Consider the following 56346-nt stretch of genomic DNA (forward strand, 5'->3'; position numbering starts at 1 on the left):
TGTCCGTCCCGAGGTCGAGCTTTCGGTTATTGCGGGCGACATTCCCGACCACATCACCGTCGACCTGACGGGCCGCCAGATCGGCGACGTGATCCATATCTCGGACGTGACGCTGCCCGAAGGGGCGAAGCCCACGATCGAACGTGACTTCGTGATCGCCAACCTCTCGGCGCCGTCGGGGCTGCGGTCGTCCGAAGGCGGGGACGATGAGGAAGCCGAAGACGAGGAATAAGGCCGAACGGCCGCCCAGTCACGGTGTCGGGCCCGGTTTCGATCCTGGGCCCGGCCCGACGGGGGACAGACGGAAGGGGCGCATCCACTGCGCCCCTTTCGCGTTTCAGGCCCCTGGCCGGTGCCATGCCGTCACGAGGGGCGCGCGCCCCCGCCCAGCGACTTCAGGATCGGGCAGTCGGGCCGGTCGTCGCCGGCACAGCGGGCGACAAGATCGGACAGGGTGGCCGACATGGCTTGCAGATCGGCGATCTTCGTCTCGATCCGGCGCAGGTGGTCGCGCGCGATCGCCTTGACCTCGGCGCTCGAACGGCCCTCGTCCTCGTAAAGCGCCAGAAGCGCGCGGCAGTCCTCGATGCTAAACCCCAAGGCCCTTGCGCGGGACAGGAAAGTCAGCTTGTGAACGTCGCGCTCGCCAAAGCTGCGATAGCCGTTGGGGTCGCGCCGCGGGGTGACAAGGCCGATATCCTCGTAATAGCGGATCGTTTTCGCGGGCAGGCCGGCCCGTTCGGCCACTTCACCGATGTTCATGGTGCGGCCTCCACGGCGGCAAGGCGCGGACGCGCGGGACCCGTCGCCACAGGGTTCGGCGCGGCGCCCGCCCGGCGCAGCCGAAGCGCGTTGGTCACGACGAAGACCGACGACAGCGCCATCGCCCCCGCAGCCAGCGCCGGCGACAGCAGAAGGCCGGTCACCGGATAGAGCACCCCCGCCGCCACCGGGATCAGCGCGGCGTTGTAGGCGAAGGCCCAGAACAGGTTCTGGCGGATGTTGCGCATGGTGGCCGTGCTGAGTTCCAGCGCAGTCACGACCCCGCGCGGATCGCCTGACATCAGCACGACGTCGGCGGATTCGATCGCGACGTCCGTGCCGGTGCCGATGGCGATGCCGGTGTCGGCGGCGGCAAGCGCCGGCGCGTCGTTGATGCCGTCGCCAACGAAGGCCACCGCCCCGTGGCGTGCGCGCAGGTCGGCGACGGCGTCGGCCTTGCCCCTGGGCAGGACCTCGGCCAGGACCGTGTCGATCCCAAGATCCGCGGCGATGACCTCGGCCGTGGCGCGGGTGTCGCCGGTCACCATCGCGGTCGCAAGACCCGCCCCATGAAGCCCGGCAAGGGCTGCGGCGGCTTCGGGCTTGACCGGGTCGGCGATGGCCAGAACCGCGACCGCCCGCCCGTTGATGGCCGCCAGAACCGGGGTGCGCGCCTTCCGCGCGACCCCGGCCATGGCGGCATCAAGCGGCGCGGTGTCCACGCCTTCGTCCCGCAGGAACCGGGCCGACCCGACCAGCACCCGCGACCCGTCGACCTCGCCCGCGACACCGCGGCCGGTGTGGGACTTCACACCCGTGGCCAAGGGCCGGGCACCCGTCCAGGCCCGCGTCACGGCTGCAGCCAGCGGATGTTCGGAGGCGGCCTCGACCGCTGCGATCAGCGGCAGAACATCGTCGCGCGCGAAACCCTCGGCCAGCACGACCTCGGTCACCTCGGGATGGCCCCGCGTGAGCGTGCCGGTCTTGTCGAAGGCCACGACTTTGGCGCCTGCCAGCTTTTGCAGCGCGTCACCCCGCCGGAAAAGAACGCCAAGCTCGGCCGCCCGCCCCGTGCCGACCAGGATCGACATGGGCGTGGCCAGCCCCATGGCGCAGGGGCAGGCGATGATCAGGACCGAGACACCGGCGACCAGCGCCAGCCCCCGCGCGCCCTCGGGGGCCAGAAGCAGCCAGGCGGCGACCGTCAGGACCGCCAGCACCAGCACCGCCGGCACGAAGATGCGCGTCACGCGGTCGACAAGCCGCTGGATCGGAAGCTTGGCGCCCTGCGCCTCTTCGACCATGCGGATGATCTGCGCCAGAACCGTGTCGCGCCCGACCGCCGTCGCGCGGATGGTCAGCGCCCCGGTCCCGTTCACCGTGCCGCCCGTGACGGCGTCGCCCTCGCCCTTGGGCACCGGCATCGGCTCGCCCGTGATCATCGATTCATCGACGGTGCCCGCGCCCTCGGCCACCACGCCGTCGACCGGCAGCCGTTCCCCCGGCCGGACAAGGATCAGATCGCCCGGCGACAACGCCTCGAGCGGCCGGTCCTCGGTCGCCCCGCCGTGAAGCACGCGCGCTGTCTTCGGCTGAAGCCCGACCAGACGTGCGATCGCCGCACCCGCCCGGCCCTTGGCGCGCGCCTCGAGCATCCGGCCGGCAAGGATCAGCGTGCAGATCACTGCGGCGGCCTCGAAATAGACCGCGCGGGTTCCTTCCGGGAAAAGCCCCGGCGCGGTCAAGGCCATCATCGAATAGCCCCACGCCGCCGCCGTTCCCACCGCCACCAGCGAGTTCATCTCGGGCGCGCCGCGCAGAAGGGCGGGCACGCCCTTGAGGAAGAACTCGCGCCCCGGCCCCGCCAGTACCAGTGTCGTCAGCACGAACTGGATCGCCCAGCTTGTCTGCATCCCGATGGTGGCGGCGATCCAGTGATGCAGCGCGGGCACCAGGTGGCCGCCCATCTCGAGCAGGAAGACCGGCAGCGTCAGCGCGGCCGCGATCTGGGTGTTGCGCCTCAAGCGGGCATGTTCCGCATCGGCGCGATCGGCCGGCGTCGTCGCCGTCCGGGCGCTGCGGGGCGTGGCGCCATAGCCAGCCTTGGTCACGGCGGCGACCAGCGTCGGGGTGTCGACGGCCCCGGCCAGCGCGCGCACCTGCGCGGTGTTGGCGGCGAAGTTCACCGTCGCCTCGACCACCCCGGGCACGGCAGCCAGCGCCGCCTCGATCCGCGCCACGCAGGAGGCGCAGGTCATCCCCTCGACATCAAGCACGGTGACCTCCGTGCGGGCGCTGTAGCCCGCGCCCCGGACCGCATCGGCAAGCTCGGCCGCCGATGCCGCGCCCGACACGCGCGCCATCTTCGTCGCCGGGTTCACCGTGGCCTCGGCCACGCCCGGCAACGCCGAAAGCGCGCGTTCGGACCGCGCCGCGCAGGAGGCGCAGCTCAGCCCGTCGATCGGAAAAGTGAAGGTATCGGATCGGGTGCCGGACATGGCCGCCTCCTGACAGGGTGTCTGTCTGCAGACCGTCATATAGGGCTTCCAGTCACTGGAAGGTCAAGGGCCCGCGTGCAGCGCTGTCCCCGCGCCCTGCCCGTGCTAGGTTCCGCTCCATGCGCGCCCCTGTCCTGAGCTTTACCGATCGCGGCATCTACTGCCCTGCCGGGGACTTCTTCATCGACCCCTGGCGACCGGTCGACCGCGCGCTGGTGACCCATGGCCATTCCGACCATGCCCGCCCTGGACACGCCCGTTACCTGACGACCGAGGCCGCCGCCCCGGTTGTCCGGCACCGCCTTGGCGATATCGCGCTGGCGACCATTCGGTATGGCGAGGCACGACGGATCGGCGACGCCACGGTCAGCTTCCACCCGGCCGGCCACGTGCCGGGGTCGGCGCAAATCCGGGTCGAGGTCGGCGGCGAGGTCTGGGTCGTCTCGGGCGACTACAAGACCGAGGACGACGGCCTGTCCGAGCCCTTCGAGCCGGTCCGCGCCCATGCCTTCGTCAGCGAATGCACCTTTGGCCTGCCGGTCTTCTCATGGACGCCGCAGGCCGAGGTCGCGGCCGACATCAACGGCTGGTGGCGGGCGAACGCGGCCGGGGGGAGGATCTCGATCCTTGGCGCCTATGCGCTGGGCAAGGCGCAGCGGGTGCTGTCGGCGCTTGACCCGGGCATCGGACCGATCCTGACACATGGCGCGGTCGAGGCGGTGAACGCGGTCCTGCGCGCGCAGGGCTACCGCCTGCCGCCGACGATCCGCGTCACCCCCGAACTCGACCCCAGGGCGCATCCCGGCGCGCTGGTCCTCGCCACGCCGTCGGCGCTGGGCACGCCCTGGGCGCGGCGCTTCGGCCCGGCTTCGACCGCCTTCGCCAGCGGTTGGATGCGGCTGCGCGGCGTGCGCCGCCGCCGCGCCGCGGACCGCGGCTTCGTGATGTCGGATCACGCCGACTGGGCCGGGCTCAACGCCGCCATCGCCGCCACCGGGGCCGAGCGCGTCTTCGTCACGCATGGCTACACGGCACAGTTCCGCCGCTGGCTGGAGACACAGGGCTATGACGCGGCGGTGGTGTCGACCGAGTTCGAGGGGGAGGGCCTCGATTCGCCCGACGACAGCCCAGCGGGGATCGAGGTGAAATCGTGAGGCGCTTCGCGGACCTCTTCACCGCGCTCGACCGGACGACCTCGACCAACGCCCGGGTCGCGGCGCTTGCCGACTACTTCGCCGAGGCGCCCGAGGCGGACCGGGTTTGGACCATCGCGCTTCTGTCGGGACGCCGCCCGCGCCGCGCGGTGACCGCGACGCAGCTTCGGGAATGGGCGGCGGAACGGGCGGGCCTGCCGCTTTGGCTGTTCGAGGAGAGCTATCCGGTGGTCGGCGACCTGGCCGAGACCATCGCGCTGATCCTGCCGCCGCCGACGCATACCGCCGAGCGCAGCCTGGCCGACTGGATGGCCGAGGTCCGCGCCCTGGCCCAGGTGGACGAGCCCACGCGAAAGGCGCAGATCCTGGCGGCGTGGGACGGACTCGACGCGACGGGGCGGTTCCTGTTCAACAAGTTCCTGACCGGCGGGTTTCGCATGGGTCTGTCGCAAACCCTGATGACACGGGCGCTGGCGCGGGCGACCGGCATCCCCGAGCCCGACCTGGCCCATCGCCTGATGGGCGACTGGGACCCGGCGACGACCAGCTTTTCCGCGCTGATCCTTGCGCCCGATCCGGCGGCCGCGCTGTCGCGGCCCTATCCCTTCTGCCTGGCCTCGCCGCTTGAGGAAGGGCCGGGGGCACTGGGCGATCCGGCCGACTGGGCGGCAGAATGGAAATGGGACGGCATTCGCGGGCAGGTCATCCTGCGGGGCGGACAGCAGTTCCTGTGGTCGCGCGGCGAAGAGCTGATGACCGACCGCTTCCCCGAACTGGCCCGGCTGGCCGACTTCCTGCCGCCCGGCACCGTCCTCGACGGCGAGGTTCTGGCCTGGGAGGGGACAGCCCCCCTGCCCTTCGCGGCGCTGCAGAAGCGGATCGGGCGCAAGAGCGTGCCGAAGCGGCTTCTGGCCGAGGCGCCGGTGATCCTGAAGGCCTACGACCTGCTCGAGGACACAGGCATGGACATCCGTGCGCTGCCCTTCGCGGACCGGCGCGCCCGGCTCGAGGCGCTGGCGGCGCGGCTGCCGGGCGATGCGCCGTTGATCGCCTCGCCGCTTGTGACCTTTGCCGACTGGGCAGCCCTTGGCGCGATGCGCGACACCGCCCGCGAGCGCGGCGCGGAAGGATTGATGCTGAAGCGCCTCGCGTCGCCCTACGGCGTCGGACGCAAGAAGGGCGACTGGTGGAAGTGGAAGGTCGATCCCTTCTCGATCGACGCGGTCATGGTCTATGCCCAGGCCGGGCACGGGCGGCGGGCGACGCTGTTCACCGACTTCACCTTCGCGGTCCGCGACGGCGGGGCGCTGGTGCCCTTCACCAAGGCCTATTCGGGTCTGACCGACGCCGAGTTCCGGGAAATCACAGCCTGGGTGCGCCGGAACACGCTGGAGCGCTATGGCCCGGTGCGCGCGGTCCGGCCCGATCTTGTCTTCGAGATCGCCTTCGAGGGCATCCAGGAAAGCCCGCGCCACAAGTCCGGGATCGCGCTGCGCTTTCCGCGCATGGCACGCTGGCGTAAGGACAAGCCAGCCGCCGAAGCGAACACGCTGGACGATCTCAGGGCGCTGCTTGAGGTGCGCCGCTGATCTGCCGCGCCAGGCGCCGTGCCACGTCCCGGCCCGACAGGTAGGCGCCATGCGCCGTGGCCTGAAAATCCATCGAGAAGGCTTCGCCGGCGAAGGCAAGGTTGCCGGTGTCGGCCTCGATCATCCGGTGTCGCCGGCGCGCCGCCCCCGGCAGGGCGGCGGAATAGGACCCGCGCACGAAGGGGTTGTCGCGCCACCCGGTCACGGCCGCCCCGCGGACCGACCGCGCAAGATCGGCACCGAAGACCATCGCAAGGCGGTCGCGGGCGAAGGCCTCGAGCGCGCCGGGACCATCCCGCGCGATGTCGCTGACCCACGGCCCCGCCAGGTTCGCCACTGCCAGCGCGGGAGACCCCGCGATCATGGTGAATTCCGAGGCCGGGGCATCGCCCGGATCGACAATGCAGAACTGCCGGCCCGCGGCCTCGGGCGGCAGGGCGGGAAGCTCCAGCGCCACCTTCTCGAACACGCCGCAGGGCACCTGCGCCACGTCGTCGAGAAGGTCCCGCGCGGGCCCCGGCCCGATGGCGACGCCGCCCGAGATCAGCACGTTGGTCGACACCGTCACGATCGCGCCCTTCGCGCGCAGCGTGCCCTGCGACGTATCGACCGTGACTTCGCCGGCGCCCTGCCGAAGGCCGGTGACGGCAACGCCGGTGCGGATCGGCAGACCCTGCGACATCCCGGCGACCAGCGCGCCATACCCCGACAGGACAGGCCAGTCCTCGTCGGTATCTTCGTAATCCCAGTAGGCAAGCGCCGACACCCTGTGGGGATCGCCCCCAGTCAGAAGTTGCAATACGCACAGAACCATGGGCCAGTGCGACCCGTCGCGATCGACGACCTCGGTCAGTGGAACGTCGCGCCCGGCGGCCCCGGCGCGATCGATCGCCGCCTCGGCCGCCTCAAGCGCCACGCCTGCGGCGCCCCGCTGTCCGGGTCCTGCGAAGGCGCCCTTCTGCCAGTAGGTGAAATCCTCGTCCGCGTCCGCCTTGCGGTAGTCCGCGCCAAGTCGGTCGGCCCAGGACACCAGGGGGTTGAGACTGGCGCAATGCAGCCAGTGGCAGCCCTGATCCCACGGCCGGCCAAGGCTTGTGCTGTCGGTAAAGGCCCGCCCGCCCACGCGCCCGGCCGCCTCGAGAATCACGAAGGGTATCCCGCGTTCGGCAAGTTCCAGCCCCGCGCCGATGCCCGCCGCGCCGGCGCCCACGATGACGATGTCGGTTTCACTCATGGCGCGCTCGCTTTCTCGCCGGGTCCGATCTGGTCAGGCCTGCTCAAGGGAAACTAGCGCCGAACCTGGCGCAAGAATAGTCATTGCCGCGTCATGGCCTTGCGATATCGTCGCGCATCGCAACCCTGACCCGAGGTCACCCATGTCACCGCGCATCCTGTCCCCACTGTTCGTGCTTGCCCTTTGCGCCGTCCCCGCGGCCGCCGAGGAGTTACGCGTGATGTCCTACAACGTCTGGGGCGGCGGTGCGAACGAGGAGAAGGGGATCGACGAAACCTTGGCCGTGCTCCGCGCCGCCAATCCCGACATCGTCGGCATCCAGGAGACGCGGACCGAGGGCGAGGTCTGCGAGGCCGACTATTGCCCTCCCGGGGGCACCTCGGTCGCAGCCGCGCTGGCCGAGGCGATGGGTTTCTACCATTACGACCAGACGGCCGAGAACGTGGCGCTTTGGGCTAACGCCATCATCAGCCGCTATCCCATCGGACCGGCCACGCCGAACGACCTCTGCGTTCCGATCGAGGCGCCCGGCCGCACCGTCTGGGCCTGCAACGTCCACCTCGATGACGAGCCCTACCAGCCCTACCAGCTGCTGGGCATCGAATACGGCCCCGCCCCCTTCATCGACAATGCCGAGGACGCGATCCGCTTCGCCGAGGAAACCCGCGGGCCGGCGATCGCGCTTCTGATCGACGACATGGCTGCTACCGCGGAAGGCGACATCACCCTGGTCTTCGGGGATTTCAACGAACCCTCCGGCCACGACTGGACTGAGGCCGCCGCCGAAGCCGGCCTGCATCCGATCGCCGTGGACTGGCCGACCACGGGGGCGCTGGAAAGCCTTGGCTTCAAGGATGCCTATCGCGTCGTCCACCCCGACCCGGTGGCCAAGCCCGCCTTCACCTGGACACCCTGGGGCGACGAAGCCGACCCCGAGGATCATCACGACCGGATCGACTTCGTGCTGGTGCGCGGCGACGTCGCCGTGACCGACGCCGCCATCGTGGGCGAAGCCGGGCCGCGCACCGACCTTGCCGTCGATCCCTGGCCGTCGGATCACCGCGCCGTTCTGGCCGTGATCACCTACGACTAGGCCGGAATGCCTTGCCCTGTCCCGCCTGCCCGCTTAGGTCAGACGGGACAGCGACACGGAGCCCGGCCATGACCCGCACCCCTGCCTTCGACGCCAACGCCAGCGGCGGCAAGTCCTTCGGCGACTTGCCCGAATGGGACCTCACCGACCTTTACGCCGCCCCCGACGCGCCCGAGTTCGGCCGCGACATGGACTGGCTGGAACAGGCCTGCGCCGCCTTCGCCGCCGATTACGAAGGCAAGCTTGCCGGGCTTGACGCCGCGGGGCTTCTTGACTGCGTCAAGCGCTACGAACGCATCGACACCGTCGCCGGGCGGCTCATGTCCTATGCCGGGCTGCGCTATTACCAGATCACCACGGATGCCGGGCGCGCCAAGTTCCTGGCCGACGCGCAGGACCGCATCACCGCCTTCACCACGCCGCTGGTGTTCTTCTCGCTCGAGGTGAACCGGATCGACGACGCCGCGATCACGGCGCATTTCGCCGCCTCGGCCGAGCTTGCCCGCTACAAGCCCATCTTCGACCGCCTGCGCGCGATGAAGCCGCACCAGCTGTCCGACGAGCTTGAACGCTTCCTGCACGACCAGTCCACCGTCGGCGCGGCCGCCTGGAACCGCCTATTCGACGAAACCATCGCCGGGCTCGAGTTCACGGTGGACGGCGAGACGCTGAACCTCGAATCCACGCTCGACTGCCTGACCGACCACGACCGCCCCCGGCGCGAGGCGGCCGCCCGCGCGCTGGCCCATGTCTTCGGCGCCAACGTCAAGCTCTTCGCCCGCGTCCACAACACCCTGGCCAAGGAGAAGGAGATCGAGGACCGCTGGCGCAAGATGCCCACGCCGCAGCACGGCCGGCACCTCGCCAACCAGGTCGAGCCCGAGGTGGTCGAGGCGCTGCGCAACGCCGTCGTCGCCGCCTATCCGCGCCTGTCGCACCGCTATTACGAGCTCAAGCGCAAGTGGCTGGGCCTCGACACCCTTCAGGTCTGGGACCGCAACGCCCCCCTGCCGATGGAGGACAAGACCACCATCGACTGGCCGCGCGCCCGCGACATGGTGATGACCGCCTATGGCGAGTTCGACCCGCGCATGGCCGAGATCGCCGAGCCCTTCTTCACCCGCGGATGGATCGACGCCGGCACCAAGCCCGGCAAGGCGCCCGGCGCCTTCGCCCACCCCACGGTGACGGACGTTCACCCGTACATCCTTCTGAACTACCTCGGAAAACCGCGCGACGTGATGACGCTGGCGCATGAACTGGGCCACGGCGTGCACCAGGTGCTGGCGGCGGGCCAGGGCGAGCTTCTGGCCTCCACCCCGCTGACGCTGGCCGAAACCGCCAGCGTCTTCGGCGAGATGCTGACCTTCCGCCGCCTTCTGGCCCAGGCGAAGGACGACGCCCAGCGCCGCGTCCTTCTGGCCGGCAAGGTCGAGGACATGATCAACACCGTCGTCCGCCAGATCGCCTTCTACGACTTCGAGTGCAAGCTGCACGACGCCCGCCGCGAGGGCGAACTGACGCCTGACGACATCGGCGCGCTGTGGATGAGCGTTCAGGCCCAGTCCCTTGGCCCCGCCTTCACCTTCATGGAGGGCTACGAGTCCTTCTGGGCATATATCCCCCACTTCGTGCATTCGCCCTTCTACGTCTATGCCTATGCCTTCGGAGATGGCTTGGTGAACGCGCTTTACGCGGTTTACGAGGAAGGCGACGCGGGCTTTCAGGAGAAGTACTTCGAGATGCTCCGCGCCGGCGGGTCGAAGCACCACAAGGAGCTGCTGGCGCCCTTCGGCCTCGACGCGAGCGACCCGGCGTTCTGGGACAAGGGGCTCGGGATGATCGCCGGGATGATCGATGAGCTGGAGGGGATGGAGTGAGGGGGGTAAGATCACTAAGATTATGTTGACTTGAAGTGGTCACTGCTAGCAACATGTTGATCTAAACACATCATATGGAAGTGTGCCATCAACTTAACACAAGGCATTGGCCCCATGTCCGACACGCTTTGCAAGATCCGACTAAAAATCGGCTCGATGGAGTTGGAGTACGAAGGCAGCCCCGACTTCCTTGAAGGAGGCATAGAAAGGCTTCTTGAGACTATGGGAGAGCTTTCCCAAAAGGTTCCCCCACAATCTAGCGCCCCTCTCGATCAGGCAGCCAATCCCGCTTCCAGCGTGTCACACACCGGAAGCACAACAGCAAATCAATCAGCGGCAAGCATTTCTTTCACAACTTCAACGCTTGCAGCGTACACTGACGCAAAATCGGGACCGGAACTGGCGCTTTGCGCCATGTTTTATCTGGAGCGAGTTCGCGGGAATACTTCAAACTCAAGCGGCGAGATTCTTCAGGAAATGAAGACAGCAGGAGGCTATTACAAGTCCACCATGTCGGGAAACAATGCTTCCAACCTTAAGAATCTTGCAAAGGCAAAGCGGATTAATGAGGTATCAAACGGAAAATATACACTTGCTAGTTCCGAGGCAAAAAGGCTTGAGGCGGTAGTTGCTCAAATCAGCTGACCTCAAGACTTGGCTGCATCAAGATCTTCCAAGGTTAGAGAAGCTGTTGCTCGTCCTTGCAGTTCTCGATAGGCCCGCTCTTCTAGCAGAGGTAAGAGACGAAGCAAGGAAAGCCGGCTTTAGGATTCCAGCCACTTGGAACGTCTCATCCACACTGGCCCGAAGCAAGGGCAAGGCGATTAGAACGCCGGAAGGGTGGGAGATCACTGACTCTGGAAAGGCTCTATTGAGAAGCCTCGGAGTGGCAGACGTGAGCCCATCTGCACTTAACGTTGCCTCTGACCTTCGGAAGCATCTAGAGAATATCGCGGACACTGAGACACGAGCGTTTCTGGACGAGGCCATTAATTGTCATGAGTACGGCTTGTACCGCGCCGCCATTGTCATGTCTTGGGTGGGCGCGGTAAGCGTGCTGCACAAGCATGTTCACTCAAACCATCTTGCTTTGTTCAACAAGGAGGCCTCCCGAGTTGACGACAAGTGGAAGGTCGCAAGGACCAGAGATGACCTTGGCCGAATGAATGAGGATAAATTCCTAGATACAATAGAACGAATCTCGGTCATTGGGAAGAACGTGAAGGATGCACTTAAGGAATGCCTCAAGCGCAGAAATGGATGTGGCCATCCGAACTCCTTGAAGGTGAGTATAAACCAGTCTGCTGCCCACCTTGAGGTTCTACTGCACAACGTGTTTGAACCATTCTCGCATTCACAAGGGTCAGCCACCTAAGCTTGACCTGCCCGTCGTGCAATGAAGAATTCTCCGCACCATTACCCACTACCACCTTCCTTCACTTTGCTGAGACGCCCAGCCCACTATACCCTCGCCCACCCTCTCCCCTTCCAACTCGCCCCTCCCCGACCCCCGAAACGCGCACCATGGGTCCCACCCTGCTTCACATCCTCATCACCTCCGGGGCCATCGGCCTTGGCATCTGGCTGTTCAATCACCCCTTGATCCTCAAGGGGCGGTCGCAGCTTCTGCGGGGCGTGGTGATCTGGGCGGCGCTGGTGATCCTTCTGCGCGTCATCGACCTTGCCTTCCTGTCCTGACCCCGTGGCCATCTTGCCCCCCTGCGCCCTGCCCGGCTAAGAGAGGTTGCCGCGCGTGGGTGCGGCGGAACGGGGTGCAGCATGGACGGACATTCGACGACGGACACGACGGGCGGGACGGGCAGCGACACCATCGCCGGGGTGCGACGCGACAGGCTTCTGGCGCTGGCCGCGCGCGAGGCGCGGCGCTTTTCCGCCAGCCGGCCCAAGGCGGCCGCGGCGCTGAAGGCCCGGGCGGGCACCTACCTGGGCGGCGTGCCCATGCACTGGATGCGCGACTGGCCCATGCCGCACCTGCCGCTGGTGGCCGAGGCGCGCGGCGCCCGCCTGACCGATATCGACGGCTACGAGATCGACGATTTCTGCCTGGGCGACACCGGCTCGATGTTCGGGCATTCGCCCAAGCCCGTGGCCCGCGCCATCCGCCGGCAGGCCGCGCGCGGGCTGACCTACATGCTGCCCACCGAAGACGCGCTTGAGGCCGGCCAGCTTCTGACCGACCGCTTCGGCCCCTTCCTGTGGCAGATCGCCACCACCGCGACCGACGCCAACCGCTTTGCCATCCGCGTGGCGCGCGCGGTGACGGGGCGGGCGAAGATCCTGGTGTTCCACGGCTGCTACCACGGCACGGTGGACGACACGATGGTGGCGCTGCGCGACGGCCAGACGGTGATGCGCCCCGCCCTTGTCGGGCAGGTGCAGGACCTGACGCTGGGCGCGGTCTGTTGCGAGTTCAACGACCTCGAGGGCGTCGAGCGGGCGCTGGCAGCGGGCGACGTGGCCGCGATCCTGACCGAGCCGGTGATGACCAATTCCTGCATGGTCTTGCCCGAACCGGGGTTCCTTGACGGGCTGCGGCGGCTGGCCGACGAACACGGTGCGCTTCTGATGATCGACGAGACGCACACGATCTCGTCCGGGCTGGGCGGCTATTCCCGCGTGCATGGCCTGAGCCCCGACATGTTCGTCGTCGGCAAATGCGTGGCCGGCGGCATGCCCACCGCCGTGTGGGGCATGACCGAGGACGTGGCTCGCCGGTTCGAGGACTACGACGCCGCCCGCGCCCCCGGATTTTCCGGCATGGGCACGACGCTGTCGGCGAACCCGATGCAGTTCGCCTGCCTGCGCGCGACGCTTTCGGACGTGATGACCCAGGCGAACTACGCCCACATGGAAAAGGGCGCGCTGCGCCTCTCGAAGGGCCTTCAGGCCGCCATAGACCGGCACGGCGCGCCCTGGCATGTCGTGCGCGTCGGCGCGCGAGTCGAGTTCATCTGCGCCCCCGGCCCCCTGAAGAACGGCACCGAAGCCGCCGCCGCCCACATGCCCGAGGTCGAGGCCGCCGTGCACACGGCACTTCTGAACCGCGGCTCGCTGATCGCGCCGTTCCACAACATGATGCTGGTCAGCCCGGCCACGAAGAAGCGCCAGATCGACCGCCTGGTCGCCGCCTTCGACGAGATCCTGTCCGAACTTTTCGGGGACGCGGCATGACCGGCCAGCCCAGCCCCTCGGGCTCGACCGTCGAAGAGGCCGAGGCCTTCCTGGCCGCCCACCCCGAGATCGAGGCCTTCGACATCGTCCTGCACGACGCCAACGGCATCGGGCGCGGCAAGATCATCCGCCGGCACGAACTTGTGCCCTTCTACCGCAACGGCCGGCACCTGCCGATCTCGATCCTCGGCTTGGATATCTGCGGCGAGGACGTGCACGAGACCGGGCTGATCTGGGACCAGGGCGACGGCGACCTGCGCGCCTGGCCGATCCCCGGCACGCTGGTGGCGCTGCACGGCACCACCCCGCCCCGGGGCGAGGTCTTCATGTCGATGCACGAGCTTGACGGGACCCCGATGACCTCGGACCCGCGTCACGCGCTGCAGCGCCAGGTCGCGGCGCTGGCCGAAGACGGCCTGCATCCGGCCGGGGCCTTCGAGCTTGAATTCTTCCTGCTGGCAAACGACCGCGACGCCGCCGGGCGCGTTCAGCCCGCGCGCGACGTGCTTGACGGTCGCACCAGCCAAAAGACCGAGGTCTATTCCGTCGACCACCTGCACGGGATGCTGCCGCTCTTCTCGGACATCTACGCCGCCGCGGGAAAGGCCGGGATCACCGCCGAGACCATGATTTCGGAATACGCGCCGGGGCAATACGAACTGACGCTGCATTACCGGACGGACGTGATGCAGGCCGCCGACGACCTGATGCGGCTGAAGCGGATCGTCCGGCAGCAGGCGCGCCTTCACGGCGTGACGGCCTGCTTCATGGCCAAACCTTTCGAGGGCTATGCCGGATCGGGGATGCATTTCCACGTCTCGATGCAGGACAAGGACGGCCGGAACGTCTTTGTCGAGGCGGTCGAGGGCAAGTGGTCGCAGACCATCCTGCATGCCTTGGGCGGCCTGAAGGCCACGATGGGCGAATCCATGCTGGTCTTCGCCCCGCACGCCAATTCCTGGCGCCGCTTCGCCAGCCAGTCCTACGCGCCGGTCAGCCCCTCGTGGGGCGTCAACAACCGATCGGTCGCGCTGCGCATCCCGGCCGGCGACATCCGCGCCCGGCGGATCGAACACCGCCCCGCAGGGGTCGACGCGAACGCCTATCTCGTGGCGACCACGGTGCTGGCCGGCGTGCGCCACGGGCTGCGGCACAGCATCGACCCGGGCCCCGAGACGACCGGCAACGCCTATGAAGAGGCCGCCGACGCCCCTGCGATCCCGATCGACTGGCGGTCGGCCATCGAGGCGGCCAGGGGCTCGGCCTTCCTGACAGAGGCGCTTGGCGCGGACATGCACCGCACCTTCACCGCGATCAAGGCCGCGGAATACGCCCGTGTCGCCCGCACGGTCAGCGAGGTCGACTACGACCTCTACCTGCACACGGTCTGAGCCCGCTCACAGCGTCAGGATGGTCGAGCCGGTGGTCTGCCGCGCCTCGAGCGCCCGGTGGGCGTCGGCCACGGCTTCCAGCGGGAAGGTCTGGCCGATGGTCACCTTGATGTCGCCCGCCAGCACCTTGTCGAAGACGTGCCGCGCCATCGCCTGGCAGGCGGCGGGGTCGGCGATATGGGTGAAAAGCGTCGCGCGCGTCAGCTTGAGCGATCCCTTGGCCGCCAGCGTCAGAAGGTTGACCGGATCGACTGGACCCGACGCATTGCCGAACGAGATCATGAAGCCCAGGGGCCGCAGGCAATCGAGCGAACCGGCGAAGGTGTCCCGCCCGACGCCGTCCATCACGACGTCGACGCCCTTCCCGCCCGTGATCTGCTTCACGCGGGCGACGAAATCCTCGGTCCGGTAGTTGATCGCGTGCGCCGCGCCGGCTTCGGCGGCCAGTCGGCACTTGTCGTCCGATCCGGCGGTGGCGATCAGTTCCACCCCCTCGGACCTGGCCCACTGGCAGGCCAGAAGCCCGACCCCTCCGGCTGCCGCGTGAAACAGGACGCGGTCCCCCGCCCCGATCGGCGTGGTGCGGTGAAAGAGATATTCCACCGTCATGCCCTGAAGCATGATCGCGGCGCCTTCCTCGAACGAGATCCCGTCAGGCAGGGGGCAGACCTGTGCGGCAGGCATCACCCGCGCCTCGCAATAGGCGCCGGGCGGCTGGGCGGCATAGGCGGCGCGGTCGCCGGGGCGCAGGTGGGTCACCCCTTCGCCAACCGCCTCGATCACGCCGGCGGCCTCCATGCCAAGGGCATGCGGCAAGTCGAGCTTGTAAAGACCGCTGCGCTGATAGACGTCGATGAAGTTCAACCCGCACGCCTTGTGGCGGATGCGGATCTGACCCGGCCCGGGCTCGCCCACCGGCAGGTCCACGACCTTCAGCTTCTCGGGACCACCCGTTTCCTCGATGACAACCGCGCGCACCATGTAGCCTGCCCCTTTTCGTGTCGCGGCAAGCTTACGGCCTGACGCCGTGCGCCACAAGGAAACCCGGCTGGCAGGGGCAGGTTCGCCTACCCCCTGGGCATCACTGCTGGATCGCGCTGAGGTAGGAGACAAGGGCCAGGATCCGGCCGCGCGCCATCATGTCGCCCTGTGCCGGGTCAAGCCCGTCCGAGGCCATCGCGCTGACGAAATAGCGATCGCCCCAGACCGGCATGTCGCTGCCGTGCGCACGGATCTCGTTGCGTCCGTCGACGACAAGCACGGCCTGTTCGTATGGAAAGGTCCCGCCGGCCCGTTCCGCCATCCGCGTCAGATCGGGGGTGTGGATTTCAAGAAGTCCGGCAATCGGACCATCACCCTTGGCCGATTCCCCGTGGCAACCGGCGCAGGCGATCATGTATTCGGTCCGCCCCGGATCGGCGTCCTGCGACAATGCGGGCGCTGCGAGACAGGCGGCAAGGCAGGCGGCGGCGCCTGCGGCGGTCATCGTCCTGATCATTATAGCATCCTCCGTCGGGGTTCAGGCCTTGAGAAGCCCCACGAAGGCTACCGCACGCCGGGTCACGGGCATTGACCGCAGTCAATGCCCATGGGCGACGTGTTGCGGGCAGTTCAGGCGACGGCCGCCAGGACGGGCTTGCCCCCGGCGCCGGCGACGGCTTCCCAGGTCATGCTGGGCCGATAGCGCCAGGCGAGGCGCCCCGCCTCGTCCATGGCGAAGAGGTGCAGCCAGCCGTTGTCGAACAGCGCGCGCACCCCGTCGTGGCGGGCAAGGATCGCCGTGATCGCCTCGCGCGGGGCCTCGACGCAGACCGACAGGCGCAGGGGTTCGTGGCCATAGCCCTCGCCGTCGTGCACCGACTGCCAGGGCAGACCCGCGCGCATGACGCCACCATTGCCTTCCAGAACGCCGATGCCGCCGACCACGTTGTGCAGAAGCTTGTTGCCCCCCCCGAAGACCTGCGGCGCGACGGTCGAGCCGTAGTATTGCAGGCTGATCCAGCTTGCGACGACCACGGGCGCCGTCAGGATCAGTTCGAGCACGGGGAAACCCCGGCCGCTGTCCTGCCGCCAGTCGTAGTCGTGCAGGAAGGCGCGGCCCGCAAGGCTGCGGCCCGCCGTGCGGTCGCGCGGCGCCGCGATGAACGCCTTGCAGCCGGCCAGCGCCCATTCGGGCCGGACTTCCGACCAGTCGCGGCTGCGCAGGTCGATGTCTCCTTCGCTGCCCGCGCGGGGCAGGCGCAACGCCCGTTCGCCCCGCGTCAGCCGGCCGGCATCGTCCAGCCAGCGCCGCGCCTGGGCCAGATCGTCGCCATGGGCCGAGGCATCGACGTCACCGTCGTACAACGTGACGCGGTCGGTCGTGGTATCGTGCAGCGCGGCCAGGAACAGCGTGTCGGCAGGAACCTCGATCCCGCGGTCGACAAGGCCCGCGCGCACCTCCACGTCATTGAGAAGCCCTGCCAGGAGGCGGGCGTTCACCTCGCCCGAATGGCCACCGCAGGCGCCACAGTGCAGACCGCTGGCATGGGGATTGTTCACGACGTTCGCACCGTGGCCGGCGACGATCACCAGCCGGGCGAAGCCGTCGGTCAGCGACATCGCGCGCAGTACGGTCTCGGCCGCCTGCAGCCGGGTCCCGGGGTCGAGCGCGGGGTCGAACCGCGGCGCGGGCTCGTCGGCGTGGGCATGCCCGTGATGGCCCAGCGCGTCGCCCAGAAGCTTGGCGACATAGACCGGGCCCATCGCCTCGACGAAGGCGAAGGAGGATACGGCCGCCAGCTTGAACCGGCCCCAGGCGCGCTTCGCGCGGGCTGCATACCGCGCGGCGGCGTCGTCCGGCGCGCCCGGTCCCTTGCCCGCGGTGCTGCGCACGGTCGGGTTCAGAAGCACGGGAAGCCGCCGCTCGGCCACGTCCGAAGCAAAGCCGTGATGTTCGGCGAAGACGCCGAAGAAGCCCGCGAAGCCCAGCGTGCGGATGCCGGGATCGACAGATTCAAGCGCCCGACGGAAGACCTCGGAGCGGACGTCGATGCAGAAGGCCGCCTGCAGCGCGGGCCGGTCGTCGTTCGTGCGCGGCGCGGGGGCCGCCAGAGTCGCGGCAAGCTGGCGCTGCCCGGCCCGTTCGGCGGCCTCCTGCAGGATGGCGTCGATCCTGTCATCCTCGCTGGCGGCGACCGGCGCGGCATGGGCCGCGACCACCGCCGACCAGTCGGCACCGACCCGGTCGGCGTATTGCAGGTAAAGCGCCTCTTCCCAGACAAGGCGGATCGCCAGAAGCTCGCGCAGGGTGCTGTCGCCGGTCCCGGCAAGTTCGGCTTGCCACAGCAGATAGCGGGCGTGCTGCGCCCATCCGCCCAGCGACAGAAGAAGCTGATGGAAGCAGGTCTCGACCGCGGCATCGCTCAGCCCCAGCGTTCCGGCGGCGCGGGTGATCGCCTCGGACGGGTCCTCGCCCGCGTCGCCGACGAAGGCGGCGAAGCCCTGAAGCCCCATGATCTCGGGCGTGAGGTCACGCGTGGCGAAGGTGCGCCAGCCCCACCAGGCGCCGCGCTTCTTGGGTGCCACCCACAGCGCCTGCCCCTGATCGAAATAGGCCCCGGCCCAGACGCCGATGCGGTCGGCGATCAGCGCCGGCCAATCGAGTCCGCTGACCGAAGCCGCAAGGTCGGCGACGGTCGGCAGGGCCTGCGGCGCGGGGCGGGCACGGGCGGCGGCGGCCCTAAGCGCGGCGACACTGGCGGGTTTCGCGCCCGCCGGAGCCGCGGCGAGGGCTGCGGCAAGGTCGGCCTCGGCGATCTCGCCCGCCTCGATCTTCGCCAGGTACCAGTCGCGCGGCATGGTCACCGCGACCCCGCCCACCCGCGCCAGATGCGCAGCAAGCTCGGCCAGGGGTTTGTCGGTCTGTCCGAGGAAGGGATTGACCGCCACCGTCGCGGCCAGCGGGAAGGCCGGCGGGATGTGGCGTTGCGCGGCCTCGATCCCCTGCGCGATGGCCGAGGGAACGGCGGCGTCGGGCGTCATGTCGGGCGTCAGGATCGTCGTCATGGTCCGTGTCTCCTCTCGGTCAGGTCAGGACGGGCGCCGCGCGGCCCAGTTGCCAAGCAGCCGGTCGAAGACGGCGTTGGCGTAAAGGCCGTTGGCAAGATGGACGCGCAGCCCCACGGCCGCGGGGTGATAGGCCCAGAGCGGGAACATCGCCTGCGCCACGGCAACCACCGCGAAGCTGACGACGGCCAGCACGATCAGCGCCCATTCGAGCGGCCCCGGGGCCGGAGCGGCCGGCAACGTGCCCGCCGTCAGCCATTCCGCCCCGCGCTGGAGCGCGAAGTAGGACACCGAGGCGGCGACCGACCAGACCACCGTGCGGCGGGTCAGCGCCCGGGGCGCGGCATCGGCAAGGCCCTGCGCGATCAGGTAGGCCACGCCGAAGATCAGGATGGCGCCCAGCGCGATCGATTGGGGCGACTTGTCGGCGACGCCGAAGGCAAGGCCGATCGCCGCATAGATCGCCAGCGCCAGAAGGAAGGCGCGGCCCACCGCGCGGCCGTCGGGAATGGCCACCGTTCCGGGGCGCCGGTTCGCCGCGACCTGGGCCACCGCCCCACCCGAGGCAAGGAACGCATGCGCCTTGTAAAGCGAATGCGCCACGATGTGCAGCAGCGCCAGCGGGAACAGCGCAAGGCCGCACTGCATGATCATGAAGCCCATCTGCGCGATCGTGGACCACGCAAGCGAGGTCTTGACCGCCGGCTGGGTCAGCATGACGAGACCGCCGAAGAGCGCAGTGAACCCGCCCACCATCACCAGCAGCGCCAGCACCGCCGGCGACAGCAGCATGACATCGGCGAAGCGGATCAGAAGGAAACCGCCCGCGTTGATGACGCCCGCGTGCAGCAGCGCCGAGACGGGCGTCGGCGCCTCCATCACCTCGGTCAGCCAGCCGTGGGTGGGGAACTGCGCCGATTTCAGAAGCGCGGCCAGCGCCAGAAGCGTGGCGGCCGCGACCAGCGCGGGGCCGCCTTCGGCGACGCGGGCCTCGGCCAGGATCGTGGCGATGTCGGCCGTTCCGAAGACCCAGACCAGAAGAACGGTGGCGCCGATCAGCGCGGCGTCGCCGGCCCGCGCGACGACGGATTTCTTGCGGGCGGCGCGCTGTGCGGGCACCCGGTCGCGGTAGAACAGAAGAAGCTGGTGCAGGAACAGGCTGGTCGCGATCCAGGCAAGAACCAGCTGGAAGAGGTTGCCCGCCTGCACCAGCAGGAGAACCGCCGCCAGCGTCGCCGCCATCCGGCCCATGAAGGCGCCCTGCCGGGCCTCGCCGTCGAGGTAGGTCCCCGAATAGCGCAGCACCACCCAGCCGATGAAGGACACGAGCGTCAGCATCATGACGCTCAGCACGTCAAGCCGGACCGACAGGCCCACGCCGCCCGCGCCCAGAAGCGCGCTGGTCGCCGGACCCCAGGCGATCAGCGCTGCCGCTGACGCCAGCGCCGCGCCTAGGGCGACAAGCGCCGCACCCTCGCACAGGCGGATCAGCCCCTGCGGCCGCAGGCCGGGGGCGCGCAGCGCGGCAAGGGCGGCAAGGATCAACGCGGCAGGCGCGATCAGCGGCAGGAAGGCGTAGGTCATCGTCATCTCCCGTTCCACGGTTCCGATCGGGTGTACTCAAGCGATGAGGTTAATAAAAATATATTGTTATCGCGTTTTCGTTCTACTAGATCGAACGATATGTCGAACGATCTCAACTACCACCATCTGCGCTACTTCCAGACCGTGGCCCACGAAGGCCACCTGACGCGCGCGGCCGAACGGCTGAATGTGTCGCAATCGGCGCTGTCGGCGCAGATCCGAAAGCTCGAGGAGCGGCTCGGCCAGGCCCTGTTCGAGCGGCGCGGCCGGGCGCTGCACCTGACCGAGGCCGGGCGCATCGCGCTTGACCACGCCGACGCGATCTTTTCCACCGGGGACGAGCTTGTGGCCACGCTGCGCCAGACCGGGGCGCCGGGCCAGGTCCTGCGGATCGGGGCGCTGGCGACGCTGTCGCGCAACTTCCAGCTGGCGTTCCTGAAGCCACTTCTGGGGCGGCTGGACGTCGAGGTGATCCTGCGCTCGGGCAGCGCGGCCGAGCTTTTCAGCGCGCTTGCGGCGCTGCATCTCGACCTTGTGCTGACGAACCGCCCGCCTCCCGCGGACGCGCTGACGCCTTTCATCGTGCGGCCGCTCGATTCCCAGCCCGTCAGCCTGATCGGCGTGCCGCGGCTTTGCGCCGATGGCGTGCCGCTTGGCAACCGGCTGGCCGACGCCGCACTGATCCTGCCGACCATGGAAAGCGGGCTGCGCATGGGCTTCGACGCGCTTGCCGACCGGCTGGGGGTGCGCCCGCGCATCGTGGCCGAGGTCGACGACATGGCGATGATGCGCCTCCTGGTGCGCGAGGGCATCGGCCTTGCGGTCCTGCCACCCATCGTGGTGCGCGACGAACTGTCGTCGGGCACGCTTGTCGAATGCGCCGCCCTGCCCGGCCTGAGCGAGACCTTCTACGGCGTCACCGTCGAACGCCGCTATCCCAACCCGCTTCTGGCCGAGGTCCTGGGCGCGGCCTGACACCGCCACCTGGGTCGCCCGGCTCCGCCACAGACTGTCCTCGGCGTCAGTCCTCGGGCCCCGCATACTTGCCGGCGGTCGCGGGGAACATCGCCTTGATGATCTTCATGTGGCTGATGTCGACGGTCGCGTCCATGTGCAGGAAGATCGCGGCGTCGCGAAACAGCTTCTCGACCCCGTTCTCCAGCATCGCGCCGTGCCCGCCGTGCAGTTCCAGCATGTGCTGCGCGACCTTCATGATCTCTTCCGAGGCATAGACCTTGGCCATGTTGCACAGGATATCGGCGTCCGGGTGGCGCAGGTCGACGGCGCGCGAGGCGCGTTCCACCAGCGACCGGACGGCCTCGATCCGGCAGGCCATGTCGGCAAGCCGGATCGCCACGGCCTGATGCTTGATCAGGATGCGCCCGCCCTGCACGTGATGCTGGACGAAGTCGGCCGTGCGCTCGAAGCAGGCCACGCCCACGCCAAGGTTCTTGGCCGCCTGGATGATCTTGCCCGCGCGGAAATACTGCCCGGCGCCGCCAAGCGCGGTGCCCTCGACCAGCAGGTGGCTGGCGGGGATGCGGCAGTCCTCGAGCGTGAGTTCGCCGTTGTTCATGAAGCGGCAGCCGATCGTCTCGTTGCACTTGGTCACGGTGAAGCCGGGGGTGCCGCGCGGGATCAGGAAGCTCGAGGTTCCCTGAAGCATCCCCTTGGTACGGTCGGTGTTGGCATAGACGACATAAAGCCCGGCGTCATAGCCGTTCGAGATGTACTGCTTGCGCCCGTTCAGTACCCAATGGTCGCCGTCGCGCACCGCGCGCGTCTGCATCGCGGCTTCGGGCGCGTTGTAGGGCAGCCAGCGGTCCGAGGCGCCGCGCGGCTCGGTCAGGGCGTGGGCCAGAAGGAAGGACGGATCCTCGAGCAGGCGGCGGAACCAGGGCTCGACCAGCTGCTTCGAGGCCACCTCGCGCAGCAGGATCGCCACCTTCCAGTTCTGCACCAGCTTGTCGGCAAGACCCGAGTCGCCGCGCGCCACCTCTTCCGCGATCAGCGCGAAGGTGCGCACCTCGGTCCCGGGATCTAGGTCGAAGCCGCCGTATTCCTCGGGCACGCCCAGCGTCCGGATGCCGATGGCTTCGGCGCCTTCGAGGATGCTGGGCGGCAACCGGTCGCCGGGGCTCATGTCCCATTCGCGCTGCCAGTTCGCCCGGATGAAGGGTGTCACGATGTCGTCGACGAAGGACCGGCAGCTGTCGCGCATCATGCGCTGTTCTTCGGTCAGCGTGCTGTCATCTGCATGGATCATCCTGTTCCTCCCCTGTTCGCGCCGCCGCCGATCTGGCTGGTGCAATCGTTTGCGCGCCTGTGCCATCTATGCGCATCGCGGCCCCACTTGCCAAGGGGCTTGCGCGTGCGCGGGCTGGACGTGACGCTGCGACGGCTTAGCTGCCAGACCGCACGCGACGGAAAGGCCGATGCTTCTGATCGTCACCCCCGACACGATCCTCAATCGCGCCGCGCTCGAAGTGCGGCGCATCCCGAAACCGATCCTGGGGCGCAGCATCACGCTTTACCCGCGCGAAGGGTTGTTCAGCGGGCTGACCCTGCGGCTGATCTTCGAACACGCCCTGCCGCGCTATCTTCTGGCGCTCTGGCCGTTCCCGGTGGCGATGTTCATCTGGCCGCACCTCGCGCTGCCGATCAGCCAGGCGCCGCTGTTGATGTTCATCCTGATCTATTTCGTGGAAAGCCGCGTTCTAAGCGTGCCGCGCGACCGCCGCGCGGACCTGATCGACGAGGTCGACGCCCAGCGCGCGCTCGATCTTCTGCGGCTGCGCTCGGCCGATTACCTGACGCGGCTGGCCGCGGGGCGACGGATGCGCACGGGCGCACTGCATCTGGTGGTCGAACAGTCGGCGCTGGCGAAGGTGCCGCCGCTGACGCTTCTGTCGGTTCAGATCGACGACGGCGCCCCGCGCATCCTTGAGTTGACACCAGACGAACGCGCGGCCCTGCGCGGCGCGCTCTTCGACGCGGACCTGACCGAGCGAAGGCTCCACCTTGTCAATCTCGCGGAGGACGCGTTCCTGCGCGACACCTTCCTTGACGCGGCCACGGTCTCGGCGCACGCGCGGTTGGCGGCCATGACGGGGCGCTAGGCACAAGCGCGCATGGCCAGGCAACAGGCTTTTGAACAGCCCGCTCCATGCTTTGCCGGGTGGTCTGTTGCTCTCTCACCGTCGTGGCCGCCGTTTGACAGAAGGCAATCACGCCGTTACGGTTTCACTGAATTGAAAGGGTCGGAAGGTCCACGTGAAGCTCTCTAGACGGACCCTGTTTTCGGCCCTTTTCGGTAAGGCCGTCGTCCTCTTTGTCGGGTGTCCCAAGGTTCTTGGCGGCGTCAGGATAACGAGGTCTGGCTGGATCCTGCGCAGGGACGACGTTTGATCCTTACCTTCTCAGACCTCCGGACCATGCCGGAACGGACCTATGACGTCGTGGTCATCGGGTCCGGTCCCGCCGGGCTCACCACCGCGCTGGAGCTTGGGCGGAAGAACAGGCGCGTGCTTGTCCTCGAAGGTGGTGAGGAAGCCTTCAGCGACCAGTCTCAGGACGTCTACATCGGCGAAACGATCGGAGACACCTACTTCGATCTGGACATCACGCGCCTTCGGCAATTCGGGGGGTCGTCCAATCACTGGGGCGGGTTCTGCAGAACGCTCGACGCCTCGGATTTCGAAAAGCGCCTCGACTCGGAAATCCTCCAATGGCCGATCAGGAAGGGGGACCTTGATCCCTATCTCGAGCGCACCCAGGAAATCCTCGAGATCGAACCTCAACCCGAGGACAGGGTCTTCAACGACGCCTTCGGGATACGACAGATCTTCTGGACATTCTCTCCGCCGGTGCGCTTCGCCACCAAGTATCGCGACGAACTTGCGCAGTCGCAGACGATCGACCTTTGCCTCGGGGCCAACCTGACCGGCTTCGACGTGGTGGACGACCTGGTGTCCGGTGTGCGCGTCAGTGACTACGGCGGCAACGCCGTGACGGTGTCGGGCGACACCTATGTGCTGGCGTGCGGGGGGCTTGAAAACAGCCGCGTTCTGCTTGCCGCGAACCGAGAGCACGGCGGCAAGTTCGTCGATCCGCGAACGCCGCTCGGGCGGTACTGGATGGAGCACCCCCATTTCTGGGTCGGCAACCTCGTCCTGCCCGACGATTTCCCTGAGGATTCCGTCTTCGGACTGACCGCGGACGAGCAGGCCAGGCTGGGCATCCTCAACTGCGGCCTGCGCGTGGGCCGCATCAAGGAAATGAACCGGGGCTGGGTCAAGGAGGCCGCGTCCTCCATCGCCTGCATCGCCCCCGAACTGGGACAACGAACCTATGCCGCTTTCGGCAGACTTCTCATCTGCGGGGCGTCGGTGCGGGCCGCCTGGGAACAAGAGCCGCGGTTCGAGAACAAAGTGGCCCTGTCGGAACGCGACGTGGACCAGTTCGGAATACCCAGGATTGAGTTGAACTGGTCGAAATCAGAGCTTGACCGCGAAACGGTGCTCATGACCTTCGTCCAGTTCGGCACCTTCCTGGCGGAAGAGGACATCGGGCGGGCACGCCTGTCGCGATGGCTGCGCAACGGCGACGCCTACCCGGACGATGATGAACTGGCAGGGCACCATCATATGGGCGGAACCAGGATGGCCGACAGACCGGATCTTGGGGTTGTCGACCGCAACTGCCGCGCCTTCGGCCGGCGCAATCTTTACGTCGCGGGGTCTTCGGTCTTTCCCACCAGCGGCATGGCCAATCCTACGATGACAATCGTGCAGCTCTCGCTTCGGCTGGCCGATCACCTGTCGGCCTGATCACCTGCATGGGAACCCGGACATCGGGTGGTGCGGCCTCGGCCCACGGCCGAACGGGCCCGCGCCCCAGGCGTCAGGCTGACAGGTCGATCACGCGTCCAAACGGCGGGCGTGGCGCCGCGATGGCCTCGGGCACGGCCCAAAGCACCGGCAGACGGCGCGGCGCGGGTCCGAAGGCGCCGTCGAGATCGGTGAGGATCACGAGGATCGAGGGGGCCAGCGCCTCGGCCGCGGCGACCACGCCGGCGAAGGAGGTCCCGCCGCCCCCCGTCAGGTTCAGCCGCGCGATTTCGCGCGTCCAGTCGCGGCCCGCGATGCGGGTGCTGCTGCGCACCTCGTCGTCGAAGGCAAGCACATGGACCTCGGCCCCGGTTCGCGCGCCGATCCCCGCGATCTCGGCCCCGAAGCGCGTCAGCCGCCCCTCGTCGATCGAGCCCGACACGTCGATGCCCACCGCGATACGCGGGACGGCCCGGCGCCTTTGAACCGCGGCCTCGAACGCCGGCGACGTCCGGCCTCGGGACCGGGCGTCGGAGTCCCCCGCCAGCCAGCGGTTCGACGGGCGGAAATGGCCGGGCCTCGGGCCTTCGGTCACCGCGCGGGTCAGCAGGCCGCGCAGGTGCCGCTCCCACGGGGTGGTCGGCGGACGGATGTCCGCGATCCCGCGCACGATCATGCCGATCCCGCGGCCCGCAGCGCGTCCCTGATGCATGGCGCGCGCGACGCGCTGGCGCCAATCCGCGTCGTCCTCGGCCGTGCGGGCGCGCTCACCGTCCGGGCCGCCGGGTGCAAGGTCGGCGGAATAGCCCTGCGTCGCGGCCCAGACCTTGAGCTCCTGCGCGCCGTCACGATCTCCTTCCGCCCCGCCGCTGCGCCGGCTCGCCCCCTTGCCGGGCCGCCCACGGGCCGCGGCAAGCCGCAGGAATAGCCGCTCGGCGTCAAGCCGGGCCAGCGCCTCGCGCCCCGCGTCCGTTTCGCCGAAGGCCTCGCGCAGAAGCCCGTCCAGCGTCACGAAGGGACGTGGAAGGATGTATCCGGACGCCAGAAGCGCTTCGTTTACAATGGCATCCGCGGCGATATTGAACAGGTCGAGGTCGAAACTCCCGCCTTGCCGCGCCGCCAGGGTGGCGGCGCGGGGCGCATGACGGAACGCCACGTGCAGGATGTGATGCGCCGCGACCCCGACCTGGTGGGCCAGCGTCAATTGCTCGAACAGAGGCCCGTACCGAATTGAAATTGAGTCGCTTTCAGCCATCGCCACGGCATCGTCGTCACGATGCCGGCACCAGAGCGACAGCGCGGCAAGCGCCGGGTCCGTCTCGGCCAGCGAGGCCAGCGCCCGAACCGCGCGGCGCGCGTGAAAATGCCCCCCGTTAGCCAAGCCCGGCGGCCCGTCGTTCGGCGGCATAGTCGGCGTAGGCCGGATGGTCGAGGAACGCCTGCTCCAGCCCTGCGTCGAGTCCCTTGGCGATCAGAAGTTCGAAGCCGTGGGTGCAAAGTTCGGTCAGGGGCAGCGCGCCGAAGCCGTCGCCCGGGCGCAGTTGGTCGAGACGGCGAATATCGGCCAGGATCGCGATCACCTCGGGCGCGGTGTCCGCGTCAAGCGTGCCGACCAGCCCGTAAACAAGCGCCGCCAGACCGTGCAGCGTGCCGGGATAAAGCGCCACGCGCTCGGCCCCCCGGGCCACGATCATCTCGTCCACGCGCACGGTCGCCGCGATCTCGTCGGCCACAAGGGCGAAGTCCGCTCCGATCGCCTCGCCCACCGTGCCCGCCACCATCATGTTCCGGATGCGCCGGTCGGGAACCGAGTGCGCAATCTGGCTGACCCGTTCCCACGACCGCGGCGTCGCCGCGATCATGTCGCCGCGCGACAGCGCCTCTTCGGTGGTTTCCAGCAGGTCGGGACGGGTGCGGATGAAGGCGATCACCGCCGGATGCATCCCCTTGGGAACCGCGAAGTTGCGCAGCCAGTCGTCGGCGCTGGCCTCGACCAGAAGATGCACAAGCCGGTCGCTCAGACCTGTGCCCATCTCATAGGCGATGGCACCGTCCTCGACCGTGTTGCCGGCCGCGACCAGGAACACGCTGTCGGGCAACCGGTGCCGGCCCACGCGGCGCTCCTGCAGCAGGCCATAGACCGTGGGCTGAAGAGTAGGCGACGCGGCAGTCAGTTCGTCGAGGAACAGGACCGAGGGGTGCGCGGAATCGTCCGGCAGGTCCTCGGGCCGGTACCACAGCGTCCGCTTTGCCGCGTGGTCGTAATAGGGCAAGCCACGCAGGTCCTGCGGCTCGATCGTGGTCAGGCGCAGATCGAAGAACTGCGCGCCGATGCGGCGGGCAAGTTCTTCCACCACCTGCGTCTTGCCGACGCCCGGCCGCCCGTGCAGCATGAACGACGCGCGCATCCCTCCGGCCTTCTGCGCCTCCCACCCCGCCAAAAGCACGGCAAGCGCATCGCCCGCCGACACCCGCATCGCGTTGACCGTCATTACCCCTCCTGGCGTTTCCCGCACATATCTGGCGCGGAAAGGGCGTGAGTCGAGCGCCGGGCGCGCACCCCTGAATGGTTTGCTGCGCGCAGGAACACAGCTACACAATTCAGCCGCAATCCTGTAGTATCAACGCACAGATGGCGCTTCGGCGCGAAGCACTCTGGAACGGCGGCGACTTCAGAACCGCAGACCAGGGATCGAGCGGCAGCGCACAGACGATATTCCGCAACCGTCCTTCCGGGACGGACGCGAACCGGTTCCTCCCTGACTGGACAGGCCGCGCATGCGCGGCCTTTTTTTGGGTGCCCCCCTTCCTAGGCCGCGATCGGTTCGATCAGCCGCGGCCCACTGGCGCGGTTCGAGTTCACCGCCGGATCGACCCGGTGGAAATCGAAAACGCCGTCAGGCGCGGGATGCATGAGGGTCGCCGCCCCCTTGCCGGCCTCGCCAAGCCAGAGCGGCCAGTCGGCCGCCTCGATCGACAGCGGCATCCGGTGATGGATATGGGCCAGCGACGGCGCGGCATCGGTGGTGACGATGGCGCAGGTCTGAAGACGCTCGCCCTCGCGTTCCCAAGCCTGCCAGACGCCTCCGAAGGCCACTGGCGCACCATCGGCGCGATGGATGTACCAGGGCAGACGGCGATCGTCCCTGTCCTTCGTCCATTCGTAGAATCCCGAAGCCGGGATCAGGCAACGCCGCTCGCGGCAGGCGGCGCGGAAGGCGGGCTTCTCGGCCAGCGTGTCGGCCCGGGCATTGATCAGAAGCGGCCCGTCGGCCGGGGTCTTGTACCAATGCGGCAGAAACCCCCAGCGCATCGCCTGCAACCGCCGGCCGCCTTCGTCCGAGGTCACCACATGCACCGCCTGCGTCGGGCAGATGTTGAAGTTCGGGACCGGTGGCAGGTCGTTCGAAGGCGCAGCCTCGAACAGCTGCGCCAGCGCCTCGCTCGGGTGGGTCAGGACGAAACGGCCGCACATGGGCGAAAGCCTAGCGCGGGGGCGGTCGAAAGAAAACGGGGCGCGCCACTCCGGACGCGTCCCGCCTTAGGCCTTTGGTCTGTCTCGGGTCACTCGACCCGGACGATCCGCCCGTCGATGTAGGGCGTGTAGGTGCCACCCATCGCCGCGATGTAGTCGGCCAGGACCATCTCGAGGCCGGGGCCGAAGTCGTAGGGGTTCATGCCTTCACGGAACATGCGATAGCCGTCGCCGCCATTGCGCATGTAGTCGTTGGTGACCACGCCATAGACCGTGGCGGGGTCGATCGGCACCCAGCCGTCGCCGTCTGCCACCATGACATCGAGGATGCGGCTGCCCGGTTCGTTCGAGGCCTTCCAGCTGTACTTCAGGCCCGCGACCTGCGGGAAGCGGCCGGCGCCGTCCTCGACCTGGCTCACGCCGTTCTCGAGCGCGTCGATGATCATCTGGCCCGTCGCCTCGAAGGTGGCGAGGGTGTTCTGGAACGGCAGCACCGTCAGGACCTCGCCCATGGTGATCTCGCCCGCGTCGATCGACGCGCGCAGACCGCCGCCGTTCTGGATGGCGATGGTCACGCCCTGATCCCTGACCCGGTCCAGCATCGCGTCGGCGACAAGATTGCCCATCGGGCATTCCACCGCGCGGCAGACCGTCCGGTCCCCTTCGATCATCTCGGCGGCGGTGCCGACGACCTGCGCCTTCAGCTCTTCGATCGGGCCGCCAAGCTCGGCCACGCGGGCGGCGATCTCGGGGTTTTCCTCGACCGAGGCGTCAAGCACGATCGTGTCGCCGGCCGCATAGACAAGGTTGCCCGCGTCGTCGAAGGTCAACTCGAGGTGGCCGAGGTACTTCGAATAGGCGCCCGCCTGCACCACGGGAACCAGCGTGCCGTCGCCCTGGCTGACCCAGGTCGGATAGGCGCCCTGGCGCGCGGGGTCCGAGGACGACAGGTAGGTGTGCGAATGCCCGCCCACCACCGCGTCGACCCCGGCCACGGCGCCGGCGATGTCGATGTCCTTGGGAAGGCCCACGTGGGTCAGGGCGATGATCTTGGTCACGCCCTCGGCCTGAAGCGTCGCCACATCGGCGGCAAGGCTGTCGATCTCGTCCTGGAAGATGACGTTCGGCCCGGGCGACGAGGTCTCGACCGTGTCGGTGGCCAGCGCCGAGATGATCCCGATCTTCTCGCCGCCCACCTCGAGCACGACGTGGTTGTCGACCTTGCCGTTCAGAAGGTTCGACTGGCTCAAGTCGAGGTTGCCCGAGATCACCGGGAACTCGACCACGTCGACGAATTCGGCCAGCTTCTCGGGGCCGTCGTCGAATTCGTGGTTGCCCACCGCCATCGCGTCGAAGCCGATCGCGTTCATGAACTCGGCCTCGGCCGCACCCTTGTAGGTCGTGTACATGAGCGAGCCCTGGAACTGGTCGCCGGCGTCAAGCACGATCACGTTCTCGCCCGCCGCGGTCAGCGCGTCGCGAAGCTCGTTGATCTTGGTGTAAAGGCGGGCCACGCCGCCGAAGCACTTGTTCTCGGCCTTGTCGTCGGCCGAACAGGTCGAGCCGAAGGCGTTGATCGGCTCGATCCGGCTGTGCATGTCGTTGATGTGCAGGACGTGCAGCGTGTAGTCGGCCGAAGCCTGCGTCGCCATCAAGGCGGTGAAGGCTGCGCCGCAAAGCAGACGTGCGGTCATTTTTCGAGACTCCCTGTGGTCTTCCGGTACGGGTGATGGGGAAAGACTGTCGTCATATGCCGCCGGTGTCAAAGGGGGAACGTCCGCGGGTCCAGTCCCGGCGCGGGCGCTGCGCGCATCTTGGGCCGCCTGCCCCTTGACGCGCCGGGGGCGCTCGCGCGAAGAGCAGTGCATGCTCATCTTCAAGATCTTCCGCGCCGAAGAATTCGCGGCCTTCGACGCCGCAGGCGCCTCGCGCGGGGCGCCCGTCGACCTTGCCGACGGCTATATCCACTTCTCGACCGCCGCCCAGGTGGCCGAGACAGCCGCGAAACACTTCGCCGGCGAGGACGACCTTGTGCTTCTGGCGCTCGACGCCGACCGGCTGGGCGCGGACCTTCGGTGGGAGCCCTCGCGCGGCGGACAGCTTTTCCCGCACCTTTACCGCGACCTGCGCCGTGCCGACGTGCTGTGGTGCCGGCCGCTGACCCTTGGCCCGGACGGCCATCGCCTGCCGGACCTGTCGGCATGAGCCTTGTCGAGAAGGCGGGCCTTGCCGTTCTGCGCCGTCTCGACCCCGAGGTGGCCCACGGGCTGTCGATCCGGGCGTTGAGGACGGGTCTGGCCGGGGGTCTGGCCGGCGCGATGGGGCCGGTCACCGCACCGCGTCTGGGTACGACCCTTGCGGGGCTTCAGTTGGCCAATCCCGTGGGCCTTGCCGCGGGCTACGACAAGAACGCCGAGGCGCTGGCACCGCTGATGCGGGCGGGCTTCGGCTTTCTCGAAGTGGGCGCCGCGACGCCCCGCCCGCAGGACGGCAATCCCCGCCCCCGCCTTTACCGCCTGACCGAAGACCGCGCCGCGATCAACCGCTTCGGCTTCAACAACCAGGGCGCCGAGGTCATCGCCGCCCGCCTTGCCGCGCGCCCGAAGGGCATTCCGGTGGGTCTGAACCTTGGCGCGAACAAGGACAGCCCCGACCGCGCGGCGGATTTCGCCGAGGTGCTGCGTCTGTGCGGGCCGCATGTGGATTTCGCGACCGTCAACGTCTCGTCCCCCAACACCGAGGCGCTGCGCGACCTTCAGGGCAAGGCCGCCCTGTCGGCGCTACTGGCCGGGGTGATGGCGGCGCGCGCGGCCCTGCCCCGTCCAGTGCCCATCTTCCTCAAGATCGCGCCCGACCTGACGGCGGCCGAGATCGCGGATATCGCCGAGGTCGCCCTTGACGCGCGCATCGACGCCATCGTGGCCACCAACACCACCCTGCGCCGCGAGGGGCTGAAAAGCCCCCATGCGGGCGAGACGGGCGGGTTGTCCGGCGCGCCACTGTTCGAGATGTCGACGCGGGTGCTCGCGCGGCTGTCGGTCGAAACCGGCGGCAGGGTCCCGCTTGTGGGCGTCGGCGGCATTGGCTCGGCCGAACAGGCCTATGCCAAGATCCGCGCCGGTGCCTCGGCCGTGCAGCTTTACACGGCGATGGTCTATCAGGGCCTTTCGGTCGTGCGCCAGGTCGCGCTGGGCCTCGACGCGCTGCTGGCGCGCGACGGGTTCGCCAATGTCGCCGACGCGGTGGGCACCGGCCGCGCCGATTGGCTGTCCGACTAGGCCCCGGCTGCCCGCTCGAGCGCGGGGTATTTCAGCCCCAGCGTGACGCCGCGAGCGACGAAGGAAATCAGAAGCGCGGCCCAAAGCCCGTGGTTGCCGAAGGCGGGCACCAGGATCAGGGCCGCCGCGGCATAGATCAGCGCCGAAACGAGCATCATGTCGCGCATGTCGCGGGTCCGCGTCGCCCCGATGAAGATGCCGTCGAGCATCCAGGCCGCGCAGCCCAGGATCGGGGCCGCGACCATGTAGAGAAGAAAGACCCGGGTCTCGGCCCGCACGTCGGGGGCCGTGGTCATCACGTCGATGATCGCGGGGCCGGCAAGCGCGAAGACGGCCGCCAGCAGGACGCAGATCCCGGCCGCCCACATGCCGGCCATGACCGCGCTTTGCCGCAGGCGTCCGCGCGCCCGCGCGCCCATCGCCTGCCCGACCAGCGTCTCGGCCGCGAAGGCGAAGCCGTCCATCGCATAGGCCGTGACCATCAGGAACTGCATCAGGATCTGGTTCGCCGCCAGCGGCACGTCGCCGAAATCCGACCCGATGAACATGAACGACACCAGGATCGCCTCGAGCAGGACCGACCGGATCAGGATGTCGGTGTTGACCGACGCCATGCGCCGCAGCCGGGCGGCGTCGAAGACGCGCGGCCAGTCGCGCCATCCGGGCCGGGCGAAGGCGTCGCGGCAGAACCACAGACCCAGCGCAAGGCCCGACCATTCTGCGATGAAGGTGGCGACGGCCACCCCGTTCACGCCCCAGCCGAAGCCCAGGACGAAGACGACGTTCAGCGCGATGTTGAGCCCGTTCATCCAGACCTGGATCGCCAGCACCGCGCGCGTGCGCTCGGCGGCGATGAGCCAGCCGGTCAACGCGAAGACGGCGATTGCCGCGGGGGCCGACCAGATGCGGATCTCCATGTAGCCGCGGGCCAGCGTCTCGACCTCGTCCGAGGCGGGGGCGACGGCGAACACGCCCCAGAAGATCGGGATCTGGAGGGCGATCAGCGCAAGCCCGGCGGAAAGGCCGATCATGAGCGCGCGGGACAGGATCGCGTCGGCCTCGGGCCGGTCGCCTGCACCGATGGCCTGGCTCGCCAGACCCACGGTGCCCATGCGCAGAAATCCGAAGATCCAGTAGACCGCCGCAAGCGAGAAGGCCCCGATCCCGACCGCGCCGATGGGTGCGGCCGTGCCCATCTGGCCGACGACGGCCGTGTCGACCACGCCAAGGATCGGGATGGTCGCGTTCGACAGGACGATCGGGAAGGCGATGCGGAAGACGCGGGCGTGGGTCAGCGGGGCCTGCGCCGAAGCGACGGCCGCCTCAGCCATCGCGGAGAGGCATCAGGAAATGCCCGGTGGCCTGCGCGTAAAGCCGGCTGCGGTTGTCCTGCCAGGCTTCGACATGGACGCTGGCATAGCGCCGCCCCACGCGGTTGATGCGCGCCCGCGCATAGGCGTCGCGCGGCAGCCCTGAGCGCAGATAATCGACGGTGAAGTCGATGGTCTTGGGCATCCGGGGCAGCGTCTCGGGGGTCAGGTTATCGGCGTCGATCCGGCCGCTTTCGATCTCGTCCCAGAGCTGCGCCCAGCTCAGTTCGACCGCGGCCGTGATCTCGAGGAATGCGGCGGTGACACCGCCATGGATGGCCGGCAGAAGCGGGTTGCCGATCAGCTTGTCATCGTAGCTCAGCACCGCGGTCAGCTCGTCCCCCCTCCGGTCGAAGTCGACGCCCAGGTAGCGCGCATAGGGAATCGACCGCACGAGCGCGCCCAGCGCCTTGTCGCGGCGTCCCTTCACGAGGTGCACGGGTTCGGGGGCGCGACGGCTCACGACCCCGCCTCCCCCGACGGTTCGACCGTGAACGCGCCGGTGGCCGTCGCCACGGGGCGGCTTTCGTCGTCGTCGGTGGCGACGGCGCGCACGAAGGCCACGCTGCGGGTGATCTGGTAGCAGCTTGCCCGCGCCCGGATCGCCTGACCGGGGGTGGCGGGGCGCATGTAGTCGATGCGCAGGTCGATGGTCGCGGTTCCGGCCGGAGCCTGCGGGTGGCTCATCACCGCCGCGCCACCGCAGGTGTCCATCAGCGCCGAGACCGCGCCGCCGTGGATCACGCCCGACACCGGGTCACCCACGAAGCGTTCGTCATAGGGCATGACGATCTCGGCCTCGCCATCGCCGATCGACACAAGCCGCATGCCAAGGGCGCGGGAATGGGGAATGGCCTCGATGAACTGGCGCGCCAGCTGGGCCTTGAGATCGGTCATTGAAGGGTCGTCCTGCATCGCCCCTCAGTTTTCCGCCCGGGGCGCGGCGGGGGCAAGCGGATTCGGCAACCCGCGATTGAACCGATGACCACGGCAGGATAGATTCGGCCCCGGCGGAGGACATGCGATGGCTGAAGAACGGCTGAGCTTCAAGGAGATGTGCGCACGCTTCGACGTGACGCCGCGCACGCTGCGCTACTACGAATACATCGAACTTCTCCGCCCCGAGAAGGAAGGCCGAAGCCGCTTCTACACTTCGCGCGAGGTGGCGCGGATGACCCTGATCCTTCGCGGCCGGCGCTTCGGTTTCAGCCTCGAGGAGATCCGCCAGTGGCTGCTGATCTACGAAGAGAAGGGCACCGAGGCGCAGATGCGCGAATGGGTGCGCCTTGCCGACCGGCAGCTTGGCGTGCTGGCCGAGGAACGCGCCCGGCTTGACGCGACGATCCGCGAACTGACCGGCCTGCGCGACGCGGTGTCGGGCGAGATCGGCTGACCCGCGCGCCCGGAAGCGGCCGATCCGGGCCTGACTGACCCTACGGAAGTTGCCGGCGACGCGGCGTCACTTTCACGTTTGTTTTCCCTTGCGGAAAATGACGCGGCGTTACGCTTACGTAAACGTCAACCGCTCTTGTATGAGATGCCCCGGGTTCGCATTTCGCCGCCGTTCGACATGACGCATTCCGGAGTTGGAGGCATGCATAAAGACGTAATGACCATTCGCGAAATGTGTGACGCCTTCGACGTCACGCCGCGAACCCTGCGCTTCTACGAAGCGAAAGAACTGCTCTTCCCGATCCGCGAAGGCCAGAAACGCCTCTTCACACGTCGCGACCGCGCGCGGCTCAAGCTGATCCTGCGCGGCAAGCGCTTCGGCTTCAGCCTTGAGGATATCCGCCAGCTGCTCGAGCTATACGACATGGGCGACCAGCAGCTGACCCAGCTTCGGCGCACCTACGACCTGGCCCGCGATCGTCTCGCGGACATGGTGCAGCAGCGCGACGAGCTTGACGAGGCGATCACCGACCTTCGCAACCAGCTGAAATGGGGGGAAGAGATGATCGCAAACCTGACCAGTCAGACCCACGCCGCCGAGTGACAGGGACCACCGCCATGCCAAGCTATACCCCGCCGACCAAGGACCTGCAGTTCCTACTGCACGACGTCTTCAAGGTTTCCCAGCAGCTCATCCCGGGCTACGCCGATCTCGACCGCGCGTTCACCGCGGCGGTGTTCGAGGAAGCCGGCAAGATCGCAAGCGAGGTGCTTGCGCCGCTCAACAAGGTTGGCGACGTCGAGGGGTGCCGGCTTGAGAATGGCGTGGTCCGCACGCCCAAGGGCTTCCGCGAGGCCTATGCACAGATGTGCGAAGGTGGCTGGAACGCGCTTGACGCCGATCCCGCCTATGGCGGTCAGGGCATGCCCGCGATCCTGAACCTCGCCACGGGCGAGATGTTCTCGAGCGCGAACATGGCCTTCCAGATGTACTCGGGCCTGACCCACGGCGCGATCTCGGCGATCCACACCCACGCTTCGGACGACCAGAAGACCACCTATCTGCCGAAGATGATCGAGGGCCGCTGGACCGGCACGATGAACCTGACCGAACCGCAGTGCGGCACCGACCTTGGCCTGATCCGCACCAAGGCGGAACCGCAGGAGGACGGGACCTATCGCATCACCGGCCAGAAGATCTGGATCTCGGCCGGCGAACACGACATGTCCGACAACATCATCCACCTTGTCCTGGCCAGGATTCCCGGCGGCCCGGAGGGTGTGAAGGGCATCAGCCTTTTCATCGTGCCGAAGTTCCTTGTGAACGCCGACGGCAGCCTGGGGCAGCGCAACGCGCTGGCCTGCGGCGGGCTCGAGGAAAAGATGGGCATCCACGGCAACGCCACCTGCGTGATGAACTACGACGGGGCCACGGGCTTCCTCGTGGGCGAGGCGCACAAGGGCATGCGCGCGATGTTCACCATGATGAACGAGGCCCGGCTTCTTGTCGGCATGCAGGGCTACGCACAGGGTTCCGTCGCCTATCAGAACGCGCTGGCCTTCGCGCAGGATCGCCTGCAGGGCCGCGACATCACCGGAGCGAAGAACCCTGACGGCCCCGCCGATCCGATCATCGTGCACCCCGACGTGCGGCGGAACCTGATGGATCAGAAGTCCTTCGTCGAGGGCGCGCGCGCCTTCGCGCTGTGGGGGGCGACGCTGATCGACCGCAGCCACCGCCAGGACGATGCCGAGGCCGAGGCGACGATCTCGCTGCTGATCCCGGTCATCAAGGGTTTCCTGACCGACAAGGGCTTCGAGACGACGGTGCTGGCGCAGCAGACGCTGGGCGGGTCGGGCTTCACGAAGGAATGGGGCCTCGAGCAGTTCGTCCGCGACGCCCGGATCGCCATGATCTATGAAGGCACGAACGGGGTGCAGTCGCTTGACCTTGTGGGCCGCAAGCTGGGCCTGAACGGCGGCAAGACGGTGATGGGCTTCTTCGAGATGGTGAAGGCCTTCCTGAAGGAGAACGAGGGCGACGCGGTTCTGGAAAATGGCTTCCTCGGCCCGCTGAAGCAGGCGTCGAAGGATCTTCAGGCCGCCGCCATGTACTTCATGGCCGAGGGGATGAAGACCCCCAACAACGCGCTTTCGGGGTCTTACGACTTCATGCACCTTTTCGGGCACGTCTGCTTCGGCCTGATGTGGTCGAAGATGGCGAAGGCCGCGGCCGAGGCGCTGGAAGGCGACGGTGCCGACCGCGCCTTCCTAGAGACCAAGATCGCCACCGGACGCTACTACATGGCGCGCCAGCTTCCCGCGACCGCGCTGCACCTTGCGCGGATCCGCTCGGGCGCCGAGCCGGTCATGGCGCTGGACGCCGCCAACTTCTGAGAAAGGCCCACCGATGCCCAAGCGCCTGAGACTGACCCGCCGGTTCCCCGTCGCCATGACCGAGGACGGCTATCGCAGGCTCAGGCGCTTCGCGGCCGAAGCGGGGCTGGACGAAGGCGAAGCGCTGTCGTTCCTGTTCGAGAATTTCGACAGCGTCACGGACCAAGACAACCTCACCCACAGGCTGAGGCTGTTCAACAGCGAGCTCGACGCCCGCAAGAGGTGACGGCATCGCACTGCCGAGAAGGGGGGAGGACGCCATGACGGCAAGCATCTGGATGACCGACGAGCACGCGATGCTCGCCGACATGACGCGCGAGTTCATCGCCCGCGAATGGACCCCGCAGCTTGCGCGCTGGCGCGAGCAGGGCGAGATGGACCGCGCCATCTGGCAACAGGCCGGCGAACTTGGCCTTCTGTGCCCCTCGATCCCCGAGGAATACGGCGGTCCGGGCGGCGACTTCGGCCACGAGGCCGCGATCCTGCTCGAAAGCGCCCGCGCGAACCACGCGGCCTTCGGCACCGGACACGGTATCCATTCGGGCATCGTCGCACATTACATCCTGGCCTACGGGTCGGAAGAGCAGAAGACGCGCTGGCTTCCCAAGATGGTTTCCGGCGAAATCGTGGGCGCGCTGGCGATGACCGAACCGGCCGCGGGGTCGGACGTTCAGGGCATCAAGACCCGCGCGATCAGGGACGGAAGCGCCTATCGCCTGAGCGGTTCCAAGATCTTCATCACCAACGGCCAGCACGCCAACCTCATCGTCGTGGCCGCCAAGACCGACCCGGCTGCCGGCGCGAAGGGCACGTCGCTGGTGGTGGTCGAAACCGACGGGGCGCAGGGCTTCAGCCGGGGGCGGAACCTGCATAAGGTGGGCCTTCATGCCTCGGACACCTCCGAGCTTTTCTTCGACAACGTCGAGGTGCCGCCCGAGAACGTGCTGGGCGGCCAGGAGGGCCAGGGTTTCTACCAGATGATGCGCCAGCTTCCGCAGGAGCGGCTGATCATCGCGGTGGGCGCGGTCGGTGCCATGGAAGGCGCGGTCGAACGCACCGTGGCCTATGCCAAGGACCGCCACGCCTTCGGCAAGCCGATCCTCGAGTTCCAGAACACCCGTTTCCAGCTGGCCGAGTGCAAGACGAAGACCGCCGTCGCGCGGGCCTTCCTCGACCAGTGCATCGCCGAGCATCTGCGCGGCGAGCTGACGGTCGAGAAGGCCGCGATGGCCAAGTACTGGCTGACCGACACCCAGGGAGAGGTGATCGACGACTGCGTGCAGCTGCACGGCGGCTACGGCTTCATGGCCGAATACGACATCGCCCAGATGTGGGCCGACGCGCGCGTCCAGCGCATCTATGGCGGCACCAACGAGATCATGAAGGAACTGATCGGGAGAGCGCTGTGAGTGTGCGGCTTTATTGTTTCGGCGAGTCCGGCCATTCCTACAAGGCGGCGCTTGCGCTGCAGCTTGCCGGCGTGCGGTGGGAACCGGTGCCGATCGACTTCTTCAACGGCGAAACCCGGACCGAGGCCTACCGCCGCGACGTCAACGAGATGGGCGAAGCCCCTGTGCTGGTCGACAACGCCGTGCGGCTGGCGCAATCGGGTGTGATCCTCGACTACATCGTCGAACGCACCGGCCGCTTCACCCCGCCCGTCAGCACCGACCGCCGCGAGGTGCTGCGCTGGGTGCTGTGGGACAACCACAAGTTCAGCTCGGTCGCGGGAACGACGCGTTTCCTGATGAACTTCCTGCCCGAGGAGAAGCGCCCCAAAGAGGTGATCGCCTTCTTCCAGGGGCGCCTCCGGTCGGCCTTCGAGACGCTCGAGCGGCACCTTGACGGGCGCGACTGGATCGTGGGGGAAACGCTGACCGCCGCCGACCTGAGCTGCTGCAGCTATCTCTATTACCCCGAACCCTTCGGCTTCGCCCGGGCCGACTGGCCCGGGATCGACGCCTGGCTGGCGCGCCTGGCCGCGCAGCCGGGCTGGAAACACCCCTATGACCTGATGCCGCGGGCCTGGCCCCCCGCATCGGCCTGACGAGAGGACGACACAAGATGACCGACGCCTACATCTATGATGCCGTGCGCACCCCGCGCGGCAAGGGCCGCAAGGACGGCAGCCTGCACGAAGTGACCGCCGCGCGGCTTTCGGCCGGGGTGCTGAACGCGCTGAAGGCGCGCGCGGGCCTGGACGGCCATGCGGTCGAGGACGTGATCTGGGGCAACGTCACGCAGGTGGGCGAACAGGGCGGCTGCCTTGCGCGCACGGCCGTGCTTGCCTCCGACCTCGACGAGTCGATCCCGGGCGTGTCCATCAACCGCTTCTGCGCAAGCGGCCTCGAAGCCGTGAACATGGCCGCCAACCAGGTTCGGGGCGGCGCGGGCGACGCCTACATCGCCGGTGGCGTCGAGGCGATGAGCCGCGTGCCGATGGGTTCGGACGGGGCGGCGATCGCGGTGGACCCCTCGATCGCGATGAAGACCTACTTCGTGCCGCAGGGCATCAGCGCGGACATCATCGCCACCGAATACGGCTTCACCCGCGACCAGGCCGATGCGCTGGCCGTCGAAAGCCAGAAGCGCGCCAAGGCCGCCTGGGACGATGGGCGTTTCGCGAAATCAGTCGTCTCGGTGCGGGACGTGAACGGGATCACGATCCTTGACCATGACGAATACATGCGCCCGGGCACAGACATGCAGGCGCTGGGGGCGCTCAGCCCGTCGTTCCAGCAGATGGGCGAGGTCATGCCCGGCTTCGACAAGATCGCGCTGATGAAGTACCCCCATCTGGAGAAGATCGAGCATATCCACCACGCCGGCAATTCGTCGGGCATCGTGGACGGGGCGGCGGCGGTCCTGATCGGCAACAAGGCCTTCGGGGAGAAATACGGGCTGAAACCCCGCGCCCGTGTCCGCGCGACCGCCAAGATCGGCACCGATCCGACGATCATGCTGACCGGCCCGGTGCCGGTGACACAGAAGATCCTTGCCGATCACGGCATGACGATCGGCGACATCGACCTGTTCGAGGTGAACGAGGCCTTCGCCGCCGTCGTCATGCGCTTCATGCAGGCTTTCGACGTCGACCCCGCGAAGGTCAACGTCAATGGCGGCGCCATCGCCATGGGCCACCCGCTGGGGGCCACGGGTGCGATGATCCTTGGCACGCTGCTGGACGAGCTCGAGCGGTCGGACAAGGAAACCGGTCTCGCCACCTTGTGCATCGGGTCGGGCATGGGCGCGGCCACCATCATCGAACGCGTGTAGCGGCGCGAACGGACCGCGGAGGGCCCCCGACGATGCCGATCATCGACAAGACCGCCTGCCCGGTGAAGACCGGATCGATCTATCCTGCGCCCTATGCCGCGATGATGGCCGGGCGCCAGTCGTTGCGTCTGGGCGACGCGGGCGGGCTGACGCAGTTCGGCGCCAATCTCGTGATGCTGGCGCCGGGCGCGATGAGTTCGCTGCGCCACTGGCACGAGCGCGAGGATGAATTCGTCATGGTGACGGACGGCGAATGCACGCTGATCGACGACACCGGCGCGCATGTGATGCGTCCGGGCGACTGCGCGGCCTTTCCCGCCGGCGATCCCAACGGCCACCATTTCGTCAACCGCTCGGACGCCCCCGCCGCCTTTCTGGTGGTCGGCACGCGCCAGAACCCCGAGCGCGCAACCTATTCCGACGTCGACCTGACGGTCGAGATGAAGGACGGCACGGCCACCTTCACCCGCAAGGACGGCACCCCCTACAAGGACGACAGCAAATGACCGATTTCACCTATGACGTCGACGCCGACGGCGTCGCCACCATCACCTGGGACGTGACCTCCAAGTCGATGAACGTGATGAGCCCCGAAGGCTTCATCACGCTCGACGGCATGATCGACCGCGCGCTGGCCGATCCGGCTGTGAAGGGGGTGGTGATCACCTCGGGCAAGGACAGCTTCGCCGGGGGCATGGACCTCAACATCATCGCGCGGATGAAGGACGAGGCGGGCGATGACCCCGCGCGCGGCCTGTTCGAAGGGCTGATGCGTACCCACGCCATCCTCCGCAAGATCGAGCGCGCGGGCATGGACCCCAAGACGCTCAAGGGCGGCAAACCGATCGCGGCGGCGCTTCCCGGCACCGCGCTTGGCATCGGCTACGAGATCCCTCTGGCCTGCCACCGCATCTTCGCGGCCGACAACCCCAAGGCAAAGATCGGCCTGCCCGAGATCATGGTCGGGATCTACCCCGGCATGGGCGGCACGACGCGGCTGCTGCGCAAGATGGGCGCCATGGCGGCGGCCCCCTTCCTGCTCGAGGGCAAGCTGAGCGATCCCGCCAAGGCCAAGGCCGCGGGTCTTGTCGACGAAGTGGTGCCGGGGGCCGAGCTTCTGGCGCGCGCAAAGGCCTGGGTGCTGGAGGCGAAGGACGCCGACATCGTCAAGCCCTGGGACCAGAAGGACTACAAGATGCCGGGCGGCGCGCCCTATCATCCGGCGGGCTTCATGACTTTCATGGGCGCGGCGACGATGGTTCACGCCAAGACCCAGGGCGTCTTCCCGGCCGCGAAGGCGCTTCTGTCGGCGGCCTACGAAGGCGCGCTTGTGCCGTTCGACACGGCGCTGAAGATCGAGGCGCGGTGGTTCACCCAAGTGCTGATGAACCCGTCCTCGGGCGCGATGATCCGGTCGCTCTTCGTGAACAAGGAGGCGCTTGAAAAGGGCGCCAACCGGCCGGACGTGCCGGACCAGAAGGTCGCGAAGCTGGGTGTCATGGGCGCGGGCATGATGGGCGCGGGCATCGCCTATGTCGCCGCGAACGCGGGGATCGAGGTCGTGCTGATCGACCAGGATCAAGCCGCCGCCGACCGCGGCAAGGCCTATTCCGAAGGCATCCTCGACAAGGGCATGAGCCGCAGGAAGGTCACAGCCGAGAAGAAGGCCGACGTGCTGGGGCGCATTCTTGCCACCACCGACTACGCCGCGCTGACGGGTTGCGACCTGATCGTCGAGGCGGTTTTCGAGGATCCGGGCATCAAGGCCGAGGTCACGCGCCGGGTCGAAGAGGTGGTGGGCGAGGACTGCATCTTCGCCACCAACACCTCGACCCTGCCGATCTCGGATCTGGCCAAGGCCTCGAAGCGGCCCGGGCAGTTCATCGGCATCCACTTCTTCAGCCCCGTCGACAAGATGCTGCTGGTCGAGATCATCCGCGGCCGCGAGACCGGCGACCGGGCGGTCGCCAAGGCGCTCGACTTCGTGCGGCAGATCCGCAAGACGCCGATCGTCGTCAACGACGCGCGCTTCTTCTATGCCAACCGCTGCATCATTCCCTACATCAACGAGGGCATCCGCATGGTCGGCGAGGGCGTCGAGCCCGCGCTGGTCGAGAACGCGGCCAAGCTTGTGGGGATGCCGCTGGGCCCGCTGCAACTGGTCGACGAGACCTCGATCGACCTTGGCGTGAAGATCGCCAAGGCCACCAAGGCGGCGATGGGCGCCGCCTATCCCGACGGCGCGGTGGACGAGGTCCTGTTCTGGATGGCGGGCGAGGGCCGGATGGGCCGCAAGGCCAATGCGGGTTTCTACGCCTATGACCCCGCCGGCAAGCGCGGCCTTCTGTGGGAGGGTCTGCGCGACCGCTTCCCCGCGGCCGCGGACCAGCCCGACCTGACCGACGTGCAGCAGCGCCTTCTGATGGCGCAGGTGCTCGAGGCCGTGCGCGCCTTCGAGGCGGGCGTGCTGACCGACATCCGCGAAGGCGACGTGGGCGCCATCCTTGGCTGGGGCTTCGCGCCCTGGTCGGGCGGACCGTTCAGCTGGCTCGACATTCTTGGAGCGGCGCGGGCGGTCGAGATCTGCGACCGGCTTCAGGCCGCGCATGGCGACCGCTTCGCCGCCCCGGCCCTTCTTCGCGACATGGCGGCCAAGGGGCAAAGCTTCTATGGCCGCTTCGGCGCGGGACAGGCGATGGCCGCCTGACAGACGGCGCCAAAAGGCCAGACAGGCTTCGGGGCCGCGCCATCGGCTGCGGCCCCGCAGGTCGTTCGCGGTGAGGGGATGGGCGCGGTTCGGGCCGGCGCCTCATGCCGCCTGCGCGAGGTCCCCCTGCCCCGCCCACGGCGTGCCGGCTTCCATCAGGTCGACCAGCGCCCGCGCCCGGTCGAAGGGCAGCACCTCGAAGAAGGCCGAGGTCGCCGGGCGGCGCAGCGCGGCCCCGGCCGCCTTGCGCGGCGCGCAGTGCACCAACGCCCCGGTGTTGGCATAGACGACTTCCTCGTCGTCGAAGAACAGCGTCACCACCTCGACAAGGTCCACAGGCATCACCCGGGCGATCCCGCGATAGCCTTCCAGCGCCGAGGCGGGGACAAGAACGGCGGGCCGGCCCAGGACCTCTTCGGCAACGGCGCTTTCCAGCAGAACGTGCTGTTCGGGCATCAGGTAGAAGGCGTCGCAATTGTGAAGCGCGCCGCCCGGCACCATCAGAAGCCCGTCGGGATAGGCCTGCGCCAGATCGGCGCCATAGACCGTGCGCTCGATCCGCGTGACGGGACGCAGCCCGCCGTCGAAGGTCTGGACCTTTTCGCCGGTCAGCACCTGTTCGACGGGCGTCCAGCCCCGTGCGGTTTCGATCCGGGTGCCGGCGACAAGCCCGGTCCCAATGCGGCGAGGGCGTTGCGAGAAGACGGCCCCCGCAAGGACGACATCGTCGATACGCGAGAAGGCGGACTGATCGTGAATGGACATGGGTCTTCCTTTCCTGGTCTGGCGGGGTCCAACCTCGATCGTGGCCCCGGTGTGGCAGACCCAAGAAATGCCCCTGATTTCGCCGTCTTTCGGTCGCAATTCTGGCGGAAAATGGGCAAAATCCCGCCCCATTGCGCAGTCGGGGGTGGCCGAAACGCACTGTTCTTCGGCGGGCACCGCCCTTTACCAGGCCTTAGCCACGATCCCGGCGACGGCGTCACGCGGGGGCTTTCGGCGCGCGCGGATCAGGCCCGGGGCGAATCGCCGGTCAGGCCGGGGTCTGCGGGGCGGGCGGGGTCAGACGACGCTCGCGCAGGGCGATCACCACCCCCGCCACGACGATCAACGCGATGCCCACAAGGGCCAGCGCCCCCGGGCGTTCACCCTTCAGCATGAAGGCCCAGGCCGAGACCGAGACGAGCAGCGAGTATTCGAACAGCGCCACGAAGGGCGCCTCGCCCAGTTGGTAGGCGCGGGTGATGAGCCAGACCGCCACGAGCGAGCCCACAGCCTGCACCGCCGTCCAGAACAGGAAGGTTCCGCCCGGCGCGACCCAGCCACGCAGGACGAACCCATCCGCCCCGGCCGGTGCGTCCTGCGGGAAGATCGCCAGAAGTCCCAGCCCCAGGCTGCCCCACACGGCCATGGCAAGAAACATCGCCCCGGTCAGCGTCAGCGTCTCTTCGCCCGCGCACCAGCGCCGCGTCGCCATCGCGCCGACCGCGTAGAAGAAGCCCGAGGCAACCGCCAGCGCGGCCCAGGGCGAAACCTCGGCGCCCCAGGGCTGCAGGACAAGAAGCACCCCGGCGAATCCGATGGCAGCGGCCAGCATACGGATTGGGCCGACCCGCTCGCGCAGGAAGAAGCCGGTGATCAGCAGCACGAAGAGGGGCGAGGTGAACAGCCCCGCGACCGATTGCGTGATCGGCAGGAAGGCGAGCGACCCGAAGTACAGGATCATCGCGGTCGAGATGAAGAGGCTTCGCCCGACCACCGCCCGCCACCGTCGCGGCCTGAGCGACACGCCGAAGGCCAGGGCGATCGCCACCAGCATCGGCAAGATCATCGCGGTGCGCACAAGGTGGAACTGCCACAGGCCGCCGGTCTCGGCGATGACGACGACGTAGTTGTCGATGAAGCCGATCAGCACCATCGCCGCAAGGATGGACAGCGCCGCCTGAAGTGGACGGGTCTGGGTCACGGATGGCTTCCCTTCCTGCCGGGCCGTCGACACGGGCGACGTCCCTGCCCTTACCCGCACGCCGCGCCACGATCAATCGGGCGCGCGCACCGCCTGTCTTCGGGAATTGTGGGCACCCACCACATGGGCTAGTGTTCCCGATACACGAGGGCACAACGAGCAGTTCCAGGACAAGACGCCATGACGGCGCTTACCGAATACCAGAGGCTCGAGGCGACGGCCATCTGGCGACCCGACCCCGAAGCGCAGCGCCGGGACGTCTATGTTTCTCTGGGCGATGCCACGCTTGTGATCCACGACGGCCGCGAGGTGGCGCTGTCGCACTGGTCGTTGCCGGCCGTGCTGCGGCTCAACCCCGGGGGCTATCCGGCGCGCTACGCGCCAGGCGAGGCGTCGAGCGAGGAGATCGAGGTCGCCGATCCGGCGATGATCGAGGCCATCGACCGCGTGCGCCGGGCGGTCGAGCGCGCACGGCCCCGTCCGGGGCGCCTGCGCGGCGGAATCATCGCGGCGCTTGTCGTGGCGGTTCTGGGCGCCGGGGTGTTCTGGGTGCCCGGCGCGCTGGCGCGGCAGACGGCGTCGATCGTCCCCGAGGCCGCGCGCGCCGCGATCGGCGACGCGATGCTGGCGGAACTGCGTCCGCTGACCGGTCCGCCCTGCGCATCGCCCCAGGGGACGCGCGCGCTGGCGGCACTATCGCGACGCCTGCTGAGCGACGACAGCACGACGCTGATGATCGTGCCCGACGGGGTTCTGTCGGCGCGGCATCTGCCCGACGGCACGATCCTTCTGGGCCGCGCCCTTGTCGAGGATTACGAGACGCCCGAAGTCGTTGCAGGCTATGTGCTGGCCGAAACCCAGCGGATGAGGTCGGTCGACCCTCTGGAAGAGATGCTGCATGCCGCGGGAATCGGTGCGGCGCTGCGCCTTCTGACCACGGGCGAGGTCCCGCAGGCCGCGATCGGCGCCCGTGCCCGTGCCCTTGTGGCGCAGGACGATCCCCCGCTCTTGCCGGCCGAGGGGCTTGTGCCCCGCTTCGCCACGGCCGGCGTGCCGATCACGCCCTATGCCTATGCGCTCGACATCACCGGCGAGACCACTGTCGACCTGATCGAGGCCGACAGCGTCAGAACGCCGCTTGAACGGCCGATCCTGTCGGACCAGGCTTGGGTCGCGCTGCAGAATATCTGCGGGCCCTAGTTGCGCAGGACGCGCCCCGAATAGCCAAGGCGCTGCAAGGCGGCGACGGCCGCCTCGGCCGAGGAGCGGTCGCCATAGGGGCCGGCCAGAACGATCGGAACGTCGCCCGCGCCGCCACGCAACACGCCTTGCTGCGCGGGGATGCCGGCGGCGCGAAGCCCCGACACTGTGCCGGCGACGGGCGCGCCGGCGGGATCGACCTGCACGAAGACACCCGGCGCCTCGGTCAGGACGCGAAAGCCGGTCGCCGGCGCGGCCGCGGATGCCCGCGGCGGCGCGGGCTGCAGCCGCATCGGGACTTCGTCGGTCCAGATCGCGCGCATCTGCGCCTCGCCGGCCGCGGTGCCCCGCGCCCGGTTCGGATTGAGGCGGTCGTCGTCCCAGACCCGCGCATAGCCGCGCGGGATCGCGGGGAAGTCGTAGATCTCGCGCAGGGTCAGGCCCGTGCTCTCTTGCGCCTGCGCTGTTCCCGCAACCAGAAGGATCAGCGCGCTCAGGACCGGTTTCATGGCAACTCCATCGCGTCGCAGGGACTGGCGCGAGGATGCCCAAGCCGCCTCGACAAGTAAACCCGGACGCTATTGCGTGCCGAACATGCGATCGCCGGCATCGCCGAGGCCAGGCACGATATAGCCCTTTTCGTTCAGACGCTGGTCCAGCGCCGCGGTCACGATCGGCACGTCGGGATGCGCCTCTTTCATGTGCGCCACGCCCTCGGGCGCGGCCAGCAGGCACAGGAAGCGGATTTCCTTCGCGCCGGACTTCTTCAGAAGGTCGATCGCCGCGGCCGAGGAATTGCCCGTGGCCAGCATCGGATCGACGGCGATGACGAAGCGTTCTTCAAGGTTGGCGGGCACCTTGAAATAGTACTGCACCGGCTGAAGCGTCTTCTCGTCCCGGTAAAGCCCGATGAACCCCACCCGCGCCGAGGGGATGAGTTCCAGCATCCCGTCGAGAAGCCCGTTGCCGGCGCGCAGGATCGAGATCAGCGCAAGCTTGCGCCCTTCGAGCACCGGCGCGTCCATCTCGGCCAGCGGGGTTTCGATGCGCCTGGTGGTCATGTGCAGGTCGCGCGTGACCTCGTAGGCCAGCAGCAGGCTGATTTCGCGCAGAAGCTGGCGGAACTTGGCGGTCGAGGTGTCCTTCTCGCGCATCAACGTCAGCTTGTGCTGCACCAGCGGGTGTTTGACGATGGTCAGGTGCTCTTTCATGGGGCCTCGAGTGTCTTGCGGATACGGTCCTTCGTCTCGCCGTCGCAGAAGGCGGCGTCAAGCGCGGTGGCGTTCAGGGCCTGCAATTCCTCGTCCTCCCAGCCGAAGGCACGGGCGAGCATGTCGAACTCGTGCGCCATGGTGGTGTGGAAGAAGGGCGGATCGTCGGTCGAGACGGTCACCCGCACGCCCGCGTCGCGCAGCCGCTTGATGGGGTGGGCGGCCCAGTCGCGATACAGCCCAAGTGCCACGTTCGAGCCCGGACAGACCTCGAGCACGATGCCCTCGCGCGCCAGTCTGTCCACCGTCGCCCGATCCTCGATCGCGCGGACCCCGTGGCCGATGCGTTCGACGCCAAGCGCGTCAAGCGCATCGGTCACGCTGTCGGGTCCGCCCCATTCACCGGCGTGGGCCGTCAGCCGCAACCCGGCCTCGCGCGCCAGGTCGAAGGACCAGGCGAAGTCGCGGGGTTTTCCCGCCCGTTCGTCGCCGGCGATGCCGAAGCCGACGATCCAGTCGCCCGCGGTCTCGGCGGCGCAAAGGGCGGTTTCCTTCGCCTTCTCGGGGCCGAAGTGCCGGATGCAGGTGATGATGCCGCGCAGGGTGATCCCGTCCTCGCGTTCTGCCGCATCGGCGGCCTCGCGGATGGCGTGCAGGTATTCGCGCCAGGCCGCGACGTCGCGCCCGCCGCAGAAATCCGGCGAAAGGAACGTCTCGGAATAGACCACCCCCGCCGCGGCGCTTTCTGCCAGCACCGCCCGCGTCAGACGGGCATAATCCTCGGGCGTGGTCAGGACCGAGGTCGCCGCCTCGTAGACCTTCAGGAAATGCCAGAAGTCGCTGTAGGCATAGCTGCCGTCGGCGGCGAAGATGCGCGAGATATCTTCGTGCTTCTGCTTCGCGATGCCCCGCACGAAGGCGGGCGGCGCCGCGCCTTCCAGGTGCAGGTGCAGTTCGATCTTCTTCATGTCCGCCTCACAGGAAACTCCGCCCCGGAGGCGCGGAGGCGACCCCGAGGTGCGCCGCCACGCTTGCCCCGATATCGGCGAAGGCCACAAGGCCAATCTCGCGCATGCCCAGGCCCCTGCCCACCACCGGCGCGCGTTCGCGCGTGTGGTCCGTGCCGGTCCAGGTCGGGTCGTTGCCGTGATCGGCGGTGAAGAGGATCAGATCGCCCGGGCGCTGGTGGCGAAAGAGGCGCGGCAACGCCGCGTCGAACCATTCCAGCGCGCGGGCATAGCCCGACACGTCGCGGCGGTGGCCGAAGCGGCTGTCGAATTCGACGAAGTTGGCAAAGGTCAGGCTGCCGTCTTCGGCGTCGCGCAGCGCCGCCTCGAGGTGGTCCATCAGGGCCGTGTCCGGCCCCTTGGCCACGTCGTCGATGCCCTGCATCGAGAAGATGTCGCCGATCTTGCCGATGGCATGGACGCGCCCGCCCGCCGCCTGCACCCAGTCGCACAGCGTGGGGCTGGGCGGGGCGATGGCGTAGTCGTGGCGGTTCGCGGTGCGCTCGAAGGCGCCCGGCGTGCCCACGAAGGGCCGGGCGATCACGCGGCCGACCTTCATCGCGTGCAGCCTGGGCGCCAGGTCGCTGCACAGCCGCAGAAGGCGGTCGAGGCCGAAGTGCTCTTCGTGCGCGGCGATCTGGAAGACACTGTCCGCCGAGGTATAGCAGATCGGCCAGCCGGTCTCGATGTGCCGGGCGCCGAACTGCTCGATGATGACGGTGCCCGAGGCATGGCAGTTGCCAAGGATGCCCTCGGTCCCCGCAAGCCGGCAGACCCGCGCCACCAGATCGTCCGGGAAGGCGGGCGTCGTGTCGGGAAAATAGTGCCAGTCCCACGGCACTGGCACGCCGGCAAGTTCCCAGTGGCCGGACGGCGTGTCCTTGCCCCGCGACACCTCGGTGGCCGCGCCCCAAAGGCCCTGCGGCGCGGCCGTCAGCCCGGCAGGACGGTGTCCCGACGCAAGCTCGACCGCCGCCCCCAACCCCATCGTGTCCAGATTGGGCAGGCGCAGCGGGCCGCTCCGCCCCTCGTCCGCCCGCCCGGCGGCGCATTCCGCTGCGATATGGGCCAGGGTGTTGGCGCCCGTGTCCGGGCGGGTTCCGTTGAAGAACCTTGCCGCGTCCGGCGCCCCCCCTGCCCCGACAGAATCCATCACGACAAGGAAGGCGCGCGGCATCACTCGGTCTCCATGTGCCCCGGCCCGAAGGCGCCGGGCAGAAGCTCGGCCACCGTCATGGTCACCGAAAGGCCCGCCATCGTGCCCATGGTGACCGTCACCTCGGGTGCGGCGAATTCCGCGATCTTCTGACGACAGCCGCCGCAGGGGGTGACGGGGTGCGCGCTGTCGCCGATCACGGCCACTTCCACGATCCGGCGCGCGCCCGCCGCGCACATGGCGGCGATCGCACCGGCCTCGGCGCAGGTGCCTTCGGGGTAGGCCACGTTCTCGACGTTGCAGCCGACATAGACCTGCCCGTCCTCGGCCCGAAGCGCGGCGCCGACCTTGAACTTCGAATAGGGCGCATAGGCCTTCTCACGCACCTCGCGCGCTGCGTCCATCAGTGACATCGGCGACCACTCCTTCGGTTTCGCCGAAGTCTGTGCCGCGCGCCCGGCGGATGCAAGCCTTGCCCCGCGCCGCGGTTTCGCCGAAGACTGCATCGCGTGTCCGGCGCAAGATTGACGCCGCGGCACGAAGGCACTAAGCCGCGCCGGGGATAGTTTAGCCTTAAACTATCCCCGGGCAGCAGGAGGAAAGAATGACGGACAGCCGGCAGGACGCGCTGCGGCAGGCGGCGCTCGACTATCACGAGTTCCCCCGCCCCGGAAAACTCGAGATACGTGCGACCAAACCGCTTGCGAACGGGCGGGACCTGGCCCGGGCCTATTCGCCCGGCGTGGCCGAGGCCTGTCTCGAGATCAAGGCCGACCCCGCGTCGGCCAGTCGCTTCACGGCGCGCGGCAACCTTGTCGCGGTGGTGTCGAACGGGTCGGCCGTGCTTGGGCTTGGCAACATCGGCGGGCTTGCCTCGAAGCCGGTGATGGAAGGCAAGGCCGTGCTCTTCAAGAAGTTCGGCGCGATCGACTGCTTCGACATCGAGCTGAACGAAAGCGATCCTAAAAAGCTGGCCGCGATCATCTGCGCCCTCGAACCCACCTTCGGGGCGATCAACCTGGAAGACATCAAGGCGCCAGATTGCTTCATCGTCGAACGCATCTGCCGCGAACGGATGAACATCCCCGTCTTTCACGACGACCAGCACGGCACCGCGATCGTGGTGGGCGCGGCCGCGACGAACGCGCTGCTGGTGGCGGGAAAGCGGATCGAGGACATCAAGATCGTCTCGACCGGCGGCGGGGCGGCGGGGATCGCCTGCCTGAACATGCTGCTCAAGCTGGGCGCACGGCGCGAGAACGTGTGGCTTTGCGATCTGCACGGCCTGGTCCACGAAGGCCGGGCCGAGGACATGACCCCGCAGAAGGCCGACTATGCCCAGCCGGGCGGCCCGCGCGGTCTGGGCGACGTGATCGAGGGCGCCGACCTTTTCCTGGGCCTGTCCGGCCCGGGCGTGCTGACCCCCGACATGGTGCGGAAGATGGCCCGCACCCCCATCGTCTTTGCCCTTGCGAATCCTGCGCCCGAGATCCTGCCCGAACTGGCCCGCGCCGCGGCACCCGACGCGATCATCGCCACCGGGCGCAGCGATTTCCCCAACCAGGTCAACAACGTCCTGTGCTTCCCCTTCATCTTCCGCGGGGCGCTCGATGTCGGCGCGACCGAGATCAACGACGAGATGAAGATCGCCTGCATCGAGGGCATCGCCGCGCTTGCCCGCGCCACGACCAGCGCCGAGGCTGCCGCCGCCTACAAGGGCGAGCAGATGACCTTCGGCGCCGACTACCTGATCCCCAAGCCCTTCGACCCGCGGCTGATGGGTGTGATCGCCCCCGCCGTGGCGCGCGCGGCCATGGAAACCGGCGTCGCCACCCGCCCGATCGAGGATTTCGAGGCCTACAAGCGCAAGCTGGACGGGTCGGTCTTCCGTTCGGCCCTCATCATGCGACCGGTCTTCGAGGCCGCGGCGACAGCCTCGCGCAAGATCGTCTTCACCGAGGGCGAGGACGAGCGCGTCCTGCGCGCGGCCAACGCGATGATCGAGGAAACCACCGACGCGCCGATCCTGATCGGCCGGCCCGACGTGATCGCGACGCGGGCCGAACGCATCGGCCTGCCGATCCGCCCCGGCACCGACTTCGAGATCGTGAACCCCGAAAACGACCCGCGCTATCGCGACTACTGGACGACCTATCACGGGCTGATGGAACGGCGCGGCGTGACCCCCGACCTCGCCCGCGCGATCATGCGCACGAACACGACGGCGATCGGGGCTGTCATGGTTCACCGGGCCGAGGCCGACAGCATGCTTTGCGGCACCTTCGGGCAGTTCCTGTGGCACCTCAACTACATCACCCAGGTCCTGGGCACGGCGGCGCTGAAGCCGGTGGGGGCGCTCAGCCTGATGATCATGCCCGACGGGCCGCTTTTCATCGCCGACACCCATGTCCATGCCGAACCCACGCCCGAACAGATCGCCGAGACGGCCACCGCGGCCGCGCGGCATGTCCGCCGCTTCGGGCTGGCGCCCAAGGTGGCGCTGTGTTCGCACAGCCAGTTCGGCAACCTCGACTGCGACACCGGGCGTCGAATGCGCGCGGCGCTGGCGATCCTTGACGCCGCGCCCCGCGATTTCGAATACGAGGGCGAGATGCACGCGGACACCGCACTCGACACCGAGTTGCGCCAGCGCATCTTCCCCGCGGCGCGCTTCGAAGGCCCCGCCAACGTGCTGATCTTCGCCAATACCGACGCGGCATCCGGCGTGCGCAACATCCTCAAGATGAAGGCGCAGGCGCTCGAGGTGGGGCCGATCCTGATGGGCATGGGCAACCGCGCGCATATCGTGACGCCCGCCATCACCGCCCGCGGACTTCTGAACATGTCAGCCATCGCTGGCACACCACTTGCCAAGTATGCCTGACATTTAGCGCCAACAGTGACCGTCTGGCGCAGGTCTGCCGCTTGCCGGGTGCCGCATCGCCCAGTAACACGGACAAGGACCTGCGGAGGAGGGACACCGGTGGGCTACCGTGAAATCTATGATCAGGCCAAGGCCGATCCCGAGGCTTTCTGGATGCAGGCGGCCGAGGCGATCGACTGGGTGGAAAAGCCGTCGAAGGCGCTTTTCGCCGACAAGGCGCCGCTTTACGAATGGTTCGTGGACGGCCGGCTCAACGGCTGCTGGAACGCCGTCGACCGCCATGTCGAGGCCGGCCACGGCGACCGCCTTGCAATCATCTACGACAGCCCCGTCACCCACACCAAGCGCGCGATCACCTTCGCCGAACTTCGCGACCGCGTCGCCTCGCTTGCCGGCGCCCTGAAGGCGCGCGGCATCGAGAAGGGCGACCGCGTCATCCTCTACATGCCGATGGTGCCCGAGGCGCTCGAGGCGATGCTGGCCTGCGCGCGGCTGGGCGCGATCCACTCGGTGGTGTTCGGCGGCTTCGCGGCGCATGAACTGGCGGTGCGGATCGACGACGCCCGGCCCAAGGCGATCATCGCGGCCTCCTGCGGGATCGAACCCGGGCGCGTCGTCCACTACAAGCCGCTTCTCGACGGCGCGATCGAGCAGGCCGCGCACAAGCCCGAGTTCTGCGTGATCCTTCAGCGCGAGCAGGAAGTCGCCCACCTGACGCCGGGACGCGATCTGGACTGGCACGAATTCCAGTACGGCGTCGACCCCGCCGACTGCGTGCCGGTCGAGGGCAATCATCCCGCCTACATCCTTTACACCTCGGGCACGACGGGCCAGCCGAAGGGCGTGGTGCGCCCCACGGCGGGGCATCTGGTGGCGTTGAACTGGACGATGAAGAACGTCTACGGCATGGCCCCGGGCGAGGTCTTCTGGGCCGCCTCGGACGTGGGTTGGGTCGTGGGCCACAGCTATATCTGCTATGGCCCGCTGGTGCACGGCAACACCACCGTGGTGTTCGAGGGCAAGCCGGTGGGCACGCCCGACGCCGGCACCTTCTGGCGCATGATCGAAGAGCACCGGATCAAGGTGCTGTTCACCGCGCCCACGGCGTTCCGCGCGATCAAGCGCGAAGACCCGAAGGGCAGTCTGGTCAAGGCCTACGACACGTCGCCCCTGCGCGCCCTCTTCCTTGCCGGCGAACGCGCCGACCCCGACACCATCCTCTGGGCCGAGCGCGTGCTTGACGTGCCGGTGATCGACCACTGGTGGCAGACCGAGACCGGCTATGCCATCGCCGCGAACCCGCTCGGGATCGAAAAGCTGCCGGTCAAGATCGGCTCGCCCTCGGTTCCGATGCCCGGCTGGGACGTGCAGGTGCTGGACGAGGCCGGGCATCCGGTGCCGCCGGGCACGCTGGGCGCGATCGCGGTGAAGCTTCCCCTGCCCCCCGGCACCCTGCCGACGCTCTGGAACGCCGAGGCGCGGTTCCGCAAGTCCTACCTCGAGCATTTCCCGGGCTACTATGAAACCGGTGACGCGGGCTATATCGACGAAGACGGCTACCTCTACATCATGGCGCGCACCGACGACGTGATCAACGTGGCCGGCCACCGTCTGTCCACCGGCGCCATGGAAGAGGTGCTGGCCTCGCATCCCGATGTCGCCGAATGCGCGGTGATCGGCGTGTCGGACGAGTTGAAGGGCCAACTGCCCTTCGGCTTCCTGTGCCTCAACGCCGGCTGCGACCGGGACGAGGCCGTGATCGTGAAAGAGGTGGTGAAGCTTGTGCGCGACCAGATCGGGCCGGTCGCCGCCTTCAAGCACGCGGTCGTGGTGAACCGCCTGCCGAAGACCCGGTCGGGAAAGATCCTGCGCGGGACGATGGTGAAGATCGCCGATGGCGAGGCTTTCAAGACGCCCGCGACGATCGACGACCCCGCGATCCTGGAGGAAATCCGCACAGCCCTGCAACGGGTCGGATACGCACCGGTCTAGCCCGGCTTCAGCCGGAGTTCAGGCTGTCGAAGCCGCGCCCGTTCTTGATGAGATCGTCAAGAAGCGGCGATGGCTGGCCGCCGATGCCGCCGCGTTCGCCAAGGCGTGGCAGGGCACGGCGCAGACCAAGAAGCCCGGCCAGGTCGCCGGCCTGCATCGGCCCGCCTGTGCGGCGCGCATAGCCCAGACCGTGCACCGCCAGCGCGTCGATGTCAGAAGGCATCCGCGCCACGCCGTCGGTCAGAAGCCGCGCGCCTTCGTTGACGACCGCGGCAAGGCAGGTGCGCTGGATCGTCTCGGGCGAAAGTCGCCGCGGCGCCGGGAAGCGCGGGCGCGGGTCGGTGTCCAGCGTGAAGGCCGCCCCACCGCCCTGCGCAGCCACCGCCTGCGACAGGCCATCCCCCCTGCCATCTCGCAGGCCATCGCCCCGCCGTTCGCGCGCCTCGAACACACCTTCGGCAAGACCCCAGGCCGTCAGCGCCGCGTCGATGTCCTCGGGCCGGACCCCCTGCGCGGCAAGCGCCTCGGCCGCGGACTCGAGCGCGCCCAGAAGCCGCAGGGCGATGCCGCCGCCAGCGGCCCCGTCGATCGAGCGCACCGGCAATCGCCCAAGCCGACGCATCAGCGTGAAGACGGTCGCCAGCGCGTGGCGCGACACCTTGGGCAGCGTGACGATCTCGGCCGCGGCCGCGCCGGGCAGGCGCAGGGCCACCACATCGCCCGCCCGCTGCACCCCCTGCGCAACCGCCTGCAGTGCGACGCCGGGGCCGGTTGCCGCAAAGACGGTTCCCGCGGGCGCGACCGCATCAAGCGCCGAAAACAGGCGCGCGGCCGAGGCGGTATCGGTCGACGCCGCGTCGATGATCACCTGCGCCGTATCGAAGGCCCGGACCCCGCAGAGCATGGTCAGACGGTCCAGCCGCTCCTCCGCGGCCTCGTCCTCAAGCGTCCGCGCCGCGATGCGGGCATCGTAGATCTCGCCGATCGCGGCATAACAGTCCTCAAGCGTTCCTTCGTCCTCGGCCGAGAGGACGACCTCGAGCCCCGCATCCAGACAGTCGACGGCAAGCTCGGCGGCATCCTCGCCGCCGACGCAGAGGCCGATCCGGTCGACCTCGCGCGGCTCGGCCCCGAGGGTCGCGGGGAAGGCCATCGCGCGGCGCTCGGCGCGTGCCACATGGCAAAGGGCGGCGGCGATGTCGGACACGCGCAGGCCCTCGGCCGCGGTCTGGTCGAAGGCAAGCCCTTCGTCATAGGGCAGAAGCAGCGCCGCCTCGACGCAGTTCACGATCTCGGCCATCACCGGAAGGCCGTCCGGCTGAAGCGCTTCGCGCGCGGAACCGACGGCGTCGAGATAGGTCGCCGGATCGGCGAAGCGGTCCTGCCGCGCGGACGCCGGCCTGGGCCCCGCCCCCCCGGCGATCAGTTCACGCGCAAGCGCGAAAGCCGCGACCCCGCACTTGTCCTGGACGATCCTGTCGGCAAGGCCGTTCCGCGTGCCCGAGGCGATGCCGACCGGCCGGCCAGACTGGAACATGGCGATCGCGACCTCGGCGCCCACAAGGCGCGGCAGACGCTGGCTGGCCCCGCCCGCCGGCAGAAGCCCCAGCCGCGCCTCGGGAAAGCCGATCGCCGTACCATGCTGGGCCACGCGGTAATGCGCGGCCACTGCAAGGTCGGCCGAATTGCCCAGAACCGTGCCGTGAAGCGCCGCGATCACCGGTTTCGGGCAGGCGTCGATCCGCGCGCAGATCGCCTGCAGCGTCGGCGCCTTCTGACCGG

50 protein-coding genes (2 of these 50 only partly in view) are annotated in these 56346 nt (G+C 68.3%); 27 read left to right on the forward strand and 23 right to left on the reverse strand.

Annotated features, from left to right (window positions below; translation table 11 throughout):
• Positions 1-232, forward strand: partial view of a 50S ribosomal protein L25/general stress protein Ctc gene (locus ACRDNQ_RS16210; RefSeq protein WP_431829731.1) — the final stretch only. 389 nt of this gene lie to the left of the window's left edge; only the last 232 of its 621 coding nucleotides appear in the window; its start codon lies beyond the left edge, outside the window; its stop codon occupies positions 230-232.
• A 131-nt stretch (positions 233-363) separates the two neighbouring features.
• Here the strand turns inward: ACRDNQ_RS16210 and cueR are convergent, their stop codons facing one another.
• Both cueR and ACRDNQ_RS16220 read right to left on the reverse strand, forming a co-directional pair.
• A complete protein-coding gene (gene cueR / locus ACRDNQ_RS16215; protein WP_431829732.1) occupies positions 364-762 on the reverse strand; it encodes a Cu(I)-responsive transcriptional regulator in 399 nt (132 codons plus the stop codon).
• Entirely contained in the window at positions 759-3260 is a 2502-nt protein-coding gene (locus ACRDNQ_RS16220) for a heavy metal translocating P-type ATPase (protein WP_431829733.1), read from the reverse strand. The genes cueR and ACRDNQ_RS16220 overlap by 4 nt, the downstream gene beginning before the upstream one ends.
• Before the next feature lie 119 nt (positions 3261-3379).
• Here ACRDNQ_RS16220 and ACRDNQ_RS16225 point away from each other — a divergent pair, with 119 nt between their 5' ends.
• Together ACRDNQ_RS16225 and ACRDNQ_RS16230 are read left to right on the forward strand one after the other, a co-directional pair.
• Positions 3380-4414: a ligase-associated DNA damage response exonuclease gene (locus tag ACRDNQ_RS16225; RefSeq protein ID WP_431829734.1), complete on the forward strand. Its 1035-nt coding sequence runs from the start codon at positions 3380-3382 to the stop codon at positions 4412-4414.
• On the forward strand, positions 4411-6003 hold the full coding sequence (locus tag ACRDNQ_RS16230) for an ATP-dependent DNA ligase (RefSeq protein WP_431829735.1): 1593 nt from the start codon (positions 4411-4413) through the stop codon (positions 6001-6003). Before ACRDNQ_RS16225 ends, ACRDNQ_RS16230 begins: the two co-directional genes overlap by 4 nt.
• Here the strand turns inward: ACRDNQ_RS16230 and ACRDNQ_RS16235 are convergent.
• Positions 5975-7237, reverse strand: coding sequence for a flavin monoamine oxidase family protein (locus ACRDNQ_RS16235; protein ID WP_431829736.1), 1263 nt, complete (start codon positions 7235-7237; stop codon positions 5975-5977). The two genes, ACRDNQ_RS16230 and ACRDNQ_RS16235, sit on opposite strands and share 29 nt — an antisense overlap.
• Positions 7238-7379: 142 nt before the next feature.
• Between ACRDNQ_RS16235 and ACRDNQ_RS16240 the strand changes: the two genes are divergently transcribed.
• The 7 genes from ACRDNQ_RS16240 to ACRDNQ_RS16270 all read left to right on the forward strand — a co-directional run bounded on the left by ACRDNQ_RS16240 (position 7380) and on the right by ACRDNQ_RS16270 (position 14793).
• Positions 7380-8330, forward strand: a complete 951-nt coding sequence (locus ACRDNQ_RS16240; RefSeq protein ID WP_431829737.1) for an endonuclease/exonuclease/phosphatase family protein — start codon at positions 7380-7382, stop codon at positions 8328-8330.
• Between the two features lie 68 nt (positions 8331-8398).
• Positions 8399-10210 carry a M3 family oligoendopeptidase gene (locus ACRDNQ_RS16245; RefSeq protein WP_431829738.1) on the forward strand — a complete coding sequence of 604 codons (1812 nt, stop codon included), beginning with the start codon at positions 8399-8401 and terminating at the stop codon, positions 10208-10210.
• Between the two features lie 114 nt (positions 10211-10324).
• Entirely contained in the window at positions 10325-10855 is a 531-nt protein-coding gene (locus ACRDNQ_RS16250; protein ID WP_431829739.1) for a hypothetical protein, read from the forward strand.
• Positions 10839-11585 (forward strand): hypothetical protein, encoded by a 747-nt coding sequence (locus tag ACRDNQ_RS16255; RefSeq protein ID WP_431829740.1) that lies wholly within the window; start codon positions 10839-10841, stop codon positions 11583-11585. Before ACRDNQ_RS16250 ends, ACRDNQ_RS16255 begins: the two co-directional genes overlap by 17 nt.
• A 149-nt stretch (positions 11586-11734) precedes the next feature.
• Entirely contained in the window at positions 11735-11908 is a 174-nt protein-coding gene (locus tag ACRDNQ_RS16260; protein WP_431829741.1) for a hypothetical protein, read from the forward strand.
• Between the two features lie 81 nt (positions 11909-11989).
• On the forward strand, positions 11990-13402 hold the full coding sequence (locus ACRDNQ_RS16265; protein WP_431829742.1) for an aspartate aminotransferase family protein: 1413 nt from the start codon (positions 11990-11992) through the stop codon (positions 13400-13402).
• A complete protein-coding gene (locus ACRDNQ_RS16270) occupies positions 13399-14793 on the forward strand; it encodes a glutamine synthetase family protein (protein WP_431829743.1) in 1395 nt (464 codons plus the stop codon). Before ACRDNQ_RS16265 ends, ACRDNQ_RS16270 begins: the two co-directional genes overlap by 4 nt.
• A gap of 6 nt (positions 14794-14799) precedes the next feature.
• On the opposite strand, the gene ACRDNQ_RS16275 is transcribed toward ACRDNQ_RS16270, so the two are convergent.
• The 4 genes from ACRDNQ_RS16275 to ACRDNQ_RS16290 form a co-directional block, all read right to left on the reverse strand.
• The gene (locus tag ACRDNQ_RS16275; protein WP_431829744.1) at positions 14800-15774 is read right to left on the reverse strand and encodes a quinone oxidoreductase family protein; all 975 of its coding nucleotides are present in this window, start codon (positions 15772-15774) and stop codon (positions 14800-14802) included.
• 100 nt (positions 15775-15874) lie between these two features.
• Positions 15875-16291: a c-type cytochrome gene (locus tag ACRDNQ_RS16280; RefSeq protein WP_431829745.1), complete on the reverse strand. Its 417-nt coding sequence runs from the start codon at positions 16289-16291 to the stop codon at positions 15875-15877.
• A 113-nt stretch (positions 16292-16404) separates the two neighbouring features.
• The gene (locus tag ACRDNQ_RS16285) at positions 16405-18816 is read right to left on the reverse strand and encodes a YbcC family protein (protein WP_431829808.1); all 2412 of its coding nucleotides are present in this window, start codon (positions 18814-18816) and stop codon (positions 16405-16407) included.
• 48 nt (positions 18817-18864) lie between these two features.
• Positions 18865-20424 carry a proton-conducting transporter transmembrane domain-containing protein gene (locus ACRDNQ_RS16290; protein ID WP_431829809.1) on the reverse strand — a complete coding sequence of 520 codons (1560 nt, stop codon included), beginning with the start codon at positions 20422-20424 and terminating at the stop codon, positions 18865-18867.
• Positions 20425-20523: 99 nt separating this feature from the next.
• On the opposite strand from ACRDNQ_RS16290, the gene ACRDNQ_RS16295 reads away from it, so the two are divergent.
• Positions 20524-21399, forward strand: a complete 876-nt coding sequence (locus tag ACRDNQ_RS16295) for a LysR family transcriptional regulator (protein ID WP_431829746.1) — start codon at positions 20524-20526, stop codon at positions 21397-21399.
• Positions 21400-21445: 46 nt separating this feature from the next.
• On the opposite strand, the gene ACRDNQ_RS16300 is transcribed toward ACRDNQ_RS16295, so the two are convergent.
• On the reverse strand, positions 21446-22690 hold the full coding sequence (locus ACRDNQ_RS16300) for an acyl-CoA dehydrogenase family protein (RefSeq protein ID WP_431829747.1): 1245 nt from the start codon (positions 22688-22690) through the stop codon (positions 21446-21448).
• A 169-nt stretch (positions 22691-22859) separates the two neighbouring features.
• Between ACRDNQ_RS16300 and ACRDNQ_RS16305 the strand changes: the two genes are divergently transcribed.
• Together ACRDNQ_RS16305 and ACRDNQ_RS16310 are read left to right on the forward strand one after the other, a co-directional pair.
• Positions 22860-23543, forward strand: coding sequence for a hypothetical protein (locus tag ACRDNQ_RS16305; protein ID WP_431829748.1), 684 nt, complete (start codon positions 22860-22862; stop codon positions 23541-23543).
• Positions 23544-23858: 315 nt separating this feature from the next.
• Positions 23859-25253: a GMC oxidoreductase gene (locus ACRDNQ_RS16310; protein ID WP_431829749.1), complete on the forward strand. Its 1395-nt coding sequence runs from the start codon at positions 23859-23861 to the stop codon at positions 25251-25253.
• A gap of 73 nt (positions 25254-25326) precedes the next feature.
• Here the strand turns inward: ACRDNQ_RS16310 and ACRDNQ_RS16315 are convergent, their stop codons facing one another.
• The 4 genes from ACRDNQ_RS16315 to ACRDNQ_RS16330 form a co-directional block, all read right to left on the reverse strand.
• The gene (locus tag ACRDNQ_RS16315; RefSeq protein ID WP_431829750.1) at positions 25327-26634 is read right to left on the reverse strand and encodes a vWA domain-containing protein; all 1308 of its coding nucleotides are present in this window, start codon (positions 26632-26634) and stop codon (positions 25327-25329) included.
• Positions 26627-27745: an AAA family ATPase gene (locus ACRDNQ_RS16320; protein ID WP_431829751.1), complete on the reverse strand. Its 1119-nt coding sequence runs from the start codon at positions 27743-27745 to the stop codon at positions 26627-26629. Before ACRDNQ_RS16320 ends, ACRDNQ_RS16315 begins: the two co-directional genes overlap by 8 nt.
• Before the next feature lie 317 nt (positions 27746-28062).
• Complete coding sequence (locus ACRDNQ_RS16325) at positions 28063-28728, reverse strand: SOS response-associated peptidase (RefSeq protein WP_431829752.1); 666 nt, start codon at positions 28726-28728, stop codon at positions 28063-28065.
• Positions 28729-28817: 89 nt separating this feature from the next.
• The gene (locus tag ACRDNQ_RS16330) at positions 28818-30422 is read right to left on the reverse strand and encodes a bifunctional metallophosphatase/5'-nucleotidase (RefSeq protein WP_431829753.1); all 1605 of its coding nucleotides are present in this window, start codon (positions 30420-30422) and stop codon (positions 28818-28820) included.
• 172 nt (positions 30423-30594) lie between these two features.
• On the opposite strand from ACRDNQ_RS16330, the gene ACRDNQ_RS16335 reads away from it, so the two are divergent.
• Positions 30595-30933: a DUF952 domain-containing protein gene (locus ACRDNQ_RS16335; protein WP_431829754.1), complete on the forward strand. Its 339-nt coding sequence runs from the start codon at positions 30595-30597 to the stop codon at positions 30931-30933.
• Entirely contained in the window at positions 30930-32006 is a 1077-nt protein-coding gene (locus ACRDNQ_RS16340) for a quinone-dependent dihydroorotate dehydrogenase (RefSeq protein WP_431829755.1), read from the forward strand. The genes ACRDNQ_RS16335 and ACRDNQ_RS16340 overlap by 4 nt, the downstream gene beginning before the upstream one ends.
• On the opposite strand, the gene ACRDNQ_RS16345 is transcribed toward ACRDNQ_RS16340, so the two are convergent.
• The 3 genes from ACRDNQ_RS16345 to ACRDNQ_RS16355 are packed head-to-tail and all read right to left on the reverse strand — an operon-like array spanning position 32003 to position 34273.
• Positions 32003-33337 (reverse strand): MATE family efflux transporter, encoded by a 1335-nt coding sequence (locus ACRDNQ_RS16345; protein ID WP_431829756.1) that lies wholly within the window; start codon positions 33335-33337, stop codon positions 32003-32005. The genes ACRDNQ_RS16340 and ACRDNQ_RS16345 overlap by 4 nt on opposite strands.
• Entirely contained in the window at positions 33330-33839 is a 510-nt protein-coding gene (locus ACRDNQ_RS16350; protein WP_431829757.1) for a PaaI family thioesterase, read from the reverse strand. Before ACRDNQ_RS16350 ends, ACRDNQ_RS16345 begins: the two co-directional genes overlap by 8 nt.
• On the reverse strand, positions 33836-34273 hold the full coding sequence (locus ACRDNQ_RS16355; RefSeq protein WP_431829758.1) for a PaaI family thioesterase: 438 nt from the start codon (positions 34271-34273) through the stop codon (positions 33836-33838). Before ACRDNQ_RS16355 ends, ACRDNQ_RS16350 begins: the two co-directional genes overlap by 4 nt.
• A 127-nt stretch (positions 34274-34400) precedes the next feature.
• On the opposite strand from ACRDNQ_RS16355, the gene ACRDNQ_RS16360 reads away from it, so the two are divergent.
• The 9 genes from ACRDNQ_RS16360 (at position 34401) to ACRDNQ_RS16400 (ending at position 43148) form a co-directional block, all read left to right on the forward strand.
• Positions 34401-34769, forward strand: a complete 369-nt coding sequence (locus ACRDNQ_RS16360; RefSeq protein ID WP_431829759.1) for a MerR family DNA-binding protein — start codon at positions 34401-34403, stop codon at positions 34767-34769.
• Positions 34770-34970: 201 nt separating this feature from the next.
• Positions 34971-35372 carry a MerR family transcriptional regulator gene (locus ACRDNQ_RS16365; RefSeq protein WP_431829760.1) on the forward strand — a complete coding sequence of 134 codons (402 nt, stop codon included), beginning with the start codon at positions 34971-34973 and terminating at the stop codon, positions 35370-35372.
• Positions 35373-35386: 14 nt separating this feature from the next.
• Positions 35387-37165 carry an acyl-CoA dehydrogenase C-terminal domain-containing protein gene (locus ACRDNQ_RS16370; RefSeq protein WP_431829761.1) on the forward strand — a complete coding sequence of 593 codons (1779 nt, stop codon included), beginning with the start codon at positions 35387-35389 and terminating at the stop codon, positions 37163-37165.
• Positions 37166-37178: 13 nt separating this feature from the next.
• Positions 37179-37391 carry a hypothetical protein gene (locus ACRDNQ_RS16375; RefSeq protein ID WP_431829762.1) on the forward strand — a complete coding sequence of 71 codons (213 nt, stop codon included), beginning with the start codon at positions 37179-37181 and terminating at the stop codon, positions 37389-37391.
• A gap of 34 nt (positions 37392-37425) precedes the next feature.
• The gene (locus ACRDNQ_RS16380; protein ID WP_431829763.1) at positions 37426-38574 is read left to right on the forward strand and encodes an acyl-CoA dehydrogenase family protein; all 1149 of its coding nucleotides are present in this window, start codon (positions 37426-37428) and stop codon (positions 38572-38574) included.
• A complete protein-coding gene (locus ACRDNQ_RS16385; protein WP_431829764.1) occupies positions 38571-39212 on the forward strand; it encodes a glutathione S-transferase family protein in 642 nt (213 codons plus the stop codon). The genes ACRDNQ_RS16380 and ACRDNQ_RS16385 overlap by 4 nt, the downstream gene beginning before the upstream one ends.
• A 17-nt stretch (positions 39213-39229) precedes the next feature.
• Complete coding sequence (locus ACRDNQ_RS16390) at positions 39230-40441, forward strand: acetyl-CoA C-acetyltransferase (protein ID WP_431829765.1); 1212 nt, start codon at positions 39230-39232, stop codon at positions 40439-40441.
• Between the two features lie 32 nt (positions 40442-40473).
• Positions 40474-40947 carry a cupin domain-containing protein gene (locus ACRDNQ_RS16395; protein WP_431829766.1) on the forward strand — a complete coding sequence of 158 codons (474 nt, stop codon included), beginning with the start codon at positions 40474-40476 and terminating at the stop codon, positions 40945-40947.
• Positions 40944-43148 (forward strand): 3-hydroxyacyl-CoA dehydrogenase NAD-binding domain-containing protein, encoded by a 2205-nt coding sequence (locus ACRDNQ_RS16400; RefSeq protein WP_431829767.1) that lies wholly within the window; start codon positions 40944-40946, stop codon positions 43146-43148. Before ACRDNQ_RS16395 ends, ACRDNQ_RS16400 begins: the two co-directional genes overlap by 4 nt.
• Before the next feature lie 102 nt (positions 43149-43250).
• Here ACRDNQ_RS16400 and ACRDNQ_RS16405 read toward each other — a convergent pair whose 3' ends face one another.
• Positions 43251-43913 (reverse strand): Hint domain-containing protein, encoded by a 663-nt coding sequence (locus ACRDNQ_RS16405; protein ID WP_431829768.1) that lies wholly within the window; start codon positions 43911-43913, stop codon positions 43251-43253.
• 268 nt (positions 43914-44181) lie between these two features.
• Positions 44182-45114 (reverse strand): DMT family transporter, encoded by a 933-nt coding sequence (locus ACRDNQ_RS16410; RefSeq protein WP_431829769.1) that lies wholly within the window; start codon positions 45112-45114, stop codon positions 44182-44184.
• Positions 45115-45294: 180 nt separating this feature from the next.
• On the opposite strand from ACRDNQ_RS16410, the gene ACRDNQ_RS16415 reads away from it, so the two are divergent.
• On the forward strand, positions 45295-46314 hold the full coding sequence (locus tag ACRDNQ_RS16415; RefSeq protein ID WP_431829770.1) for a M48 family metalloprotease: 1020 nt from the start codon (positions 45295-45297) through the stop codon (positions 46312-46314).
• Here ACRDNQ_RS16415 and ACRDNQ_RS16420 read toward each other — a convergent pair.
• The 5 genes from ACRDNQ_RS16420 to ACRDNQ_RS16440 form a co-directional block, all read right to left on the reverse strand.
• Positions 46311-46823 carry an SPOR domain-containing protein gene (locus ACRDNQ_RS16420; RefSeq protein WP_431829771.1) on the reverse strand — a complete coding sequence of 171 codons (513 nt, stop codon included), beginning with the start codon at positions 46821-46823 and terminating at the stop codon, positions 46311-46313. The genes ACRDNQ_RS16415 and ACRDNQ_RS16420 overlap by 4 nt on opposite strands.
• A 69-nt stretch (positions 46824-46892) precedes the next feature.
• A complete protein-coding gene (upp, locus tag ACRDNQ_RS16425; protein ID WP_431829772.1) occupies positions 46893-47525 on the reverse strand; it encodes a uracil phosphoribosyltransferase in 633 nt (210 codons plus the stop codon).
• Positions 47522-48493, reverse strand: coding sequence for an adenosine deaminase (locus tag ACRDNQ_RS16430; RefSeq protein ID WP_431829773.1), 972 nt, complete (start codon positions 48491-48493; stop codon positions 47522-47524). The genes upp and ACRDNQ_RS16430 overlap by 4 nt, the downstream gene beginning before the upstream one ends.
• Before the next feature lie 7 nt (positions 48494-48500).
• The gene (locus ACRDNQ_RS16435; RefSeq protein ID WP_431829774.1) at positions 48501-49709 is read right to left on the reverse strand and encodes a phosphopentomutase; all 1209 of its coding nucleotides are present in this window, start codon (positions 49707-49709) and stop codon (positions 48501-48503) included.
• A complete protein-coding gene (locus ACRDNQ_RS16440) occupies positions 49709-50101 on the reverse strand; it encodes a cytidine deaminase (protein WP_431829775.1) in 393 nt (130 codons plus the stop codon). Before ACRDNQ_RS16440 ends, ACRDNQ_RS16435 begins: the two co-directional genes overlap by 1 nt.
• Before the next feature lie 191 nt (positions 50102-50292).
• Here ACRDNQ_RS16440 and ACRDNQ_RS16445 point away from each other — a divergent pair, with 191 nt between their 5' ends.
• Positions 50293-52572 (forward strand): NADP-dependent malic enzyme, encoded by a 2280-nt coding sequence (locus ACRDNQ_RS16445; RefSeq protein WP_431829776.1) that lies wholly within the window; start codon positions 50293-50295, stop codon positions 52570-52572.
• A gap of 99 nt (positions 52573-52671) precedes the next feature.
• Complete coding sequence (locus tag ACRDNQ_RS16450) at positions 52672-54564, forward strand: propionyl-CoA synthetase (RefSeq protein WP_431829777.1); 1893 nt, start codon at positions 52672-52674, stop codon at positions 54562-54564.
• A 7-nt stretch (positions 54565-54571) separates the two neighbouring features.
• Here the strand turns inward: ACRDNQ_RS16450 and ACRDNQ_RS16455 are convergent, their stop codons facing one another.
• Positions 54572-56346, reverse strand: the 3' portion of a protein-coding gene (locus ACRDNQ_RS16455; RefSeq protein ID WP_431829778.1) for an enoyl-CoA hydratase-related protein. It continues 208 nt past the right edge of the window; only the last 1775 of its 1983 coding nucleotides appear in the window; its start codon lies off the right edge, out of view; its stop codon occupies positions 54572-54574.

This window comes from Saliniferula longa, from assembly GCF_050789285.1.
Lineage (GTDB): Bacteria > Pseudomonadota > Alphaproteobacteria > Rhodobacterales > Rhodobacteraceae > CAVPWP01.

Excerpts from the sequence above, each read along its gene's own strand:
- cueR (WP_431829732.1), bottom strand. The coding sequence starts at position 762 with ATGAACATCGGTGAAGTGGCCGAACGGGCCGGCCTGCCCGCGAAAACG.
- ACRDNQ_RS16220 (WP_431829733.1), bottom strand. The coding sequence starts at position 3,260 with ATGTCCGGCACCCGATCCGATACCTTCACTTTTCCGATCGACGGGCTG.
- ACRDNQ_RS16225 (WP_431829734.1), top strand. The coding sequence starts at position 3,380 with ATGCGCGCCCCTGTCCTGAGCTTTACCGATCGCGGCATCTACTGCCCT.
- ACRDNQ_RS16235 (WP_431829736.1), bottom strand. The coding sequence starts at position 7,237 with ATGAGTGAAACCGACATCGTCATCGTGGGCGCCGGCGCGGCGGGCATC.
- ACRDNQ_RS16240 (WP_431829737.1), top strand. The coding sequence starts at position 7,380 with ATGTCACCGCGCATCCTGTCCCCACTGTTCGTGCTTGCCCTTTGCGCC.
- ACRDNQ_RS16245 (WP_431829738.1), top strand. The coding sequence starts at position 8,399 with ATGACCCGCACCCCTGCCTTCGACGCCAACGCCAGCGGCGGCAAGTCC.
- ACRDNQ_RS16250 (WP_431829739.1), top strand. The coding sequence starts at position 10,325 with ATGTCCGACACGCTTTGCAAGATCCGACTAAAAATCGGCTCGATGGAG.
- ACRDNQ_RS16260 (WP_431829741.1), top strand. The coding sequence starts at position 11,735 with ATGGGTCCCACCCTGCTTCACATCCTCATCACCTCCGGGGCCATCGGC.
- ACRDNQ_RS16265 (WP_431829742.1), top strand. The coding sequence starts at position 11,990 with ATGGACGGACATTCGACGACGGACACGACGGGCGGGACGGGCAGCGAC.
- ACRDNQ_RS16270 (WP_431829743.1), top strand. The coding sequence starts at position 13,399 with ATGACCGGCCAGCCCAGCCCCTCGGGCTCGACCGTCGAAGAGGCCGAG.
- ACRDNQ_RS16275 (WP_431829744.1), bottom strand. The coding sequence starts at position 15,774 with ATGGTGCGCGCGGTTGTCATCGAGGAAACGGGTGGTCCCGAGAAGCTG.
- ACRDNQ_RS16280 (WP_431829745.1), bottom strand. The coding sequence starts at position 16,291 with ATGATCAGGACGATGACCGCCGCAGGCGCCGCCGCCTGCCTTGCCGCC.
- ACRDNQ_RS16285 (WP_431829808.1), bottom strand. The coding sequence starts at position 18,816 with ATGACGCCCGACGCCGCCGTTCCCTCGGCCATCGCGCAGGGGATCGAG.
- ACRDNQ_RS16290 (WP_431829809.1), bottom strand. The coding sequence starts at position 20,424 with ATGACCTACGCCTTCCTGCCGCTGATCGCGCCTGCCGCGTTGATCCTT.
- ACRDNQ_RS16295 (WP_431829746.1), top strand. The coding sequence starts at position 20,524 with ATGTCGAACGATCTCAACTACCACCATCTGCGCTACTTCCAGACCGTG.
- ACRDNQ_RS16300 (WP_431829747.1), bottom strand. The coding sequence starts at position 22,690 with ATGATCCATGCAGATGACAGCACGCTGACCGAAGAACAGCGCATGATG.
- ACRDNQ_RS16305 (WP_431829748.1), top strand. The coding sequence starts at position 22,860 with ATGCTTCTGATCGTCACCCCCGACACGATCCTCAATCGCGCCGCGCTC.
- ACRDNQ_RS16310 (WP_431829749.1), top strand. The coding sequence starts at position 23,859 with ATGCCGGAACGGACCTATGACGTCGTGGTCATCGGGTCCGGTCCCGCC.
- ACRDNQ_RS16320 (WP_431829751.1), bottom strand. The coding sequence starts at position 27,745 with ATGACGGTCAACGCGATGCGGGTGTCGGCGGGCGATGCGCTTGCCGTG.
- ACRDNQ_RS16325 (WP_431829752.1), bottom strand. The coding sequence starts at position 28,728 with ATGTGCGGCCGTTTCGTCCTGACCCACCCGAGCGAGGCGCTGGCGCAG.
- ACRDNQ_RS16330 (WP_431829753.1), bottom strand. The coding sequence starts at position 30,422 with ATGACCGCACGTCTGCTTTGCGGCGCAGCCTTCACCGCCTTGATGGCG.
- ACRDNQ_RS16335 (WP_431829754.1), top strand. The coding sequence starts at position 30,595 with ATGCTCATCTTCAAGATCTTCCGCGCCGAAGAATTCGCGGCCTTCGAC.
- ACRDNQ_RS16340 (WP_431829755.1), top strand. The coding sequence starts at position 30,930 with ATGAGCCTTGTCGAGAAGGCGGGCCTTGCCGTTCTGCGCCGTCTCGAC.
- ACRDNQ_RS16345 (WP_431829756.1), bottom strand. The coding sequence starts at position 33,337 with ATGGCTGAGGCGGCCGTCGCTTCGGCGCAGGCCCCGCTGACCCACGCC.
- ACRDNQ_RS16355 (WP_431829758.1), bottom strand. The coding sequence starts at position 34,273 with ATGACCGATCTCAAGGCCCAGCTGGCGCGCCAGTTCATCGAGGCCATT.
- ACRDNQ_RS16360 (WP_431829759.1), top strand. The coding sequence starts at position 34,401 with ATGGCTGAAGAACGGCTGAGCTTCAAGGAGATGTGCGCACGCTTCGAC.
- ACRDNQ_RS16365 (WP_431829760.1), top strand. The coding sequence starts at position 34,971 with ATGCATAAAGACGTAATGACCATTCGCGAAATGTGTGACGCCTTCGAC.
- ACRDNQ_RS16370 (WP_431829761.1), top strand. The coding sequence starts at position 35,387 with ATGCCAAGCTATACCCCGCCGACCAAGGACCTGCAGTTCCTACTGCAC.
- ACRDNQ_RS16375 (WP_431829762.1), top strand. The coding sequence starts at position 37,179 with ATGCCCAAGCGCCTGAGACTGACCCGCCGGTTCCCCGTCGCCATGACC.
- ACRDNQ_RS16380 (WP_431829763.1), top strand. The coding sequence starts at position 37,426 with ATGACGGCAAGCATCTGGATGACCGACGAGCACGCGATGCTCGCCGAC.
- ACRDNQ_RS16390 (WP_431829765.1), top strand. The coding sequence starts at position 39,230 with ATGACCGACGCCTACATCTATGATGCCGTGCGCACCCCGCGCGGCAAG.
- ACRDNQ_RS16395 (WP_431829766.1), top strand. The coding sequence starts at position 40,474 with ATGCCGATCATCGACAAGACCGCCTGCCCGGTGAAGACCGGATCGATC.
- ACRDNQ_RS16400 (WP_431829767.1), top strand. The coding sequence starts at position 40,944 with ATGACCGATTTCACCTATGACGTCGACGCCGACGGCGTCGCCACCATC.
- ACRDNQ_RS16405 (WP_431829768.1), bottom strand. The coding sequence starts at position 43,913 with ATGTCCATTCACGATCAGTCCGCCTTCTCGCGTATCGACGATGTCGTC.
- ACRDNQ_RS16415 (WP_431829770.1), top strand. The coding sequence starts at position 45,295 with ATGACGGCGCTTACCGAATACCAGAGGCTCGAGGCGACGGCCATCTGG.
- ACRDNQ_RS16420 (WP_431829771.1), bottom strand. The coding sequence starts at position 46,823 with ATGAAACCGGTCCTGAGCGCGCTGATCCTTCTGGTTGCGGGAACAGCG.
- upp (WP_431829772.1), bottom strand. The coding sequence starts at position 47,525 with ATGAAAGAGCACCTGACCATCGTCAAACACCCGCTGGTGCAGCACAAG.
- ACRDNQ_RS16430 (WP_431829773.1), bottom strand. The coding sequence starts at position 48,493 with ATGAAGAAGATCGAACTGCACCTGCACCTGGAAGGCGCGGCGCCGCCC.
- ACRDNQ_RS16435 (WP_431829774.1), bottom strand. The coding sequence starts at position 49,709 with ATGCCGCGCGCCTTCCTTGTCGTGATGGATTCTGTCGGGGCAGGGGGG.
- ACRDNQ_RS16440 (WP_431829775.1), bottom strand. The coding sequence starts at position 50,101 with ATGTCACTGATGGACGCAGCGCGCGAGGTGCGTGAGAAGGCCTATGCG.
- ACRDNQ_RS16445 (WP_431829776.1), top strand. The coding sequence starts at position 50,293 with ATGACGGACAGCCGGCAGGACGCGCTGCGGCAGGCGGCGCTCGACTAT.